Below are 57,671 nucleotides of genomic sequence, written 5' to 3'. Positions count from 1 at the left end.
GAGCGGCAGACCGCCCTGCTCGACCACCACTTCTACGGACTCGCCGACATCCAGCGCGACGTCGGCATGCCCGCCCTCTTCGACACGATGATCGCCTTCGAGAACTATCCGGTGGACCGGGAGGGCATCGTCGAGGCCAACGCATCGGCGGGCTTCACCATCGACGGCATCCGGCCGTTCGCCGGATCGCACTACCCGCTCAGCCTCAACGCGTCCGACCCCTATCTGCGGCTCTCCCTCGACTACCAGAACCATCTCTACGACCGGGCCGCCGCCGAGGCGATCGCCGCCCGGCTGGTCCGGGTACTGGAGCAGATCCGTACCGACCCGGCCGTCCCGGTCGGCGCCGTCGACGTCCTCACCGCCGGGGAACGGGCCTGGTCGCTCACCGGGGTCAACGACACCGCGCGCCCGCTCGCCGACGACACCCTGCCGGACGCCTTCGAGCGCCGGGCCGCGCAACGGCCCGACGACATCGCGGTGATCGCCGCGGGGAAGACCCTGACCTACGGGGAGCTGAACCGGCGGGCCAACCGTCTTGCGCACTGGCTGATCGAGCGCGGCGCCGGGCCCGAACGGCTGATCGCGGTACGCGTCCCCCGCTCCGCCGATCTGGTGATGGCGCTCCACGCCGTGGTCAAGTCGGGGGCGGCGTATCTCCCGGTGGGCACCGACCTCCCCGAGGGCCGGGTCCGGCAGATCCTCGACGACGCCGGGCCGCTGCTGGTCGTCGGCGAGGACCTGCCGGACACCACCGGGTACCCGGAGACGAACCCGGAACGCGCGCTCTCACCCGGCAACGCCGCCTATGTCATCCACACCTCCGGCTCCACCGGCCGCCCCAAGGGCGTCCAGGTGTCGCACCGGGCGATCGTCAACCGGCTGCGGTGGATGCAGCACGCCTACGGGCTGACCGCCGACGACCGGGTCCTCCAGAAGACCCCCTCGTCGTTCGACGTCTCGGTATGGGAGTTCTTCTGGCCGTCGGCCGAGGGCGCGGCCCTGGTCGTCGCCGATCCCGAAGGACACAAGGACCCCGCCTATCTGGCCCGGCTGATCACCGAACAGTCCGTCACCACCTGCCACTTCGTCCCCTCGATGCTCCAGGCGTTCCTGGCCGCTCCCGCTGCCGCCGGATGCGCCGGTGTCCTGCGCCGGGTGTTCAGCAGCGGTGAGGCCCTCACCCGGGAGACCGCCCGGGACTTCGCCCGCACCCTGCCCGGCGTCGGACTGCACAATCTGTACGGGCCCACCGAGGCGGCCGTCGACGTCACCCACCACACCTGCGACCCGGGGGACTCCGGTCCCGTACCGATCGGTGTACCGATCCACAACACCCGGGTCTACGTCCTGGACGCGGCGCTGCGACCGGTACCGCCCGGGGTCCCCGGAGAGCTGTATCTGGCCGGGACCGGTCTGGCGCGCGGCTATCTCGGGCAGGCCGCCCTGACCGCAGGCCGTTTCACCGCCTGCCCCTACGGCGAGCCCGGTACCCGGATGTACCGCACCGGTGATCTCGTACGGTGGGACCGGGCCGGACGGCTCGACTACCTCGGCCGTACCGACGCCCAGCTGAAGCTGCGCGGCTTCCGGATCGAACCGGCCGAGATCGAGGCAGTACTGACCCGTCATCCGGCGGTACGGCAGGCCGCGGTGATCGCCGGGACCGACGCCACCGGCGACCGGCAGCTCAGCGGCTACGCGGTGGTGGATCCCGAGACGGCCCCCGCGGTGGCACGCCGCCAGGCGCTCGCCCGGGCCGGCCGGCTCACCGGCGTCGAACTCCACGAACTGCCCAATGGAATGGTGGTGGCCGGCCGGAACAAGTCGAACATCACCTATCTGTACGACGAGATCTTCCGGCGCGGCGACTACGCCCGCGGCGGTATCACCGTCGCCGACGGCGCCCGGATCGTCGATATCGGCGGACACATCGGCATGTTCGCCCTCTGGGCCGGCTCCGTGGCGCGCGACATCCGGCTCTACGCCTGCGAGCCGATGCCGGAATCGGCCGCCTTCTACCGGCTCAACGCCGAACTCCACGGCCTCGACGCCGTGGTGACCGAGTACGGAGTCGCGGACACCGAGGGACGCGCCGCCTTCACCTACTACCCCGAGATGTCCCTGATGTCGGGCCGCTTCGCCGACGAGGCGACGGAACGGGAGACTTTGCGCCGGGTGATCGCCAACGAGCGCCGCACCGGCACCGAGACGGCTGTCGACGACGACGAACGGCTCACCGAGCTGCTCTCCGACCGGCTGGCCGGTACCCGGGTCGAGGTCGAACTGCGCACCGTCTCCCAGCTGATCCGGGAGCACGGACTCACCGGGATCGATCTGCTGAAGATCGACGCGGAGAAGAGCGAGCTGGCCGCCCTGCGCGGCATCGAACCCGACCACTGGCCGCTGATCCGGCAGATCGTGGCCGAGGTACACGACGTCGACAACCGGGTCGCGGTCGTCACCGAACTGCTGGAGAGCCGGGGCTTCCGGGTCACCGCGGAGACCCCGGAGGGCCTCGAAGGCACCGGAATGTCCCAGCTGTACGCCGTCCGGCCCGGCGGGAATACCCCGGCCCGGCCCCCCGCGGCCCCGGCGCCCGACCGCTGGCACACCCCCGACCAGCTCGCCCGCGAGCTACGGGCGGAGCTGGCCCGACAGCTCCCCGACTACATGGTCCCCGCCCATCTGACGATCCTCGACGCCCTGCCGCTGACCCCGAACGGCAAACTCGACCGGGCCGCGCTCCCCGCGCCCGACCGCACCCCGGCCACCGCCGGACGAGGGCCCCGCGACCATCACGAAGAGGTCCTCTGCCGGCTCTTCGCCGAACTGCTCGGCATCGACGATATCGGAATCGACACCGACTTCTTCGAAAGCGGCGGGCACTCCCTGCTGGCCACCCGGCTCATCGGGCGTATCCGCAACGAACTCCAGGTCGATGTGAAGGTCACCACGGTGTTCCGGAACCGGACCGTCGCCCGGCTGGCGGAGCAGATCAAGAAGCTGGCCACATCGAAACGCCCTCAGCTGCGACAGATGACCGTACAGGAGTAGCGTCGATGATCCCGTTGTCCTTTGCCCAGCGCCGGATGTGGATCCTTCACCGCATGGAAGGCCCGTCGGCGACCTACAACCAGCCGTTCGTCCTGCGCCTGGAAGGCGCGCTCGACACGGCCGCCCTGGCCGCCGCGGTGACGGACGTCGTCACCCGGCACGAGACGCTGCGCACCCTGGTCGCCGAGGATCCGGACGGCACCCCGGAACAGCGGATCCTCGGCCCGGCCGAGTCCGAGCCGCTGTTCCGGGTGGTCGATGTGCCGCCGGAGACGGTGGACGCCGCCGTCCACGAGGCCGCCCGTGAGGTCTTCGACCTGCTGACGCAACCACCTCTGCGGACGACCGTGTTCCGGACCGGAGACCGGGACCATGTGGTGGCCTTCGTCTTCCACCACATCGCCGCGGACGGCGCGTCGATGGCGCCCTTCCTGCGGGATCTGATGACGGCCTACGAGGCCCGCCACCGGGGACGGGCACCGGACTGGACCCCGCTCGCGGTCCAGTACAAGGACTACACGCTCTGGCAGCGTCAGCTGCTGGGCGACGAAGCCGACCCGGAGAGCGTCGCCGCCGCACAGCTCGTCCACTGGCGGAACGAGCTGACCGGCGTACCGCAGCCGCTGCAACTCCCCCTCGACCGTCCCCGGCCCCCGGTCGCCGGTCACCACGGCGGCGCCGTCCCCTTCGAACTGGCCCCCGAACTCCTGGCCCGGCTGCAGAAACTCGCCGTCGACCGCGGCGCCACGGCCCCCATGGTGGCCCAGGCAGCCCTCGCGGTCCTGCTGAACAAACTGGGCGCGGGCGACGATGTGACCATCGGCAGCCCGATCGAGGGACGCGCCGACGAACAGCTCGACGATCTGATCGGCTTCTTCGTCAATACCTGGGTACTCCGCGCCGACCTGAGCCGGAACCCGGCCTTCGGCGAACTCCTGGAACAGATCCGGGAGAAGGCCCTCGCCGCCTACGACAACCAGGACATCCCCTTCGAACGCCTGGTGGAGCTGCTCAACCCGGACCGCTCCACCGCCTACCAGCCCCTCTTCCAGACCGCGCTGGGCTGGCAGTTCGTCTGGCCCGAGATCACGATGCCCGGCCTGCGGGTCACCCCCGTACCGGCGAGCACCGGCACCGCCAAGTTCGACCTCTTCTTCAACATCGTGCCGAACGCGACCGGTGGCGCCCACGGGCTGCTGGAGTACGCGACGGAACTCTTCGACCACACCACCGCCACCGGCTTCGTCGACCGGTTCATCCGCGTCCTGGAGCAGGTACTGGACGACCCGGACGTACCGGTCGCCGCGATCGACGTCCTCTCCGCGGGCGAACGCGACCGGCTCCTCCATACCGTCAACGACACCGCCCACCCGGTCGCCGGAAGCACCCTCCCCGACGCCTTCGAGGAGCGGGTACGGAACGACCCCGCCGCCGTCGCTTTGATCGGTGACGCCGAGACCCTGAGCTACGACGAGTTCAACCGGCGGGCCAACCGGCTGGCGCACTGGCTCGTCGAGCACGGCGCGGGCCCGGAACAGCTGGTGATGATACGGCTCCCGCGTTCGGTGGAGCTGATGGTGGCGATCTACGCGGTACTCAAGACCGGCGCCGCCTATCTGCCGGTGGCCCCCGAACTCCCCCCGGACCGGGTGCGCTATCTGGTGGACGACGCCCGGCCGCTGCTCGTCGTCGAGGACACCCTGCCGGACACCTCCGGACACCCGTCGGAGAACCCGGAACGCGCCCTCTCACCCGACAACACCGCCTATGTCATCTACACCTCCGGCTCCACCGGGGCACCCAAGGGCGTTCAGATCTCGCACCGCTCCGCACTGAACATGCTGGCCTGGCGCGCGGCCCGATTCGGAATCGGCCCCGGGGACCGCACCCTGATGAGCTCATCCGTGAGCTTCGACGCCCTGGTCCCGGAAGCCTTCACCGGACCGCTGACCGGGGCGGCCGTGGTGATCGCCCGCCCCGACGGCCGGCGCGACCCCGGCTATCTCGCCGGACTGATCCGGCGGACGGGGGTCACCGGAGCTTTCTTCGTCCCCTCCCTGCTGGAAGCCTTCGTCGCCGAACCCGCGGCGGCCCGGTGCACCACCCTGCGCTGGCTGGAGGCCGGCGGCGAGGCGTTCCCCGCCGACCTCGCCAACCGGGCCGCCGCGCTCCTGCCGGGGTGCGAGATCCACAACCTCTACGGCCCCACCGAGGCCGCGGTCGAGGTCACGGCGGCCCGCCACACCCCCGGCGCGGACCGGCTGCCGATCGGCGCCCCCGCCTGGAACACCCGGCTGTACGTACTCGACACGGCACTGCGCCCGGTCGCGCCCGGGGTCGCCGGTGAGCTGTACCTCGCCGGTACCGGCCTGGCCCGGGCCTATCTGGGGCGGCGGGCCCTGACCGCGAACCGGTTCACCGCCTGTCCCTACGGCGAGCCCGGCACCCGGATGTACCGCACCGGCGACCTGGTCCGCTGGACCCGCGACGGCCAGGTCGAATACCTCGGAAGGACCGACGTCCAGATCAAGATCCGCGGCTTCCGGATCGAACCCGGCGAGATCGAGCACGTCCTCGCGGAACATCCCGGAGTGGCCCAGGCAGCGGTCGTGGTGGGAAAGACCCCCCAGGGCGACAAACGCCTGGTGGGATATGTGGTGCCCGCACCGGACACCGCGGCGGCCGACGCCGGGGCCCAGGTGGACGAATGGCGGGACCTCTACGACGACACCTACGCCGACCCCGGCGACGCGGAACTCGGCGAGGACTTCCGGGGCTGGAACTCCAGCTACACCGGTGAACCCATCCCCCTCGACGAGATGCGGGAGTGGCAGGACGCCGCGGTGACCCGGATCCTCCGGTTCGCGCCCCGCCGGATCCTGGAGATCGGCGTGGGCTCCGGCCTCCTCCTCGGCCGGATCGCCGACCGGGTCGACGAGTACTGGGGCACCGATATCTCGGCCCCGGTGGTGGCCCGGGTCAGGGCCCAGGCCGACCGGGCCGGACACGGCGACCGCGTCCAGCTTCTCGCCCGGCCCGCCGACGACGTCTCCGGACTGCCCGCCGGCCGGTTCGACACCGTCGTCATCAACTCCGTGGTCCAGTACTTCCCCGACACCGGCTATCTGGACCGGGTACTGCGCCGGGCGATGGAGCTGCTCGCCCCGGACGGCCGGATCGTCGTCGGCGACGTACGCAACGCCACCACCCGCCAACTGATGCATACCGCGATCCAGCGCGCCGCCCACCCCCACGCCTCCGACGAGGAACTGCGGACCCTGGTCACCCGGGAGCTGCTGGCCGAACGGGAACTCGTCATCGCCCCCGAATGGTTCACCGAATGGGCGGCGGAGCACTCGGCGGCCGTCGACATCCGGCTCAAGCCCGGCCGGGCCCACAACGAACTGACCCGGCACCGCTACGAGATCGTCCTCCACAAACGCCCCGCCGACGTCCTGGACCTGACCGGGATACCCGCCGTGCCCTGGACCGGACGCCTCGGCGACCTCACCCCCCGCGCCGAAGGGCCGGTCCGGGTCACCGGTATCCCCAACGCCCGGCTGACCGGGGAAGCCGCCCTCACCGCCGCCGCCGGACTGCTCGACCGGACACCCCCGCCCGGCACCCCCGTCGACCCGGAGGACCTCGTCCGGCACATCGAAGGGCACGGCGGTGAGGCCGTGCTCACCTGGTCCGGCGAGGACGCCCGCTGCTACGACGCCGTACTGCTGCCCGAACCGCGACAGGTCTCCAACAGTTACGTCCCCGGCGGCCCGCCCGGGCGGCCCCGCGCCAACGCCCCCGTACTCGCCCGGTCGATCGGCCCGCTGCTCGGCGAGATCTCTGCCCATCTGCGGGCCAGGCTCCCCGACTACATGGTCCCCGCCGCGCTGGTACCGCTCGCGGAGCTGCCGCTCACCCCCAACGGAAAGCTCAACCACCGGGCCCTGCCCGCACCCGACCTCACCGGGGCGTCGACCGGCCGGGCCCCGCGCGACTGGCGGGAGGAGACCCTGAGCGCCCTCTTCGCCGAGGTGCTCGGCATGGAGAGCGTCGGTATCGACAACGACTTCTTCGCCGCCGGCGGCGACAGCATCCGCTCCATCCAGGTCGTCGCCCGGGCCAGGGCCCGCGGCATCGAGGTCAGCACCCGGGAGATCTTCGAACACCGGACGGTCGCCCGGCTCGCCGAGGTCGCCCAGGTCCGCGCGGCGGAACGCCCCGTCCTGGCGGAGCTGCCGGGCGGCGGCACCGGATGGGCGCCCCTGCTGCCGACGGCGAGCCATGTCCTCGGCCTCGGCGGCGGGATCGGCAGACTCTGCATGTCCGGACTGCTGACCCTGCCCGACGACATCGACCGGGCCGGACTCCTGGCCACCGTACAGACCCTGCTGGACCGGCACGACGTCCTCCGCTCCCGGCTCGACCGGGAACGGCCCGGCTGGTGGATCGAACCGCCCGGCGGCACGACCGCCCACACCCTGCTGCGCGAGGTCCCGTACGACGGCACCGACGTCCAGGCCGAACTGGACGCCGCCGCGGACCGGCTGGACCCGGATACCGGCGTGATGGCGCAATTCGTCCACCTCACCTCCGCCACCGGCCCCGACCGGCTGCTGATCGTGCTGCACCACCTCGTCGTCGACGGCGTGTCGTGGCGGATCCTGATCCCGGACCTCGTCGCCGCCTGGCAGCGGATCCGCGACGGCCGTCCCCCGGCACCGGCGACCGGGCCCGGCACCTCGTTCCGCCGCTGGGCGCACGCCCTGGCCGAGGCCGCCCCGACCCCGGAGCTGACGGCGCAACTGCCCGGATGGCAGAAGATCCTGCGGACCGGCGAACCCGTACTCGGCACCCGGCCGCTCGACCCGGCGCGGGACGTCGCCGCCACCGCGGACACCGTACGGGTCCGGGTACCGGCCGACGTGACCAGAACCGTACTGAACACCCTGCCCGCCGTCTTCCGCGGCCGTCCCGACGACGGACTGCTGACCGCCCTGGCCCTGGCCCTCGCCCAGTGGCGCCGCGCCCGGGGCATCCCCGACGCCCCGGCCCTGATCCGGCTGGAGGGACACGGCCGGGACGAGGACGCCGTCCCCGGCGCCGATCTGTCGCACACGGCCGGCTGGTTCACCGCGATGTACCCGGTACGGCTGGACGTCACCGGTATCGACCCGGCCGCCGCGCTCGACGGCGGACCGGCCGCGGGCCGGGCGGTCAAGGCCGTCAAGGAGCAGCTGCGGGCCGTGCCCGGCAGCGGGATCGGCTACGGCCTGCTCCGCCGGCTCAACCCGGAGACCGCCGCCGTCCTGGCCGGGGAGCCGGAACCGCAGATCGGCTTCAACTACCTCGGCCGGGCGTCCGGCGCCGACATCCCCGAGGAGCTCCGCGGCCTCGGCTGGGCACCGGACCTCGCGGGCCCGGAACTGATCGCCGCGCCCGACGCGGACCTGCCCGTACTGTCGGCACTGGAGATCAACGCGGTGGCCGCCGACACCGGCGAAGGCGACGAGCTGACCGCCTGGTTCGGCTACGCCACCGGGGTGCTCACCCGGGACGACGTGACCGAACTGGCGGAGCTGTGGGTCCGGGCCCTGACCGCCCTGGCCCGGCACGCCGCAACCCCCGACGCCGGGGGACTGACCCCCGCGGACGCGCCCTTGGTCCCGGTGGGCCAGCCGGAGATCGACACCTGGGAGGAGCGGTACGGCCCGCTGGCCGAGATCTGGCCGGTGACCCCGGCCCAGTCCGGGATCCTCTTCCACTCGATGCTGGCCGGATCCGGCTTCGACGCCTACCACGTCCAACTCGTCTTCCAGCTCTCCGGCACCGTCGACCCGGAGCGGATGCGGCGGGCCGGCCAGGCCCTGCTGGAGCGGCACGACAACCTCCGGGCGGCCTTCGCCGACCGGGCGGGCGGCGATGTCGTCCAGCTGATCCCGGCGGGCGGGGTGACCCTGCCCTGGCGGTATCTCGATCTCACCGGACACGGCGAAGCCGACCGCACCGAACTCTTCGAACGGTTCCTCACCGAGGACCGCGCCGCCCACTTCGACCCCGCCGTACCGCCGCTCGTCCGGCTCGCCCTCGTGGTGCCCGAACCCGGCCGGGCCGAACTCGTCCTCACCGTCCACCACACCCTCTCCGACGGCTGGTCGTCGCCCCTGCTGATGCGGGACCTCCTGCTGCTCTACGCCTCCCACGGCGACGCCACCGGACTGCCCGCCACCCGCGGCTTCGGCGACTTCCTCGCCTGGCGGGCCCGGCAGGACCAGGACGCGTCGGCCCGGGCCTGGGCGGCCGAACTGGCCGGAGTCGCCGAACCGGCCCCGCTCGCCCCGGGAACCGGCGACGGCCACGGCCTCGACCAGGTCGAGATCGAGCTGCCGCACGCACTGTCCGGCACCCTCAACCGGTACGCCGCCGACCGGGGCATCACCGTCAACACCCTGGTCCAGGGCGCCTGGGCACTCCTGCTCGGCCAGCTCACCGGCAGCCGGGACGTGGTGTTCGGCGCCACAGTCTCCGGCCGCCCGCCCGCCGTCCCCGACGTCGAGTCGATGGTCGGGATGTTCATCAACACCCTTCCCGTACGGGTGGAGTACGCGCCCGGCGACACCTTCGCCGAACTGGCCGGCCGCCTCCAGCGCCGCCAGGCCGGACTCCAGGAACACCACTACTACGGGCTCACCGAGATCCAGCGGGCGGCGGGCCGCCAGAGCCTCTTCGATACCCTGGTCGTCTTCGAGTCCTACCCGGTCGACCGCGAGGGCATCGGCGCCGCCGGCGCGGCCGCGGACGGTATCGCCTTCACCGGCCTGCGCCCCTCCAACGGCACCCACTATCCGCTGGCCCTGATGGCGGCCGCCGATCCGCATCTCCACTTCCTGCTCCAGTACGCGCCCGGCGCCTTCGACCACGCGACCGTGGAGGCGTACGCGGAACGGTTCGTACGCATCCTGGAACAGCTCGCGGCCGCCCCCGACCAGCCGGTCGGCCGGTTCGACCTCCTCGACCCGGCCGAACGCCACCGGCTGCTGGTCCGCCTCAACGACACGGCCGCCCCCACCCCGGACACCACGGTCGACGGGCTCGTCGAGGCCCAGGCGGCCCGGACCCCGGACGCGATCGCCCTGGTCGCCGGAGCCGAGACGGTCACCTACCGCGAACTGGACGCCCGGGCGGACCGGCTGGCCCGCGCCCTGACCGGACTCGGGGTGGGACCGGAGTCACTGGTAGCGGTCTCCCTGCCGAGGACGGCCGAGCTGGTGGTGGCCCTGCTGGCGGTGGTGAAGGCGGGCGGCGCCTATCTGCCCGTCGACCCCGGCTACCCCGGCCACCGTACGGCCGATGTCCTGGCCGAGGCCCGGCCGTGCCTCGTCCTCACCGACTCCGCGACGGCCCGGCTGCTGCCGGAGCACGACGCGCCGGACGTCCACCTCGACACCCTCGGCCCGGCCGGGGACACCGGCGGCCCCCGCCGCCCGCCCCACCCCGGACAGCTCGCCTATGTGATGTACACCTCCGGCTCCACGGGGCGGCCCAAAGGCGTCGCCATCACCCACGCCAATGTGGTCAACGGCGTACTGCGGCTCGCCTCCCGGCTGGACATGGCACCCGGCGACCGGCTGCTCGCGGGCACCTCGGTCAACTTCGACGTCTCGGTCTTCGAGATCTTCACGACCCTCGCCACCGGCGGCACCGTGGAACTGGTCCAGGACGTCCTGGTCCTCGGCGGCCGGCAGGGCTGGAGCGGCGATGTGATCTCCACCGTGCCGTCCGCCTTCGCCGAACTCGTCGACGACATCTCGGACCGTACGCGGGTGGGGACGGTGGTCTTCGCCGGTGAGGCCCTGCCCCCGGCGCTGGTCGAACGGGTCCGGGCCGCCTTCCCCGGCGTACGGATCGTCAACGCCTACGGACAGAGCGAGTCGTTCTACGCCACCACCCACACCGTCGACGGCGAACCGCGGGACCGGCCCGGCGGTGTACCCGTCGGCACCCCGCTCGGCAATATGCGGACCTATGTCCTCGGCCCCGGCCTGGTCCCCGTCCCACCGGGCGCCGTCGGTGAGCTGTACGTCGGCGGGAACGTGGGCCGCGGCTACCAGGACCGGTCGGCCCCGACCGCCGAACGCTTCGTCGCCGACCCCTTCGGCCCGGCCGGAGCCCGGATGTACCGCACCGGCGATCTGGCCCGGGTCAACGCCGACGGCGAACTGGAGTACACCGGGCGGGGGGACGCGCAGATCAAGATCCGCGGATTCCGGGTCGAACCCGCCGAGGTCGAGGCCGCGCTCACCGCGCACCCCGGGATCGCCAGGGCCGCCGTCATCGCCCGTACCGCACCCGGCGACGGCACCGGCACCCGGCTGATCGCCTATGCCGTGCCCGCGGATCCCGCCACCGGGACGGAGGAGACCGGAACGGAGACCCGGACGGAGACCCGTACCGGCCCTGAAACGGGTACGGCGGCCGGCGCGGGACCGGCGGAACTGCGCGCCTTCGTCGCGGCGAGACTGCCCGACTTCATGGTGCCCTCCGCCGTCGTCCTGCTCGACCGGCTGCCACTCGCCCCCAACGGCAAACTGGACCGGGCCGCGTTGCCCGAGCCGGAGTACACCGGTACCGCCTACCGGGCCCCCGGCACCCCCCGGGAGGAGGTCCTGACCGCACTCTTCGCCGAGGTACTCGGAGTGGACCGGGTCGGTGCCGACGACGGCTTCTTCGCCCTCGGCGGGCACTCCCTGCTCGCCACCCGGCTGATCAGCCGGGCTCGGGCCGAGCTGGCGATCGAGATCCCCATCCGCAAGGTCTTCGACCTGCCGACCGTGGCCGCGCTCGCCGCGTGGACCGAGGAGTCGGCCGCCCCCCGCCGGCCCGGCCTGCGCAAGATGTTCGCAGAGGAGTAGAGGCGATGATTCCGCTTTCGTACGCACAGCGCCGTATGTGGCTACTGCACCAGATGGAGGGCGGGTCGGAGAACTGGAACATGCCCGCCGCGTTCCGGCTCACCGGCCCCCTGGACCGGGCCGCGCTCACTGCGGCGATCCGCGATGTGGTCGACCGGCACGAGATCCTCCGCACCGTCTACGGCACGACCGACGACGGCACACTCCACCAGCGGATCCTGCCGACGGCCGAGGGCGCGCCCGATGTGCCGCTGACCGATATCGCGCCCGGCGACGTGGCGGGCGCGGTCGCCGACGCCGTCGCGTACCGCTTCGATCTGGCCGCCGAACCCCCGGTCCGGGCGAGCCTGTTCCGCTGTTCGCCCCGGGAGCACGTCCTCGTCCTCGTCGTCCACCACATCGCCACGGACGGCGCGTCCGGCGCCCCGCTCGCCCGCGATCTCGCGACCGCCTACACCGCGCGCCGCGAAGGCCGGGCCCCGCGGTGGGAGCCGCTGCCCGTGCAGTACAAGGACTACACGATGTGGCAGCGCGAGGTACTCGGCGACAGCACCGACCCGGAGAGCCTCGCCGCCACCCAGATCCGCTACTGGCGCGAGGAACTCGCCGATGTGCCGCAGCCGCTGAATCTGCCCCTGGACCGCCCCAGGCCCGCGGAGTCCAGCGGGCGGGGCGCCACGGTCGACCTCGTGGTGGAGCCCGCGGTGACGGCCGCACTCCAGCGGCTGGCCGACGAACGCGGGGCGACCCTGTCCATGGTGCTGCACGCCGCGCTGGCCGTGCTGCTGCGCAAGCTCGGCGCCGGGGACGATGTGACGATCGGCAGCTCCATCGCCGGGCGCACCGACGAGGCGCTCGCCGATCTGGTCGGCTTCTTCGTCAACACCCAGGTCCTGCGGATCGGACTCGCCGGCGACCCCGCCTTCACCGAACTGCTCGCCCAGGTCAGGAACAAGGCACTCGCGGCCTACGAACACCAGGACGTCCCGTTCGATCTGCTGGTCGAGGCGATCAACCCGGTGCGCTCCGCCGCGTACCAACCGCTCTTCCAGGTGATGCTCGGGCTGCAGAACTACGCCCGGCCGGAGCTGGAACTCGCCGGGCTCACCCTGGAGGTCGAACCGGCCGCCCCGACGGCCTCCAAGGTCGATCTGTTCTTCAATCTGGCCGCGGACGGTTCGGGTGCGCTCCGGGGCGACGTCCTGTACGCGACCGATCTGTTCGACCGGGAGACGGTCGAGGCCGTCGCCGCCAGGTTCGTCCGGGTCCTGACCGGGATCGCCGCCGAGCCGGGACTGCGCGCCGGGGACGCCGACATCCTCCTCCCCGGCGAGCGTCGGCAGCTGCTGGAGGAGGCGAACGGCACCGCCGAGCCCGTCCCGGACGATGCCCTCACCGAGGCCGTACGGGACCGGGCCGCGACGGCCCCCGACGCGCCCGCCGTCATCGCCGGGGACGACTCCCTCACCTACCGGGAACTGGACACCCGGTCCAATCGGCTGGCGCACTGGCTGGCCGAACGGGGCGTCACCGCGGAGACCCGGGTCGCGGTACGGCTGCCCCGGACCGTGGAGCTGGTGGTGGCGCTGCTCGCGGTGGTGAAGGCCGGGGGAACCGCCGTACCGATGGACCCGGACGATCCGCCCCACCGGACCGCAGCACTGAACCACGACGCGGACACCCGCGTCGAACTGGACGCCGCCACCCTCGGCGGCGCCGACCTCGCGGGGTATCCGGACACGGCACCGGAGCCCGCGGTCCGCCCCGGGAACGCCCAGTACATCGGCTATGTCCCGGGCCCCGACGGGACACCGAGGGGCGTGGTGGTCACCCGTGGCGCGGTGGCGAACTTCCTGGCGACCACGGCCCGCCGGTTCCCGCTGGCGCCCGGGGACCGGATGCTCTTCGGGACGACGGCGGCGTCCGACACCGCCGAGACCGAGCTGTATCTGCCCCTGCTCACCGGCGCGACCGTCGTCCTGGCGGACCGGGCCACGCTCACCGATCCCGCCGCGGCGGCGGCCCTGATCCGCCGCCACCGGGTGACCGCGGTCCGGGCGACCACCGCCTTCTGGCGGACCCTGCTGCGCCACGAACCGCATGCCGCGAAGGATCTGCGGATCGTCATCGGGGACGACACCCTGCCGGCCGGGCTGGCGAGGACCCTGACGAAACAGGCCGCCGAGGTGCACCGGGTCCACGGCCCGGCCGAGACGGCGGGCTGGTGCGCCGGGGCGCGGCTGAAGGTGGGGGCCGGGACCCCGATCGGGACCCCGGCCGGGAACACCCGGGTCTATGTGCTCGACGGACGGCTGCGTCCGGTACCGCGCGGGGTGCCCGGTGAGCTGTACGTCGCCGGTGCCGGGGTGGGCCGCGGCTACCACGGCCGGCCGGGGCCGACCGCCGAGCGCTATCCGGCCTGCCCGTTCGGACCGCCGGGCGCCCGGATGTACCGCACCGGAGACCTGGTGCGTTGGGACGCCGGCGGTCGGCTCGAACATCTGGGTCGGACGGACCGGCAACGCCGGATCCAGGGCTTCCGGATCGAGCCGGGGGAAATCGAGAGGGCCCTGACCGCACACCCCGGGGTGGCCCGGGCGGCGGCCGTCGTACGGGAGGACCGGGACGGCGCAGGGCGCGTCGTGGCCTATGTCGTCCCCGGGTCCGTGCCCGTGCCCGTCCCCGGCCCCAGTCCCGACCCCGTCCCCGGGGACGCGGCGGACGACGCCGCAACCCGGACGCTCCTCGCCGAACTCCCCGGCCACCTGCGGGACCACCTCCCCGAACCCATGGTGCCTTCGGTGCTGATCCCGCTGCGGGAGCTGCCGCTCACCCCGGCCGGCGAGCCCGACCCGGGCGCCCTGCCGGCCGAGGAGACCGGTACCGGTACCGGGACCGGCCGGGGGCCCCGCAACTCGCACGAGGAGAAGATGTGCGCCCTCTTCCGTGAGCTGCTCGATGTCGAGAGCGTCGGGATCGACGACGACTTCTTCGAGCTGGGCGGGCACTCCCTGCTGGCCACACGGCTCAGCGCCCGGATCGCCGACGAGTTCGATCTGGACCTGCCCCTGCGGACGATCATCAAGTACCCCACGGTGGCCGAGCTGTCCGCGCTGATGCTCATCAGCACACCCGAGCAGCTCTCCGACCCGTTCGCGGTCGTCCTGCCGCTGAACAACGACCCCGGTACGGGCAAGGAACCGCTGTGGTTCCTCCACGGGGGAGGCGGACTCGGCTGGGCCTTCTTCAGCTTTGTGCTGCACGTCCGGGACCGGGCGGCCTACACGCTGCAGTCCCGCGGCTGGAACGGTGTGGACGCCCTGGCGGCGTCGGTACCGGAGATGATCGAGGACTACGTCGACGAGATGGTGAAGATCCAGCCCGACGGGCCGTTCCATCTGGTCGGCTGGTCCTACGGCGGTACGGTCGTCCAGGCCGTCGCCGAGGCCATCGACCGGCGGGGGCGCGAGATCTCCTTCGTGGCCGTACTGGACTCCCAGCCGGGCGGAGAATACTTCAGAAAGATCCATACCGGAAGAACGGTCTCGGACTACCGGGAAGAACTCGAAGAACACTTCGGCGAGTACATGGGTACCGAGAACCGGAAACAACTGGTCGACACCATGTCGAGAATCCTGGCCAACAACGCCGCCATCATGTCCGACTTTGAATCGCCGGTCTACCGGGGCGATGTGCTCTTCTTCAATGCCACACTGGAGGAGAACACCTATGCGCATCTGTGGCGGCCGTATGTCGGAGGCATCATCGAGGTCCACGATGTACGCGCCGTCCATCATGAACTCCATATGCCGGGACCCGTGGCCGAAATCATGGAGGTCGTCAACCGGAAGCTGGGGACATGACCGGACGGGAGAACCCTGAAATCCCATCGGCGGATCGGACGGCGCTGCTCTGCGTACCGTTCGCCGGGGCGGGCGCGTCGTTCTTCCACCCCTGGCGGGCGTGGTCCGCCGGCCGGTGGCGGGTGGTGCCGTTCGAACTGCCCGGCCGGGAGCGGCGGATGCTGGAGACCCCCTACCGGAAGGCCACCGAGGCCGCCGGGGCGGAGGCCGCCGGTATCGCCGCGACCCTGGGCGAGGGGGCCGGGGCCGTACTGTTCGGGCACAGCCTCGGCGCGGTACTCGCCTTTGAGCTGACCCGTCTGCTGAGCGCCCGCGGGATCCGGATCGAACTCCTGGTCGTCAGCGGTTCGCCGGGGCCGTGGACCCAGCGCGAGCGACGGGCCACCGGCCTCCCCGACGAGGAGTTCCTGGCCCGGGTCGAGGAGTTCGCCGGATTCCGGCACGCGGCCCTGGACCATCCGGAGATGCGGGAGCTGATACTGCCCGTACTGCGGGCCGACTGCGAGATGCACGAGAACTACGTCCCCGACTCCGGCGAACCCGTACCGGTACCGATCTGCTCGCTCCGCGGCGCCTCCGACGGGCTGGTGACCGCCGACGAGGCGCGCCAGTGGCGGGACGCGACCACGGCCGGCTTCCGCTACCGGGAGCTGCCCGGCGATCATATGTATCTGGTCGACCGGGGCCGCGACGTGCTCGATGTGATCGCGGCGGAGTCCGCCCCCGGATGACGCCACGGCGCCCTGGCCACTGCGCCTCGGCCACGGCGCCCCGCCCCCGCGCCCCGGCCGCGGCGCCCCGGCCACGGCGCTGTCCCGTCAGCGGGACAGCGCCACCGGGCCCGGGATCCGTACCGGTATCCCTTGCACTGAGTTTCCCCGGCCATTTACGTTGGCGTGACGAAGACCGCGGAAAAGGATGCGGAAACGGATATCGCTGTACCGTCGTCGGTCCAGGGCCGATGACCTCACCGTTCCGGCTTGCCGGTCCACTGATGGCCCGCCCGGTCCGCCGATGCCGGAAACCGTCGAATCGGCCGAGTGCGAAGGTCCCGGCGACGGCCGGGACATGAATTCCCGTTCGGCGGAGAAAGGACAGGACTGGCGATGTCACTCGGGCAGGAGATAGCGGCGTTGTGGGGCGAGTACCTCGACGCCCGTGAAGTCGGCACGGACGACGATTTCTTCGCACTCGGCGGCAATTCACTGATCGGAATCAAAATCATCGAGCGGGTGACCCGGGACTACGGCGTCGAACTGTCCGTACGCGACTTCTATCTGGCCCAGACCCCGGCCCGGGTCGCCGATCTGATCGAGCGGGGGAGGACCCGCACATGAGACTCACCCCCGGCCCACCCGCCCCCGGCCTCGACCTCGACCGGATCGACCTCTTCGACCTGGACCTCTACACCCACGGCGACCCCCATCCGGTCTGGGACGCCATGCGGCTCCGGGCACCCCTGCACCACCAGGTCCTGCCGGACGGCCGCGAGTTCTGGTCGGTGACCCGCTACGACGACGTCTGCCGGGTACTCGGGGACCACCGGGAGTTCACCTCCGAACGCGGCACGGTCGTCACCCACCTCGGCACCGACGACGTCGCCGCGGGCACCCTGATGACCTCCACCGACCCGCCGCGACACACCCAGGTCCGCCGGGCCATCGGCCGGTATCTCACCGCCCGCGCGATCGCCCCTTGGGAGGACCGGATCCGGCAGGCCGTCGTCCGCTTCCTCGCACCGGCCTTCGACGGAGAACCCTTCGACCTCGCCGAACGGGCACTTCTCCTCCCGGCCGTCGTCACCGGCCCCCTCCTGGGCATCCCCGAACGGGACTGGGACGAACTGGTCCGGCTCACCGCGATGGTGACGGCACCCTCCGACCCGCACTTCCGGCTCGGCGGCGAGGCCGCGACCCTCGCCATCGCCCACCACGAACTGGTCACCTATGTCACCGCGTGGGTCGAACGGCGCCGGGCCGAAGGCGGCGCCGACGGAAGCCTGCTCGACCATCTGCTGACCGCACGCGCCGGCGACGCGCCGCTCACCGACGAGGAGATCGCCCTCGACGGCTACAGCATCCTGCTGGGTGCCAATGTGACGACCCCGCACACCGTCTCCGGCACGGTACTCGCCCTCATCGAGCGCCCCGACCAGTTCGAGAAGGCCCGGGCCGACCCGTCGCTCGTCCCCGACCTGGTCGAAGAGGGCCTCCGCTGGACCTCGGCCGCCTGCAACTTCATGCGGTACGCGGTGCGCGACACCCGGATCGGCGGCGGTACGATCCCCGCCCGGGGCGCGGTCGTCGCCTGGATCGGCTCGGCCAACCGCGACGCCTCCCGCTTCCCCGACCCCCACACCTTCGACCTCACCCGGAACGCGAAGGCGCAGATCGCCTTCGGCTTCGGACCGCACTACTGCGTCGGCGCCCCCCTGGCCCGGCTGACCCTGCGGATCTTCTTCGAAGAGCTGCTCCGGCACACCGGCACCTTCGAACTCGCCGGCGAACCGGAGCATCTGCGCTCCTACTTCATCGCCGGAATGACCCATCTCCCCGTCGTGGCCCGGAACCGGACGGCACCATGACCGCCGGACCCGCCGGACCTGCCGGACCCGCCGGACCCGCCGGAGTCACCGGACCTGCCGGAGCCGCCGGCACCCCGTCGCCGTGGTTCGTCCGGCCGCGCCCCACCGGCCATCCGGCCCGCCTCTTCTGCTTCCCCTACTCCGGCTCCGGGGCCTCCGCCTTCAGCGCCTGGCCCGCCGCCGTCGCCGACGCCGAGGTCTGCCCGCTACAGTTCCCCGGCCGGGAGAACCGGCTGGCGGAACCCCACTACGGAACCTACGAGAACCTGGCCGCCGAGCTGACCGGGCACCTCGCCCCCCGACTCGACCGGCCCTTCGCGTTCTTCGGCCACTGCGCGGGTGCGCTGCCCGCCTTCGAGACCGCGCTGCGGCTCACCGAACAGGGCCTGCCCCGACCGGAGCGCCTCTTCGTCTCGGGCCAGCCCGCACCGCACGACGCCTCGTCCGACCGCATGCTCACCATGACCGACGACGAGCTCAGGGCCGAACTGGAATCGGTCGTCCGCGGCCGGGGCATCACCCCCCGGCCGGACATGATCGACCTGGGCATGGCCGTACTCCGCCGCGATCTCGCCGCCGCCCGCGCCTACCGGCGGACCGCACCGGTCGCCGTGGGCTGCCCCGTCGTCGTCCTGCACTGGCGCGACGACCCCGATGTGAGCCTCGACCAGCTCCAGGGCTGGCGCCGGTACGCCGAATCCGTCGAGTTCCACATCATCGACGGCGGACACCACGACTTCATGAACGCGCCGGGCGGACTGCTGAGGCTGCTCGCCTCCTGGCGGTGAGCGCGGCACCGCCCACGCGCCCCGGACACGGACGGAACCGGAAGGGACAGAGATGAGTGGCGCAGCCACCGATATCGCCGTGATCGGGATGTCGTGCCGGTTCCCCGGCGTACCCGACCTGGAGGCGTACTGGCGGCTCCTGCTCGAAGGCCGGTCGACCGTCGGCACCTTCCCCGCGCGGCGGGCGGCCCCCGCGGGCCGGCCGCCCCGCCCGCCCCACCCGGACGCCGCCACCGTCGGCCACGGCTCCTTCTTCGACACTGTCGACGGCTTCGACGCCGCGTTCTTCGACATCGGACCGGTGGAAGCCGCCGCCATGGACCCCGTTCAGCGGCTGGGCCTGGAGCTCGCCTGGGAGGCCGTGGAGGACGCCAGGATCGCCGCCGACTCGCTCGCGGGCCGCCGGATCGATGTCGTGGTCGGCGCCGCGCCCTCCGGATACGAGCTGCTGCGCAGAGACTCCGGCAGCGACCGGGACGACCACTACGCCGCACTGGGCTCCGGCGGCGCCCTGATCGCGAACCGGATCTCGTACCTCCTCGACCTCCGCGGGACGAGCCTCTGCGCGGACACCGGCCAGTCATCGTCCTTGGTGGCGCTGGCGCTGGCCTGCGACAGGATCCGCGGCGGCGCGGTCGATACGGCGCTCGCGGGCGGGGTCAACCTGATCGTCGACCCGGAAGCGGGCCTCCCCATGGCGAATCTGGGCGCCCTGTCACCCGACGGCCGCTGCTACACCTTCGACGCCCGGGCGAGCGGCTTCGTCCGGGGCGAGGGCGGGGCGTTCGTCCTGCTGAAACGGCTCGACCGGGCCGTCGCCGACGGCGACCGTATCCACGCCGTGGTCCGCGGCTGGAGCACCGGCAGCGGAGGAGCCTCGTCCCGGATGCCGGACCCCAGCCCCGGTGCGCAGACGGCGACCGTACAGGCCGCCCTCGACGACGCCGCCGTCCCGTTCGATGACATCGACTACATCGAGGCCCACGGCACCGGTACCCGGCTCGGCGACCCCGCGGAGCTCGCCGGTCTGCGCGAGATCCTCCGGCGGACCGGCCGGAGCCGCCCCCTGGCGATCGGCTCGGTCAAGACCAACATCGGACATCTGGAGCCCGCGGCGGGCATCGCCGGCTTTGTGAAGGCGGCGCTCTGTGTCGACCGCGCCCGGCTGGTCCCCACCCTGAACTTCCGGTCGCCGAACCCCGCGGTCCCGGACTTCGCACGGGACTTCGAGGTCCACCGCACCGCCCGGCCCTGGCCCGACCCGCCCGGCGGCAGACCCCGAAGGGCCGGGGTGTCGGCCTTCGGCATGGGCGGCACCAACGCCCATATGATCCTCGAACAAGCCCCCGACGGCCGGGCCGGGGCCCCCGACGGCCGATCCGATACGGCCGACGGCCGGGCCGGGGCAGTCGACGGCGGGGCCACCGCGCCCCGTACCGCCCCACCGGGCAACGCTCCCGCGCCCTGGGTCCTGTCGGCACGATCCGAGCCGGCCCTGCGAGCGCAGGCGGCCCGGTTGCGCGCGCTGGTGGCCGCGGACCCATCGCTCTCCGCGGTCGATGTGGGGCACTCCCTCGTCGCGACCCGGTCGCTCTTCGAACACCGCGCGATCGTTCTGGGCGGCGACCGCGCGGAGACCCTGGCCGGGCTCGACGCCGTCGCCGCGGGCGAGAACACGCCCCGGGTGGTGCGGGGGACCGCCGAGGGGCCGGTGGGCCCGGTCGTCTTCGTCTTTCCCGGCCAGGGTTCGCAGTGGCTGGGCATGGGACGACGGCTCTACGCCGAGTCGGCCCCCTTCGCCCGGAGTATCGACGACTGCGCGCGGGCCCTGGAGCCCTGGCTGGACTGGTCGCTGCTGGATCTGGTGACGGACGCACCTTCGGCGCCCTCCCTCGACCAGGGGGACGCCGTGGTCCAGCCCGCCCTGTTCGCGATGATGGTCTCCCTGTCACGGGTTTGGCGGTCGCTGGGAGTGGTCCCCGACGCCGTGGTGGGGCACTCCCAGGGCGAGATCGCCGCGGCCTGCGCGGCGGGCGCCCTCTCCCTGGACGACGCGGCGCGGATCGTCGCCCTCCGAAGCCGGGCCCTGACCGAACTGGCCGGTATCGGCGGACTGCACGCGGTCTCCGCGCCCCGGGAGTGGGTCGATGACCGCCTGGGCGAGTGGCCCGGCCGGCTCACCGTGGCCGCGGTCAACGGCCCGGGATCCGTGGTGATCGCGGGGGACCTGGACGCGCTGGACCGGTTCGCCGCCATGGCGGAGGGGGCCGGAGTCCGGACCCGCCGGGTCAGGATCGACTACGCCTCCCACTCCCCTCACGTCGAACGCATCCGGGACCGGGTGATCGAGGCGGTCGGCGATGTGTCACCGCGGCGGGTGGCCGTGGAGTTCCATTCCACGGTCACCGGGGGTCCGCTCGACGCGGACCGGCTCGACGGCGCCTACTGGTACGACAATCTGCGCTCGACCGTGCGCTTCGGCGAGGTCGTCGAACGGCTGATGCGCGACCGGGGCGGCGTGTTCGTGGAAGTCAGCCCGCATCCCGTACTCACGGTGGCGATGGCGGAGACCGCAGACGCGCTGGACGCCGGGCCGCTGATCGTGGGCACCCTGGACAAGAACGACGGCGGTGCCGACCGGATCCTGCAATCGCTGGCCGAACTCCATGTCCGGGGCGTACCGGTGAACTGGGAGGCGGTCTACGCCGGGGACCGGCCGCGCCGGGTCGGGCTGCCGACCTACGCGTTCCAGCGGCAGCGCCACTGGCTGACGGCGCCCGACGACACCGCCACGCCCGGGACATCCGGGACATCCGGGATGCCCGAGACCGGCGGGTCCGGGGCGGTGGAGCGCCCTTCGGAGGCGACGGTCCTCGATCTCGTCTGCGCCGAGGCGGCAGCCGTACTGAGCACCGGGGACACCCGGCTGACCGGCGCCGACCTCGCCGCACGGTCGGACCGGACCTTCAAGGAGCTGGGATTCGACTCCTCGACGGCCGTACGGCTGCGCAACCGGCTCACGGCCGCCGCGGGTGTACGGCTCCCGGCCACCGTCGCCTTCACCCATCCCACACCGCGGGCCCTCGGCCGGCACCTCTTCTCCCTGCTCGTCCCGGAGGAGCCCGACCCGTCGGAGCAGGAGGCCGAAGCCGGTCGGGAAAGCCGGAGTGACGATGAATTGTACGAGTTGATCGACCGCGGTTACGTATAGCGCCATTCGTTCGTCCGAGCAATTGTTGGGGAGGCCCTGGTGGAGGACGTCGACAAGCTCCGGTCCTACTTGCGACGCGCCGTCGACGACGCGCGGGCCCTGCGTGGCAGGGTGCGCGAGCTGGAGGAGTCCGCCCGCGAACCCATCGCGATCGTCGGTATGTCATGTCGCTACCCGGGCGGTGTCCGCAGCCCGGAGGACCTGTGGCGCCTTGTCGACCGGGGTGTCGACGCCATCACCGACTTCCCCGCGGACCGGGGCTGGGACGTGGAGGGTCTGTACGCCCCGGATCCGGAGCGGCCCGGTACGTCGTATGTCACCAAGGGCGGCTTTCTGACCGGGGCGGCCGAGTTCGACGCGGGGTTCTTCGGGATCGGTCCGCGTGAGGCGACGGCGATGGATCCGCAGCAGCGGCTGCTGCTGGAGACGGCCTGGGAGGCGGTGGAGCGGGCGGGGATCGACCCCACCTCGTTGCGCGGCAGCCAGACCGGGGTGTTCATCGGCGCGATGACCCAGGACTACGGCCCCCCGCTGCACGACGGTGCCGCCGGATACGACGGCTATCGGCTGACCGGCAACACCGCGAGCGTCGCATCGGGCCGGGTCTCGTTCGTCCTCGGTCTCCAGGGCCCCGCGGTGACGGTCGACACCGCGTGTTCGTCGTCATTGGTCGCGACGCATATGGCGGTCCAGGCGCTCCGCGACGGCGAGTGCGATCTCGCCCTGGCCGGCGGTGCCGCCGTGATGGCGACACCGGGCATGTTCGTGGAGTTCAGCCGTCAGCGGGGTTTGTCGGCCGACGGTCGGTGCAAGGCGTTCGCGGAGGCCGCCGACGGCACCGGGTGGGCGGAGGGTGTGGGGCTGTTGTTGTTGGAGCGGCTCTCCGATGCGCGGAGGAATGGCCATCGGGTGCTGGCGGTGGTCCGTGGTTCGGCGGTCAATCAGGACGGCGCGAGTAATGGGCTGACCGCACCCAACGGCCTCTCCCAGGAACAGGTGATCCGTCGGGCACTCAAGGGCGCCGGGCTCACTCCGCGAGATGTGGATGTCGTCGAGGCGCACGGTACGGGTACGGCGCTCGGTGACCCGATCGAGGCGCAGGCGTTGATCGCCACGTACGGCCAGGACCGGCCCGAGGGCCGACCGCTCTGGTTGGGGTCGTTGAAGTCGAATATTGGTCATGCGCAGGCTGCTGCTGGTGTGGGTGGTGTGATCAAGATGGTGATGGCGATGCGGCACGGGAAGCTGCCGCGAACCTTGCATGTGGATGAGCCGTCGTCGTTTGTGGACTGGTCGGCGGGGTCGGTGGAGTTGTTGACCGAGGGGCGGGTGTGGCCGGAGACGGGGCGTCTGCGGCGGGCGGGTGTGTCGTCGTTCGGTGTGAGTGGGACGAACGCGCATCTGATTGTGGAGCAGGCGCCTGAGGTGGTGGACGTCCATGGTCCGAGCGGGTCCGGGCCGGTGGTGATGACGGACGGGGTGTTGCCGTGGGTGGTGTCGGCGAAGTCGGGGGAGGCGTTGCGTGAGCAGGCCCGGCGGCTGCTGGACCACCTGGACCGGTATCCCGGGGTGGCGCCTGGTCAGATCGGGCACGCTCTGGCCACGAGTCGGGCGGTCCTTGATCATCGGGCCGTGGTGATCGGCCGGGATCCGGGGGATCTGAGGGACGGATTGGCCGCTCTGGCGGTGGGTGAGCCTTCGGGTGGGGTGGTGTCGGGTGTGGCGCCGGGTGGTACGGGGCGGACGGTTTTTGTGTTCCCGGGGCAGGGTGCTCAGTGGGTGGGTATGGGTGTGGGGTTGTTGGATTCCTCGCCCGTTTTCGCGGAGCGTCTGGGCGAGTGTGCGGTGGCGTTGGAGCCGTTCACGGGCTGGAATCTGGTTGATGTCCTCCGGGGTGTTGAGGGTGTTCCGGGGCTGGATCGGGTGGATGTGGTGCAGCCCGCCTTGTGGGCGGTGATGGTGTCGCTGGCCCGGTTGTGGGAGCACTTCGGGGTTACCGCGGATGCTGTGGTGGGGCATTCGCAGGGGGAGATTGCCGCCGCGCATATTGCCGGTGTGCTGTCGCTGGAGGACGCGGCCCGGGTGGTGGCGTTGCGCTCCCGGACCATTGCCGCCATGGCCGGACCCGGCGGAATGGTCTCCCTGCCGCTAGCCGTGGCGGAGGCGTCGGCCCTGATCGGGCCATGGCGCGAACGGCTTACCGTCGCCACTGCCAACGGCCCCACCGCCACGGTGGTCGCCGGTGACATCGATGCCGTAGAAGAGTTGTTGACGCACTGCGAAGGCGTGGACATCCGGGCGCGGCGAATTCCCGTGGACTATGCCTCCCACACCCCGCATATGGCGGCGCTGCGGGACGAGCTGTTGGAGCTGCTGGCCCCGGTCCGGCCCCGGCCCGCGTCGGTGGCGTTCTACTCCTCCGTCGCCGGATATGCCGGCGGGTCGATGCCGGACACCTCGGCCATGGGGGCCGCGTACTGGTACGAAAACCTGGCCACCACCGTCGACTTCCGCTCCGCCACCCGGGCCCTGCTCGACGACGGCCACACCTTGTTCATCGAGGCCAGCCCCCACCCCGTCCTCACCCACCCCGTCCAGGAGACCGCCGAGGAGTCCGCCGGAACGGCCGGCGTCACCGTCACCGGCACCCTCCGCCGCGACGACGACACCTGGCAGCGGATCCTCACATCCCTCGCCACCACCCACACCCACACCACCGTCGACTGGACCCGCTTCTCCACCCCTACCACCCACCCCGTGGATCTCCCCACCTACCCGTTCCGGCGTGAGCGTTTCTGGCTGGAGAGGCCGGGTGGCGCGGGGGACGCGGGCGCGGTGGGTCAAATGGTGCTGCGACACCCGCTGCTGGGCGCGGCGGTGGAGTTGGGCGGGTCGGACGTCACGGTGCTGACGGGTCGGCTGTCGTCGGCTTCGCACGGATGGCTGGTCGATCACGCGGTGACCGGTGTGGTGGTGGTGCCGGGTGCGGCTCTGGTGGAGATGGCGCTGCGGGCGGGTGACGAGGTGGGCTCCGACTCCCTGGAGGAGCTGACGCTGGAAGAGCCCTTGGTGCTGACGGAACCCATCGGGGTCCAGATTCGGGTGGAGGTGGGGGAACCCGACGACGAAGCCGGGCGACGCCCTGTCAGCATCCACTCCCGGCCCGATGACACCGGCCGTGACCGGCCGTGGACCCGCCATGCCACCGGCACCCTCACCGCCCGGATGTCGACCCCGCCCGATGCCGTGGCATGGGCGGTCCCGCCGGCCTGGCCCCCGGCCGGAGCGGATCCGGTAAGAGGTGAGGAGCTGTATCCGGCCCTGGAGGACGAGGGGTACGAGTACGGGCCCGCCTTCCGGGGTGTGCGGGCGGTATGGCGGCGGGGGAACGAGATCTTCGCCGAGGTGGAGCTGCCGGAGGAGCGGCAGGGGGAGGCGGCGGAGTTCGGTATCCATCCGGCCCTGCTCGATGCGTCCCTGCACGCCGGTCTTGTGACGGACTCCGGGCCGCTGGGGTTGCCGTTCGTATGGTCGGGGGTGCGGTGGTACGCGACCGGGGCCGTACACGCCCGGGTACGGCTGACACCGACGGGCCGGGGCGCGTTCGGCGTGGAGATCGCCGACGCGGAAGGCGCCCTGATCGCCTCCGTGGCAACCCTGGCGCTCCGACCCGTGGACCCGGCCAAGCTGACCGGGACGTCGGGCGGACACCACGACGACCTGTTCCGGCTGGAATGGGTCCACCGTACGGCCCCGGAACCCGACGGCGGCCCGGTCGGCTCATGGGCCCTGGTGGGCGAAGACGGACTCGGTCTCACGTCCGTCCCGGACACTGTCCGGACCAGGCGGTACACCGATCTGGCCGCCCTCGGCGCCGAGCTGGCCGCGACCGCCCCGGACTCCCACCCCGGCGGGCGCCCCGAGATCGCCCTGTTCTGCCCGCCGCCCGCCGAGGGCACCTCGGGTGGTGAACCCGATTCCGTACGAGCCGAGTTGACCAAGGCGCTACTCCTGGTCCGGTCGTGGCTGGCCGACGAGCGATACGCCGAACTGCGTCTCGCGGTCGTCACCCGGGGCGCGGTCACCGCCGGCACCGGGGCGGATCCCGATCTCGCCCTGGCAGCGGTCTGGGGGCTGCTGCGGTCCGCGCAGACGGAACACCCCGACCGGATCGTCCTGGCCGACATCGACGGCGACGAGTCCTCCCTTCGGATCCTGCCGTCCGCGCTGGCCTGCGGCGAACCGCAGCTCGCGGTGCGCGGGGGAGAGATCCTCGTACCGAGGCTGGCCCGGGTCGCCGGAGAGACCGTGATCACCGACTCACCGCTGGGGGATCCGGAGGGCACGGTACTGATCACCGGGGGTACCGGCACACTCGGCGGACTGCTGGCCCGTCATCTCGTGGCCACGTACGGGGCCCGGCGTCTGCTGCTGGCCGGCCGACGCGGGCCCGACGCCGAAGGCGCACGGGAACTCGTCGCGGAGCTGACCGGGCTCGGGGCCACGGCCACGGCAGTGGCCTGCGACGTCGCCGACCCCGTCGCGCTCTCCGCGCTGCTGGACGGGATTCCCGCCGGGCATCCCCTGACGGCGATCGTCCACACCGCGGGCGTACTCGACGACGGTCTGGTCTCCGCCCTGACTCCCGAGCGACTGGATACGGTGCTGCGGCCCAAGGCGGACGCGGCCTGGCATCTGCACCGGCTCACCCGGGACCGGAAGCTGTCGGCGTTCGTGATGTTCTCCTCCGTCATGGGCACGCTGGGCGGCGCCGGACAGGCGAACTACGCGGCGGCGAATGTCTTCCTCGACGCCCTGGCCGAACACCGCAGGGCCCGGGGGCTTCCGGCCCTCTCCCTGGCCTGGGGCCTGTGGGACCTGCGGAGCGATCTCACGGGGGATCTGGACCGGGCCGATCTGGCCCGGCTCGCCCGGACGGGCCTTGCGCCGCTGACGTCGGAGCAAGGTCTCGCCCTCTTCGACGCGGCACTCGCCCGTGCCGAGCCGACCCTGGTGCCCGCGCGACTGGACGTCGCCCGATTGGGCCGGGACGGTGGACCGGTGCCCGCCGTACTCGGCGGGCTCGTCCGTCCCCGTACCACCCGGCCTACCGCCGCCACGGCGGGTACGGCGGCGGGATCGACGGGCGGGCGACGGTTCACCAGGATGTCCGCGGCCGAGGCGGAGCGTGAGCTGCTGGCGGTCGTACGCGCTCATGCCGGGGCCGTCCTGGGACACGCCAGGGCGTCGGCGGTACGCCCCGACAGCACCTTCCGCGAGTTGGGTTTCGACTCCCTCGCCTCGGTCGAGCTGCGTAATCGTCTGACGGAGGCGGTTGGGCTGCGGCTACCGGCGACGGCGGTTTTCGACCATCCGACTCCGGTGGTGCTGGCGCGTTATCTGCGGGGTGAGTTGCTGGGCGATACGGCCGACACTGCCGACGCGGATCCCGTGGTGACGGGTGCGGCATGGGACGAGCCGATCGCCGTGGTGGGCATGGGGTGCCGGCTTCCGGGAGGTGTCGGCTCGCCGGAGGAGCTGTGGGATCTGGTGTCGTCCGGCGGCGACGCGATCTCGGAGTTCCCGACCGATCGCGGCTGGGACGTGGAGGGCCTGTACGACCCCGATCCCGATCGACCGGGCAAGAGCTATGCCCGGGAGGGCGGCTTCCTGTCGGACGCGGCCCTGTTCGACGCGGGGTTCTTCGGGATCGGTCCGCGTGAGGCGACGGCGATGGATCCGCAGCAGCGGCTGCTGCTGGAGACGGCCTGGGAGGCGGTGGAGCGGGCGGGGATCGACCCGACCGCGTTGCGCGGCAGCCGGACCGGGGCGTTCATCGGCGCCATGAACCAGGAGTACGGATCACCGCTGCACCAGGCCGCCGAAGGCATGGACGGATATCTGTTGACCGGTAAGACGGCCAGTGTGATCTCCGGCCGGCTGGCCTACTTCCTCGGGCTGGAGGGCCCGGCGATCACCCTGGACACGGCGTGCTCGTCGTCCCTGGTCGCGGTGCATCAGGCGGTGCAGTCGCTACGCCAGGGGGAGTGCTCCCTCGCGATGGCCGGAGGGGTGGCCGTCATGGCCACACCCGGTGTCTTCACCGAGTTCAGCCGTCAGCGCGGCCTGGCGCCCGACGGCCGGATCAAGGCATTCGCCGCTGCGGCCGATGGCACCGGCTGGGGTGAGGGCGTCGGTGTACTGCTCCTGGAGCGGCTCTCCGACGCGCGGAGGAACGGTCATCGGGTGCTGGCGGTGGTGCGTGGTTCGGCGGTCAATCAGGACGGTGCGAGCAACGGTCTGACCGCGCCGAACGGGCCGTCTCAGGAGCGGGTCATCCGGCAGGCCCTGGCCAGTGCGCGGCTGACGCCGGATGAGGTCGATGTCGTCGAGGCGCACGGCACGGGCACGACCCTCGGAGACCCGATCGAGGCGCAGGCGTTGATCGCCACGTATGGCCAGGACCGGCCCGAGGACCGGCCCCTCTGGCTGGGCTCGCTCAAGACCAACATCGGCCACACCATGGCGGCCTCCGGTGTGGCCGGTGTGATCAAGATGGTGATGGCGCTGCGGCACGGGAAGCTGCCGCGAACCTTGCATGTGGACGAGCCGAGCCCGCATGTCGACTGGTCGGCGGGTGGCGTGGAGCTGCTGACCGAGGAGCGGGCCTGGCCGGAGGCCGACCGCCCGCGCCGCGCAGGGATCTCCGCCTTTGGTATCAGCGGAACCAACGCGCATCTGATTGTGGAGCAGACACCCGAGACGGTGGATGCCGGAGGCTCGGCGGCGCCGGAGCCGGTCGTGGTGACGGACGGCGTGCTGCCGTGGGTGGTGTCGGCGAAGTCGGATGAGGCGTTGCGTGAGCAGGCCCGACGGCTTGTGGACCATCTGGACCGCCATCCCGGGGTGGCGCCTGCCGAGATCGGACACGCACTGACGGCGGGTCGAGCGATGCTCGACCATCGAGCTGTGGTGATCGGCCGGGAGATCGCCGATTATCGGGAGGCTCTGACGGCCCTGGCGGCGGGTGAGCCTTCGGGTCGGTTGGTGTCGGGTGTGGCGCCGGGTGGTACAAGTCGGACCGTCTTTGTCTTTCCTGGGCAGGGTGCTCAGTGGGTGGGTATGGGTGTGGGGTTGTTGGATTCCTCGCCCGTCTTCGCGGAGCGTCTGGTCGAGTGTGCGGTGGCGTTGGAGCCGTTCACGGGCTGGAATCTGGTTGATGTCCTCCGGGGTGTTGAGGGTGTTCCGGGGCTGGAGCGGGTGGATGTGGTTCAGCCTGCTTTGTGGGCGGTGATGGTGTCGCTGGCCCGCCTGTGGGAGCACTTGGGTGTGGTGCCTGATGCTGTGGTGGGGCATTCGCAGGGCGAGATCGCCGCCGCGCATATTGCCGGTGTGCTGTCCTTGGAGGATGCGGCCCGGGTGGTGGCGTTGCGCTCCCGGACCATTGCCGCCATCGCAGGGAATGGCGGAATGGTCTCCCTGCCGCTTCCGGTCGAAGACGCTTCGGCTCTGATTGAATGGTGGCACGGGCGGGTGTTCGTCGCGGCCGTCAACGGGCCGTCGGCGACTGTTGTCGCGGGGGACGGCGACGCTTTGGCGGAGCTTCTCGCGCACTGTGAGGGTGCGGAGATCCGGGCGCGCAAGGTTCCGGTGGACTATGCATCCCACACCCCGCATATGGCGGCGCTGAGGGACGAGCTGTTGGAGCTGCTGGCTCCGATTCGGCCGCGGCCCGCGTCGGTGGCGTTCTATTCCTCCGTCGCCGCGTATGCCGGTGGGTCGATGCCGGACACCTCGGTGATGGGGGCCGCGTACTGGTACGAGAATCTGGCCACGACCGTCGATTTCCGCTCCGCCACCCGGGCCCTGCTCGACGATGGCCACTCCTTGTTCATCGAGGCGAGTCCGCATCCGGTGCTCACCTTCCCCGTCCAGGAGACCGCCGAGGAGTCCGCCGATACGGCCGACGTCACGGTCACCGGCACCCTCCGCCGTGACGACGACACCTGGCAGCGGATCCTCATATCCCTCGCCACCACCCATCTCCATCGGTCCGTCGACTGGTCGGTGTTCTATCCCGCGATACGGCCCGCCCACCTGGATCTGCCGACGTACCCCTTCCAGCGCGAGCGTTTCTGGCTGGAACCGTCGGGCGGTGCGGGGGATACGGCCGCGCCGGGACGAACGGCGGACACATCGGTGGCAGCGCGTACGACCGGCGCCGGACCGAATGCCGGACAGCGGTTCGCCGGGAAATCCGCGATCGAGGCGGAGCGTGAGCTGCTGGAGGTCGTACGCGCTCATGCCGGGGCCGTTCTGGGACACACCGGGGCGTCGGCGGTACGCCCCGAGAGCACCTTCCGGGAGCTGGGCTTCGACTCGCAGTCCTCGATCGCCTTGCGCAACCGTCTGATGGAGGCGGTTGGGCTGCGGATGCCGGCGACGGCGGTTTTCGACCATCCGACTCCGGTGGTGCTGGCGCGTTATCTGCGGGGTGAGTTGCTGGGCGATACGTCCGATGCGGAGCCCGTGGTGACGGGTGCGGCCTGGGACGAGCCGATCGCCGTGGTGGGCATGGGGTGCCGGCTTCCGGGAGGTGTCGGCTCTCCGGAGGATTTGTGGGATCTGGTGTCGTCCGGCACCGAGGCGCTCTCCGGCTTTCCCACGGATCGCGGCTGGGACGTGGAGGGTTTGTACGACCCCGATCCGGACCGGCCCGGTACGTCATATGTCACCAGGGGCGGCTTTCTCACCGACGCCGGGGAGTTCGACGCCGGATTCTTCGGTATCAGCCCGCGTGAGGCGACGGCGATGGATCCGCAGCAGCGGCTGCTGCTGGAGACGGCCTGGGAGGCGGTGGAGCGGGCGGGGATCGACCCCACCACGTTGCGCGGCAGCCGAACGGGTGTCTTCGTCGGTGCCGTATCGCTCGAATACGGCGCACCGCTGCACCAGGCCCCCGAAGGCATGGACGGCCTGTTGATGACCGGCAAGATGACCAGTGTGATCTCCGGCCGGCTGGCCTACTTCCTCGGGCTGGAGGGCCCGGCGATCACGGTCGACACCGCCTGCTCGTCGTCCCTGGTGGCGCTCCACCAGGCGGTGCAGTCGCTACGCCAGGGGGAGTGCTCCCTCGCGGTGACCGGTGGGGTGTCGGTCATCGCGAGCCCGGGGGTCTTCACCGAGTTCAGCCGTCAGCGCGGCCTGGCGCCGGACGGGCGGGTCAAGGCATTCGCCGCTGCGGCCGATGGCACCGGCTGGGGTGAGGGCGTCGGTGTGCTGCTCCTGGAGCGGCTCTCCGACGCGCGACGCAATGGCCATCGGGTGCTGGCGGTCGTGCGCGGCTCTGCGGTCAATCAGGACGGTGCGAGCAACGGTCTGACCGCGCCCAATGGGCCGTCTCAGGAGCGGGTCATCCGGCAGGCCCTGGCCAGTGCGCGGCTGATGCCGGATGAGGTCGATGCCGTCGAGGCGCATGGCACGGGCACGACCCTTGGTGATCCGATCGAGGCGCAGGCGCTGATCGCCACCTACGGCCAGGACCGGCCGGAGGAACGTCCCCTCTGGCTGGGCTCGTTGAAGTCGAATATCGGTCATCTGGGAGCCGCCGCGGGCGTGGCCGGTGTGATCAAGATGGTGCTGGCCGTCCGCAACGGGACGCTGCCGCGCACCTTGAACGTGGACGAACCGAGCCCGCATGTCGACTGGTCGGCGGGTCGAGTGGAGCTGCTGACCGAGGAGCGGGCCTGGCCGGAGGCCGACCGCCCGCGCCGCGCCGGGATCTCCGCCTTCGGCGTCAGTGGGACGAACGCGCATCTGATTGTGGAGCAGGCGCCTGAGGCGACTGATGCCGGTGTTGTGGATGGCTCGGGGCCGGTGGTGGTGACGGACGGGGTGTTGCCGTGGGTGGTGTCGGCGAAGTCGGGGGAGGCGTTGTGTGAGCAGGCCGGGCGGCTGCTGGACCATCTGGACCGGTATCCGGGGGTGACGTCCGGTGAGATCGGGCACGCTCTGGCCACGAGTCGGGCGGTCTTTGATCATCGGGCCGTGCTGATCGGCCGGGACCGGACCGACTACCGGAACGCACTCATGGCCTTGGCCGCCGGCGAGCCGTCTCCGTACAGCGTCACCTCTACGGTGGCCCCCGAGCCCGGCCGGACGGTTTTTGTGTTCCCGGGGCAGGGTGCTCAGTGGGTGGGTATGGGTGTGGGGTTGTTGGATTCCTCGCCTGTTTTCGCGGAGTTTCTGGGTGAGTGTGCGGTGGCGTTGGAGCCGTTCACGGGTTGGAATCTGGTTGATGTTCTTCGGGGTGTTGAGGGTGTTCCGAAGCTGGAGCGGGTGGATGTGGTTCAGCCTGCTTTGTGGGCGGTGATGGTGTCGCTGGCCCGGTTGTGGGAGCACTTGGGTGTGGTGCCTGATGCTGTGGTGGGGCATTCGCAGGGGGAGATTGCGGCCGCGCATATCGCGGGTGTGCTGTCCCTGGAGGACTCTGCCCGAGTCGTGGCACTGCGCTCGCGGACCATCGCCGCGATGGCGGGACCTGGCGGAATGGTCTCCGTCCCCCTGCCGATGGCGGATGCCTCGGCACTCGTCGAGCGGTGGCACGGCCGGATGTTCGTCGCGGCCGTCAACGGGTCTTCGGCGACTGTTGTCGCGGGAGACGGCGACGCTTTGGCGGAGCTTCTCGTCCACTGTGAGGGTGCGGAGATCCGGGCGCGCAAGGTTCCGGTGGACTATGCATCCCACACCCCGCATATGGCGGCGCTGAGGGACGAGCTGTTGGAGCTGCTGGCTCCGATTCGGCCGCGGCCCGCGTCGGTGGCGTTCTATTCCTCCGTCGCCGCGTATGCCGGTGGGTCGATGCCGGACACCTCGGTGATGGGGGCCGCGTACTGGTACGAGAATCTGGCCACGACCGTCGATTTCCGCTCCGCCACCCGGGCCCTGCTCGACGATGGCCACTCCTTGTTCATCGAGGCGAGTCCGCATCCGGTGCTCACCTTCCCCGTCCAGGAGACCGCCGAGGAGTCCGCCGATACGGCCGACGTCACGGTCACCGGCACCCTCCGCCGTGACGACGACACCTGGCAGCGGATCCTCACATCCCTCGCCACCACCCACACCCACACCCACACCACCGTCGACTGGACCCGCTTCTATCCCCCCACCTTCCAGGACCGGGCCGTCGACCTTCCCACCTATCCCTTCCAGCACCGGCGCTACTGGCTCTCGGCGGACCCCGCCACCGCCACCGACCCCCACGCCCTCGGACTGCGGGCCGCCGACCACGGACTGCTCGGCGCCGCCGTCGCCCTGGCGGACGGCGACGGCCATCTGTTCACCGGGAACCTGTCGCTGCGGACCCGTCCCTGGCTGGCGGACCACGCCGTCTACGACACCCCGTTGCTGCCGGGTACCGCGTTCGTCGAACTCGCCCTCCACGCGGGGCAGGCCATCGACACCCCCCACCTTCAGGAACTGGTCCTCGAAGCGCCCCTCACGCTGCCGCCCATCGGCGGGGTCCACCTCCAGGTGCGGGTCGAGCCGTCCGACGGCGACGGTCGTCGCGCCCTCACCATCCACTCCCGTCCCGATGACGCCACCCCGGACCGGCCGTGGACCCGGCATGCCACCGGCACCCTGACCGGCCGGACACCCACACCCCCGGACACGGAGGCATGGGCGGCGCCGACGGCCTGGCCCCCGGCCCGGGCGGTGCCGGTCGGAGTCGAGCAGCTGTACCCGTCCCTGGCCGCCGACGGCTACCAGTACGGCCCCGCGTTCCGCGGCGTACGGGCGGTATGGCGGGACGGAGACGAGGTGTACGCCGAGGTGGTGCTGCCGGACGAGGGGCACCCGGACGTTCCCGTCTTCGGTATCCACCCGGCCCTCTTCGACGCCGCGCAGCACCCGATCGGAGCCGTAGCCACGGAGCGGAACCCCGACGCGCTGCCCCTGCCGTTCGCCTGGTCGAATGTCGAGCTGTACGCCGTCGGCGCCCGGGAGCTGCGGGTCCGGATCACCCCCTCCGCCCCGGGCACCTTCTGCCTCCGGCTTGCCGATCCCACCGGGCGGCCCGTCGCCGAGGTGACATCGCTGGCCATGCGGTCGATCACCCCGGAGCGGCTGACGCGGGCCGTTACGCCGGCGGGGGACGGCCGGCTGTTCCGGCTGGCCTGGACCCCCACCTCCGTCGCGGCGGCCCCGCGGGCCGGCCGGGTGGTGTTCCTGGGTCCCGTCGTGCCCGAGGCACTGGTGGCGGCGCTGCCCGACGGCAGCGCGGTCGAGCACCGTACGGATCCGGCGACGCTCGGGTCCGACGACGGCGTCCCCGCACCCGATCTGGTGATCGCCACCGGACTGCTGATCCGTTCCACCCCTGCGGACGACGTCCCCGGCTCCGCGCGTGAGGCCGTACGGTACGTCCTGGACACGGTCCGAGCGTGGCTGGCCGAGGACCGCCCGGCCGACAATCGCCTCGTCTTCCTCACCAGACGGGCCGTCGCGGTCCACCCCGACACCGAATCGCCGGGACCGGCCGACGCCGCCGCCTGGGGCCTGATCCGTACGGCGCAGACCGAGCACCCCGGCCGGTTCACGGTGATCGACCTCGCCGACGAGAACGCCGTACCGGCCGACGCCTTCCGCGGCGCGCTGGGCAGCGACGAACCACAACTGGCCCTTCGCGACGACGACCAGCGGCTCTACGCCCCCCGGCTCGTCCAGGAGACCCCGCCCGACGGAGCCGGCGGCACCGTCCCCGAGCCGGCCCCGGGCGGCACTGTCCTGATCACCGGCGGTACCGGCACCCTCGGCGCACTGTTCGCCCGCCGCTACGCGACGGCCCCCGGGATCGGCCATCTGCTGCTGGTCAGCAGACGCGGGCCGGACGCACCCGGCGCGCCCGAACTCGCCGCCGAACTCACCGAACTGGGTGTGAAGGTCACCATCGCCGCCTGCGACACCGCCGACCGCGACGCACTCGCCGAACTGCTCGCCGCCGTACCCGACGAACATCCGCTCACCGCCGTCCTGCACTGCGCGGGCGTCCTCGCCGACGGCACCGTGACATCCCTGACGCCGGAACACATCGAGCGTGTGTTCCGCCCGAAGGTCGACACGGCCTGGCATCTGCACCGGCTGACCCGCGATCGAGATCTCACGGAGTTCGTCCTCTTCTCGTCGGTCTCGGGTGTGCTCGGGAGCCCCGGGCAGGGCAACTACGCGGCGGCGAATGTCTTCCTCGACGCGCTGGCCCAGAGCCGCCGCGCCGATGGCCTGCCCGCCACATCACTGGTCTGGGGCCTCTGGGCCGACAGCAGCGATATGACCGGCCATCTGGGGGCTGCGGATCTCACCCGCCTCGCCAGGCTCGGGATCGAACCCGTCACGGCGGAGGAGGGGCTCGCCCTCTACGAGGCGGCCCGGGCGACCAGGTCGGCCTGCCCGGTCCTCGCGAAGATCGTGCCCGCCCTGCTCCGGCCGCACCTGGGGACCGGAACGCTGCCCGCGGTCCTCCAGGGGCTCGTCCGCGCCCCCATACGTAAAGCCGCCGCATCGGCAGCCGCCGCGACCGATAACGACGCCCTCCGCGAACGGCTCGTCCGGCTCACGCCCGAGGAGGCCGAGGACGCCCTCGCCACCCTCGTCCGCACCCATGTCGCGCTCGTCCTCGGTCACACCGCGTCCGACGCCGTCAACGCCGACCAGGCGTTCAAGGACCTCGGCTTCGACTCGCTGACCGCGGTCGAGCTCCGTAACCGGATCAACGCCGCGACCGGACTCCGGCTCGCCGCCGGGCTCGTCTTCGACCACCCCACCCCGCGGCGCCTGGCCCGGCATCTGTACGCCGTACTCGCCCCGACCGCCCGGGCGGCCACCACCCCGGCCGTCCCGGCCCCGGCGGTCGCCTCCTCCTTCGCCGCCGACGAGCCCATCGCGATCGTGGCCATCGGCTGCCGGTACCCGGGAGGAGTGCGCTCCGCCGACGATCTGTGGGACCTGGTGGCGAACGGGCGGGACGCGGTCGCCGAGTTCCCCGCCACCCGGGGCTGGGACATCGAGAAGCTGTACGACCCCGATCCCGACCGATCAGGTACGACGTACGTTCGCGAAGGCGGCTTCCTCTACGACGCCGACGCCTTCGACCCCGCTTTCTTCGGCATCAGCCCGCGCGAAGCCCTTGCCATGGACCCCCAGCAACGACTGCTGCTGGAGGTCGGCTGGGAGACCGTCGAACGCGCCGGGATCGACCCCACCACCCTCCGCGCCACATCCACCGGTGTCTTCACCGGTGTCATGTACGGCGACTACGGTCACCGGCTCAACTCCGTCCCCAGGGATCTGGAGGGATATCTGATCAACGGCAGTGCGGGCAGTGTCGCCTCCGGCCGGCTCTCCTACACCTTCGGGTTCGAGGGCCCGGCCGTCACGGTGGACACCGCCTGCTCCTCGTCCCTCGTGGCCGTCCATCTGGCAGCGCAGTCACTGCGCCAGGGGGAGTGCGATCTGGCCCTGGCCGGCGGTGTCACCGTGATGGCCGCACCCGATGTCTTCACCGAGTTCAGCCGTCAGCGCGGCCTGGCGCCCGACGGTCGGTGCAAGGCTTTCGCGGAGGCCGCCGACGGTACCGGGTGGGCGGAGGGTGTGGGGCTGTTGTTGTTGGAGCGGCTCTCCGATGCGCGGAGGAACGGTCATCGGGTGCTGGCGGTGGTGCGTGGTTCGGCGGTCAATCAGGACGGTGCGAGCAATGGACTGACCGCGCCTCATGGGCCGTCTCAGGAGCGGGTCATCCGGCAGGCGCTGGCCAGTGCGCGGCTGACACCGGATGAGGTCGATGTCGTCGAGGCGCACGGTACGGGCACGACACTCGGTGATCCGATCGAGGCGCAGGCGCTGATCGCCACGTATGGCCAGGACCGGCCGGAGGGTCGACCGCTCTGGTTGGGCTCGCTCAAAACCAACATCGGTCATGCGCAGGCTGCTGCTGGTGTGGGTGGTGTGATCAAGATGGTGATGGCTTTGCGGCATGGGGTGTTGCCGCGGTCGTTGCATGTGGATGAGCCGTCGTCGTTTGTGGACTGGTCGGCGGGGTCGGTGGAGTTGTTGACCGAGGGGCGGGTGTGGCCGGAGACGGGGCGTCTGCGGCGGGCGGGTGTGTCGTCGTTCGGTGTGAGTGGGACGAACGCGCATCTGATTGTGGAGCAGGCGCCTGAGGCGACTGATGTCGGTGTTGTGGATGGTTCGGGGCCGGTGGTGGTGACGGATGGGGTGTTGCCGTGGGTGGTGTCGGCGAAGTCGGGGGAGGCGTTGCGTGAGCAGGCCCGGCGGCTGCTGGACCACCTGGACCGGTATCCCGGGGTGGCGCCGGGTGAGGTCGGGCACGCTCTGGCCACGAGTCGGGCGGTCTTTGATCATCGGGCCGTGGTGATCGGCCGGGAGATCGCCGATTATCGGGAGGCTTTGACGGCTTTGTCGTCGGGTGAGCCTTCGGGTCGGGTGGTGTCGGGTGTGGCGCCGGGTACGGGGCGGACGGTTTTTGTGTTCCCGGGGCAGGGTGCTCAGTGGGTGGGTATGGGTGTGGGGTTGTTGGATTCCTCGCCTGTTTTCGCGGAGCGTGTGGGCGAGTGCGCGGTGGCGTTGGAGCCGTTCACGGGTTGGAACCTTGTCGATGTCCTCCGGGGTGTTGAGGGTGTTCCGGGGCTGGACCGGGTGGATGTGGTTCAGCCTGCTCTGTGGGCGGTGATGGTGTCGCTGGCCCGGTTGTGGGAGCACCTGGGTGTGGTGGCTGATGCTGTGGTGGGGCATTCGCAGGGGGAGATCGCGGCCGCGCATATCGCGGGTGTGCTGTCGCTGGAGGATGCGGCCCGAGTCGTGGCGTTGCGTTCCCGGACGATTGCCGCGATGGCGGGACCTGGCGGAATGGTCTCCGTCCCCCTGCCGATGGCGGAGGTGTCGGTACTCGTCGAGCGGTGGCACGGGCGGGTGTTCGTCGCGGCCGTCAACGGGCCTTCGGCGACCGTGGTCGCGGGGGACGGCGACGCTTTGGCGGAGCTTCTCGCCCACTGCGAGGGTGCGGAGATCCGGGCACGCAGGGTTCCGGTGGACTACGCCTCCCACACCCCGCATATGGAAGCCCTCCGGGACCAACTGCTGGACCTCCTGGCCCCGGTCCGGCCGCAGCCCGCATCGGTGGCGTTCTACTCCTCCGTCGCCGGATATGCCGGCGGGTCGATGCCGGACACCTCGGTGATGGGAGCCGCGTACTGGTACGAGAATCTGGCCACGACCGTCGACTTCCGCTCCGCCACCCGGGCCCTGCTGGACGACGGCCACTCCTTGTTCATCGAGGCCAGCCCCCACCCCGTCCTCACCCACCCTGTCCTGGAGACCGCCGAGGAGTCCGCCGGAACGGCCGACGTCACGGTCACCGGCACTCTCCGCCGCGAGGACGACACCTGGCAGCGGATCCTCACATCCCTCGCCACCACCCATATCCATCGGTCCGCCGACTGGTCGGTGTTCTATCCCGCGATACGGCCCGTGGACCTCCCCACCTACCCGTTCCAGCATCAGCGCTACTGGCTCCTCGACCACAACGCCCCCGGGGGCGGCCGTGCGACCGGCGGTACGGCCGTTGTCGCCGCCGCCGCCGTCGCCGATCCGGTCGAGGCCGAGTTCTGGGACGCGGTCGAACGGGAGGACCCGGCCGCGCTGATCAGGACCCTCGGGCTCGGGGACGCCGGGGGCCCGAACGATGCCGTGGGCTCCGCCCTGCCCGCCGTACTGTCCGCGATGTCGTCGTGGCGCCGCCGCCGTACGGAGCGGTCGGTACAGAACACCTGGCGCTACCGCGCGACCTGGAAGCCGCTGCCCGGTATCGGTATCGGTATCGGCACCGGACCGGCCCCGCGGCTCGACGGCGGCGACTGGCTGGTGGTCGTCCCTGCGACGGTCGCTCAGGACCCGGTGGCCGAGACGGTGATCGAGGCGCTGCGGCGACGCCGTACCCGAGTGGTCCGATGCGAGGTGGCGCCGGCCGAGCTGCGGGACCGTACCGCACTCGGCCTTCGGCTCTCCGCCGTACTCGCCGACGAGGAGGCACCCGTACCGTTCACCGGCGTCCTGTCCCTCGCCGCGCTCGTCGACGACGGTCTGGCCGCCGCCCACCAGCCGGTCTCCGGCGGGCTCGCGGGCACCGTCGCCCTCGTACAGGCCCTGGAGGACACGGGTGTCGAGGCCCGGCTCTGGTGTCTGACCGGGGAGGCGGTGGCCACGGGGCACGCCGACACCGTCCGCAATCCGCTACAGGCCCAGATCTGGGGCCTGGGCCGCGCCGTGGCGCTGGAACGGCCCGAGCGATGGGGCGGGCTCGTGGACGTCCCCGCCCGGCTCGACGACCGGACCGCGGATCTGCTCTGCGCGGTCCTCGTACCCGGAGGTGGAGCCGACGGCGCGAAGCACGGCGATGGAGCGGACGGCGGTCACGGCGAGGACGAGATCGCGGTACGCGCCTCCGGCGTCTACGGCCGGCGGCTGACCCGGGCCCCCCTCGACGACGCGCCGGACCAGGAGTGGCGTCCCAGCGGGACCGTACTCGTCACCGGCGGCGCGGGCGCGGTCGGTTCGCACATCTGCCGCTGGCTGGCCCGGGCCGGAGCGCCCCATCTGCTGCTGGTCGGCAGAAGGGGCACGGACACCCCCGGGATCGGGGAGCTGACGGCGGAGCTGACGGAGCTGGGCTCGCGGGTGACCGTGGCCGCCGTCGACGCCGCCGACCGTGACGCGCTCCGCACGGTGCTGGCGTCCATACCGGCGGAGTATCCGCTGCGTGCCGTGATCCACGGTGCCGCGGTACTCGCCGACGGGCTGGTGGAATCCCTGACACCGGAGCGGCTGGCCCGGGTCCTCCGGCCCAAGGTGGCCGCCGCCGTGGCGCTCCACGAGCTGACCGCCGACCGGGACCTGGACGCGTTCGTGCTCTTCTCGTCGGCCGCCGGAGGCGTCTGGGGCAGCGGAGGACAGGGCGGATACGCCGCCGCCAACGCCTTCGCCGACGCACTGGCCGAGACGCGCCGGGCGGCCGGACTGAAGGCGACCGCCGTCGCCTGGGGATCCTGGGGCGGCGGGGGACTGGTCACCGGCGGAACCGAGGAACGCCTCCGCGGACGAGGGCTGCCGCCGATGGAGCCCGCGGCGGCGACGGCGGCGCTCGCCGCGTCCCTGGGCCGGGACGAGACCCGGATCATGGTGGCCCGGGTCGAGTGGGCGGACTTCGCGCCCGTCCTCACCGCGGCCCGCCCCAGCCGGCTGATCGCCGATCTCCCCGATATCGCCCCGCCCCCGGCCGCGGCGACCTCGGACGGCCCCGGCGACGGGGTGCCGGACGGCGAGTTGGCGGCCCGGCTGAGGAAGCTGCCGGACAGCAAACTGGACGAGGCCCTGCTGGCCGCGGTCCAAGGCCACTCCGCGGCCGTACTCGGCCTGGCGGGACCGGCGACGATCCGGGGCGACCGGGCCTTCAGCCTCGCCGGATTCGACTCGCTGACCGCCATGGAGATGCGGAACCGGCTGCGGCGCGCGACGGGGCTGCCCCTCTCCACCACCCTGCTGTTCGACCATCCGACGCCGGTGGCCGTCGCCCGGCATCTGCGGGAGGAACTCTTCCCGGAGCGGACGGCCCGCGCCGACGCCGAGACACCCGGCCCGAACGGCCCGAACGGCCCGAACGGCACCGACAACGCGGACGGCCCGGACGGCCCGGACGGCCCGGACGCTCCGGACGGCGCCCGGGAGGCGCCCGACGGCGCGTCGCTGGACGAGATGGATGTGGCCGGCCTGGTCCGGATGGCGATGCGGAACACCGTTCCCGACGAGACGCGGAGGTCATGATGGCCGAATCCAAGGATGCCGTCGTCGAGGCGTTGCGGGCCTCCCTCAAGGAGGCGGAACGACTTCGGCGCCTCAACGCTGAGCTGACCGCCGCGTCCCGTGAACCGATCGCCGTCACCGGTATGAGCTGCCGCTTCCCCGGCGGGGTGCGCTCCCCGGAGGATCTGTGGAACCTCCTCGTCGACGAGCGGGACGCCGTCTCCGGCTTCCCGGAGAACCGGGGCTGGGACCTGGACGCTCTCTACGCGCCGGAGCCGGGCGTCCACGGGACGTCGTATGTGCGCGAGGGCGGCTTCCTCTACGACGCGGACGAGTTCGACCCGGGGTTCCACGAGATCAGCCCGCGGGAGGCGATGGCCGTCGAACCACAGCAGCGGCTGCTGCTGGAGGCGTCGTGGGAGGCGATCGAGCGGGCGGGCATCGACCCGACATCCCTGCGCGGCAGCCGTACCGGGGTCTTCATGGGGATCGCGCGCCAGGAGTACGGGCCGCCCATGCACCGGTCGCCGGAAGCCCTTGAGGGCTATCTGATGACCGGCACGGCGACCGCGGTGGCCTCGGGCCGGATCGCGTACACCGGAGGCTTCGAAGGGCCGGCCGTCACCGTCGACACGGCGTGCTCGTCGTCGCTGGTCGCCCTGCATCTGGCGGTCCGGGCGCTCCGCAACGGGGAGTGCACGGCCGCCCTGGCGGGCGGCGTGACGGTGATGACGACACCCGGTGTCTTCACCGAGTTCAGCCGCCAGCGGGGCCTGGCGCCCGACGGCCGCTGCAAGCCGTTCTCGGCCGCCGCCGACGGCACGGCCTGGGGCGAGGGTGTCGGCGTACTGATGCTGGAGCGGCTCTCCGACGCCCGCCGCGACGGGCACCCCGTACTCGCCGTCATCCGCGGCTCCGCCGTCAACCAGGACGGCGCCAGCAACGGACTGACCGCCCCCAACGGGCCCTCCCAGCAGCGCGTCATCCGGCAGGCACTGGCGGACGCCGGGATCCGGCCCGACGAGGTCGACGCCGTCGAGGCACACGGCACGGGCACCCCGCTGGGCGACCCGATCGAGGCCCAGGCGCTCATCGCCGCCTACGGCAGGGACCGGCCCGCGGACCGGCCCCTCCGGGTGGGGTCGGTGAAATCCAATATCGGCCACCCGCAGTGCGCGGCGGGTGTCGCGGGAACCATCAAGATGGTGCTGGCCATGCGTCACGGCACCCTGCCGAGAACCCTGCACCTGGACCGGCCGACACCCCATGTCGACTGGTCGGCGGGGACGGTGGAACTGCTGGCTGAGACCCGGCCGTGGCCCGCGACCGGCGGTCGGCCGCGGCGGGCCGGAGTGTCCGCGTTCGGCGTCAGCGGCACCAACGCCCATCTGATCCTCGAACAGGCACCGGACGAGGAGCCGGTACGGGACACCGCGGGCCCCCCTCCGCCCGGCACCCGCCGCCCCGTCCCCTGGCTGGTATCGGCACGGTCCGCGGACGCCCTGCGGTCACAGGCGGAGCGGCTGTACGCCTTCGCCGCCGCCGAACCCGCCGCCGACCCGGCCGCCGACCCCGCCCCCGAACCCACCGACATCGGCTGGTCGCTGGCGGCGGGCCGGGCCCGGCTCGAACACCGAGCCGTGGTGATCGGAGCCGACCGGGACACCCTGCTGAACGGCCTGGCGGCGCTGCGCGACGGCACGGAATCCACCGGGCTGGTACGCGGCGTCACCGGGAAGCCCGGCGAGACCGCCTTCATGTTCCCGGGGCAGGGTTCGCGATGGGTGGGCGCGGCACCGGAGCTGTACGACGCCTTCCCCGCCTTCGCCCGAAGCGTCGACGAGATCTGCGACCACTTCGACAACGTCCTCCCCTTCGCCCTGAAACCCCTGCTGCTCGGCACCGCGCCCGGCGCCGGCGGGCCCGGGGCCACCGGACGTACCGACATCGACCAGGCCGCGCTCTTCGCCCTCCAGATCAGCCTCTACCGGCTGATCACCCGGTACTGCCCACCGCCCGGCCTGCTGATCGGCCACTCCGTCGGCGAGATCGCCGCCGCCCAGCTCTCCGGAGCCCTGGACCTGGACTCCGCGACCAGACTGGTGGCCGCCCGCGGGCGGATCATGCGTACGGTCGCCGAACCCGGCTCCATGCTCGCGGTGCGTGCCCCGGAGGACGCCGTCGATGCCGTCATCGGCCCGTACGACCGGGTCGGCATCGCCGCCGTCAACGGCCCCGACTCGGTCGTGGTCTCCGGCGGCCGCGACCAGATCCGGGACCTCCGGGAACGGTTCGCCGCCGACGGCGTCCGGACCAGACCGCTCAAGGTCGACCACGCCTTCCACTCACCGCTGATGGACCCCGTCCTGGCCGAGTTCGCCGGAGCGGTCGGCGAACTACGCCCCACGGAACCGGATATACCGGTGATTCCGGTGATCTCCACCAGAACCGGCCGTACGGCCGACCCCGCCGAGCTGGCGTCCATGGAGCACTGGGTGCGACACATCCGCGAACCGGTCCGCTTCCACGCCGCGGTGGAATCCGCCCGGGCGGCCGGAGCGGGCGTCTTCCTCGACCTGGGCCCGGGCTCGACGCTCGCGAGCCTCACCAAGGAGGCGTTCGCCGCCGACGGCGTCACCGACGCCGTGGTCCTCGCGTCGTGGCGGCGCGACCGCGGGGCCGTGAAGTCCCTGATCGGCACCGCCGCCGAACTGGACGTCCGGGGCGCGGCCGTCGACTGGAAGGCCCTGATCGGAACCGGGCGGCGGGTGGATCTGCCGACGTACGCCTTCGAACGCCACCGGTACTGGCTGGACTCCGACGCGGGTACGGGAACGGCGGATGTCACCGCCGCAGGACTGTCCGCTCCAGGGCATCCGCTGCTGGGAGCCGTGGTCGACCACCCAGGCACCGGTGAGACCGTCCTCACCGGCCGGTGGTCGCTGCGGACCCACGAATGGCTCGCGGGACACAGCGTCTTCGGCGCGGTCGTCGTACCGGCGACCGCCTATCTGGAGCTGGCGCTGTCGGCGGCGGAGTCCGTCGGATGCTCCGCCGTCGGGGAACTCTCCCTGGAGGTGCCGCTGATCCTGCCCGCCACGGGCGACGTACAGATCCGGGTCGTCGTCGGAACGGCCGACGAGACGGGACGGCGCCCCCTCGACATGTACGCGCGGCCCGGCGACGACGGCCGTACGGGCGGCGGCCGGACGGCCGGCGGCTGGACCCGGCACGCGACGGGGAACCTGGCCCCCGGCACACCGCGAACCGCCGCCCCGTCCGAGGCCGGAAGCCCACCCGCCGGGGCGACCCGGCTCGATCTCGACGGCTTCTACGAAACCGCCGCGGCCGCGGGCTTCGACTACGGGCCCGGCTTCCGCGGCCTGCGGGAGGTCTGGCGGCACGGCGACGACCTCCATGTCCTGGCCGGGCTGCCGGACGACGACCGGCCCGGCGCCGCCGGATTCCTGCTGCCCCCGGCGCTGATCGACTCGGTGCTGCACGCGGTGGCGGCCGGCGGGATCGTCGGCATGGACGGCGACCGGGGCTGGATGCCCTTCGCATGGTCCGGCGTCCAACTGACAGGGGAGTGCGGCCCGACGGTACGGGCCCGGATCACCCCCGTCGGCGACGGCGCGGTCTCCCTCACGCTCACCGGTGAACAGGGCCGTGAGATCGCCCGGGTCGCGGCCCTGACATTCCGCCCCGCCGACGCCGGACAGCTGCGCCCCGCACCCGGAAGGACCGGACGGTCGCTGTTCGCGACGGCGTGGCGGCCGCTCCACCACGACGGGCGGCGCACCGACCCCGGACCGTGGAGCGTCATCGGCGCCGGGAACGGCCTGGCCGCCCGGCTGGCCGCGTCCGGCGGAGACCGGGTCACGCTCCACACGACACCGGACGGTCTCCTCACGGGCCCGGCACCCCGGTACGCCGCCCTCTGCGCCGACGACCTCCGTACCACCGGGCCCGGTCTGTTCGCCGAGGTCGGCGACGCCGCCGCCGTCCTGCTCGACCTCGTCCAACGGTTCCTCGCCGAGGAGCGGCTGGCCGGGACCACCCTGGTGGTCCTCACCCGGCTGGCACTCGACACCGGCCGCGGCGAAGACGCCGACAACCTGCCCGGAGCGTCCCTGTGGGGTCTGATCCGGTCCGCCGCCACCGAACACCCCGGCAGATTCCGGCTGGTGGACATCGACGACGAGAACAGCTCCCTCACCGGCTTCCCCGACGCCCTCACCGCCGACGCGGACCAACTGGCCCTGCGGCGCGGCGAATGCCTCGTCCCCCGGCTGACCCCGGCCGGCCCGGCCGGGCACCGGCTGCCCGACCCGCCCGACGGACCCCACCGGCTGGGCATCCCGCGCCGGGGAACCCTGGAGAATCTCACCTGGGTGCCCTGCCCGGCGGCGGCGGCACCCCTGACGAGCGGACAGGTACGCGTCGCCGTACAGGCCGCCGGGCTCAACTTCCGGGACGTCACCATCGCCCTGGGACTGGTGGCGAGAACGGCCTTCGACACCGGAATCGGCAGCGAGGGCTCCGGAACGGTACTGGAGGTCGCCGACGACGTCACCGGGCTCGCCCCCGGCGACCGGGTGATGGGCGCCTTCCCCGGCGCCTTCGGACCGGTCGCCGTCGCCGACCACCGCCTCCTCCTGCCCGTCCCCGGCGGCTGGAGCCATGCCGAGGCGGCATCCGTACCGAGCGCCTTCTTCACCGCCTACTACGCCCTCTTCCGGGTGGCGAGGCTGACGAAGGGAGACCGGATCCTGATCCACGCCGCGGCGGGCGGCGTCGGGATGGCCGCCGTCAAGCTCGCCAGGGACGCCGGTGCCGAGGTCTATGCCACCGCGAGCCCCGCCAAATGGCCCGCCCTGCGCGCCCTCGGCATCGACGACGCGCATCTGGCGTCCTCCCGGGATCTGGAGTTCGCCGGGAAGTTCCTGGCGGCCACGGAAGGCCGCGGCATGGACGTCGTACTGAACTCCCTCGCCCATGAGTTCGTCGACGCGTCCCTCACCCTGCTGCCCGGCGGCGGGGACTTCGCCGAGATGGGGAAGACGGATATCCGCGACCCCCGTGAGATCGCCGACCGGCACCCCGGGGTCCGCTACCGGGCCTTCGACGTCTACGAGGAAGGACCCGACGCGCTCCGCGGAATGCTCCGGGACGTCATGGAGCTGTTCGCCGAAGGGCGGCTGACACTCAACCCGGTCGCCGTCCGCGATATCCTCGACGCGCGTACCGCGTTCCGCGAGATGAGCCGCGGACAGCACATCGGCAAACTCGTCCTCGACGTCGGCGGGGGCTTCGGCGGCGGGACCGTCCTGGTCACCGGCGGTACCGGGGGAGTGGGATCCCTCCTGGCCCGCCATCTCGTCACCGGACACGGGGTGCGCAGCCTGATCCTGGCTAGCCGCCGGGGACCGGCGGCCGACGGGGCCGCCGCGCTCGTCACGGAGCTGGAGCGGGCGGGCGCCGCGGTCCGGGTCGTGGCCTGCGACGTCGCCGACCGGTCCGCCGTCGCCGACCTGCTCGCCGCGACGCCGCCCGGACATCCGCTGACGGCCGTCGTCCACGCGGCGGGCGAACTGGCCGACGCCACCGTCGCGTCGATGCCGCTGGAGAGCCTCGACCGCGCGCTGCGGGCCAAGGTCGGCGGGGCCGTTCATCTGCACGAACTCACCCGGGACCACCCCCTGTCGGCGTTCGTCCTGTGCTCCGCCCTCGCGGGCACCCTCGGCAACGGGGGACAGGCCAACTACGCCGCGGCCAACGCCTTCCTCGACGGCCTCGCCGCCCGGCGCCGGGCGACCGGCCTGGCCGGGACATCCCTCGTCTGGGGCTGGTGGGACCAGAGCCACGGCATGGCCGCCGACCTGGACCGGGCCGACCGGGCACGGATACGACGGCTGGGCTTCGCCGCGATGACGGCACCCGAGGCGCTCGCCCTCTTCGACACGGCGCACACCATCGGTGCCCCCGTACTCGTCCCGGCGCGCCTCGACCTCCCCGCGCTCCGGGCCAGGCCCCGCGACGAACTGCCGTCACCGCTGCTCGACCTGGCCGACGCGGGCCGGCCCCGCCGCGACCGTACGGCCCCGGCCCCGGACCCCCTCGGCCTGCCCGCGGGGTTCGCCGGCCTCCCGGCGGACGAGGCCGCGACGGCCGTACTGGACTGGGTCCGCGCCCAGGCCGCCGTGGTGCTCGGCCATCCGTCCGGTACCGCCGTCGACGCCGACCAGGCGTTCACCCAGCTCGGCTTCGACTCCCTGACCTCCGTCGAACTCTGCAACCGGCTGGCCGCGTCGACCGGACTGCGGCTGCCGTCCACCCTCGTCTTCAGCCACCCCACACCACGTGAACTGGGCGGACACCTCTGCGGGCTGCTCCTCCCCACCACGGACCCCGTTGCCGAATCCGCACCGGTGAAGCCGGCCGGGACCTCCGGGACCTCCGAAAGCACCGGGCCGGCGCCGGACCCCGGCCCCGCCGCCGAAGGACTCGCGGACCTCGGCCTCGACGCACTCCTCGACCTGGCCCTGGACGCGAAGGATGAGTGAGATGACGAACTCCGCGGATCGAACGGCGGACGGCGCCGCCGGTGTCGCCAGCGCCGAGGGCGGCGACCGGGTCGAGCGGGCGCTGCGCGCCCTGCTGGCGGAGCGCGACCGCCTCCGGCGGGAGAACGACGCCCTCAGAGCCCGCAGCGGGGAGCCGGTCGCCGTGGTCGCCATGGCCTGCCGCTACCCGGGCGGCGTGTCCTCGCCCGAAGAGCTGTGGGAGGTGATCCGCGACGGCCGGGACGTCGTGGCCGAGTTCCCCCGGGACCGCGGCTGGCCCGATGTGTACGACCCGGACCCCGACACCCCCGGCGGATCGTATGTACGGCACGGCGGATTCCTCACCGACATGACCGCCTTCGACGCGGAGTTCTTCGGGATCAGCCCGCGGGAGGCGCTGACGATCGACCCCCAGCAGCGATTGCTGCTGGAGACGTCGTGGGAGGCCGTCGAACGGGCCGGGATCGTCCCCGCCGAACTGCGCGGGGCCGACGTCGGTGTCTTCTCCGGCGTCAGCTCCCCCGAATACGGCATGCGTTTCCTCTCGGGCGGCCGGAGCGAGCTGGAAGGACATCTGTCGCTCGGCAGCTCCCTGAGCGTGGCGACCGGCCGGGTGGCGTACGCCCTGGGGCTCACGGGACCGGCCGTCACCGTCGACACGGCGTGCTCGTCGTCGCTGGTCGCCCTGCATCTGGCGGTACGGTCGCTGCGCGCGGGGGAGTGCTCACTGGCGCTCGCGGGCGGGGCGGCGGTGATGTCGACACCCGCCGCGTTCATCGAGTTCTCCCGGCAGCGCGGCCTCGCGGCCGACGGCCGCTGCAAGGCGTTCGCCGACGGCGCCGACGGCACCGGCTGGGCCGAGGGCGTCGGCGTACTGCTGCTGGAGCGGCTCTCCGACGCCCGCCGCAACGGGCACCCCGTACTCGCCGTCGTCCGCGGCTCCGCCGTCAACCAGGACGGCGCGAGCAACGGACTGACCGCCCCCAGCGGCCGCGCCCAGACCGACGTCATCCGCAAGGCGCTGGCCGACGCGGGAGTCCCCGCGTCGGGGGTCGATCTGGTCGAGGCCCACGGCACCGGAACCGTACTCGGAGACCCCATCGAGGCGGACGCCCTGTTCGAGGCCTACGGCCGGGACCGGGCCGGGAACGGACCCCTACGGCTGGGGTCCCTGAAGTCGAACATGGGCCATGCCCAGGCCGCCGCCGGGGTCGCCGGGGTGATGAAGGCCGTCCTGGCCGTCCGCCACGGATATCTGCCGAAGACCCTCCACGCCGACCGGCCCTCACGCCATGTGGACTGGTCGTCCGGCACGGTCGAACTGTTGACTGAAGGGCGGGAGTGGACCCGGGCGGACGGCCCGCGCAGGGCCGGGGTGTCGTCCTTCGGGTTCAGCGGCACCAACGCCCATGTGATCCTGGAGGAGGCGCCGCCGGATCCGGCGCCCGGGACCGGACCCGGCGGTCCGGCCCCGGCCGGACCGGTGCCGTGGGTGGTGTCGGGCCGGACCGCGAAGGCCCTGGCGGACCAGGCGGGCCGGGTCCGCGACTTCGCCGCCGCCGCACCGGACACCGCCCACGGCCTCGTCGCCGTCGGCAGATCACTGGTGGCCCACCGAACGGCCTTCGAACACCGCGCGGTCGTCCTCGGGACGGACCGGGACGCCCTGCTCGACGGGCTCGCGGCCCTGCGCGACGGCACGGAATCCCCCGGGGTGGTCCGTGGAACCACCGGAGAACTCGGCGGTGTGGTCTTCATGTTCCCCGGCCAGGGCGCGCAGTGGGTCGGAATGGGCCGCGGACTGTACGACACCTTCCCCGCCTTCGCCCACGCCTTCGACGCCTGCGCCGACGCCCTGTCCGAATGGGTCGACTGGTCCCCCCTCGACGTGCTGCGGGGCAAACCGGGAGCGCCGCCCGCCGACCGGGTCGACGTGGTGCAGCCGGTGCTGTTCGCCGTGATGGTCGCCACGGCCTGCCTCTGGCGTTCCTGGGGCGTGGAACCGGCCGCCGTGGTGGGGCACAGCCAGGGCGAGATCGCCGCCGCCCATGTCTGCGGAGCGCTGACGCTCCGTGACGCCGCCAAGACCGTGGCGCTCCGCAGCCGGGCCCTGACGGCCCTGACCGGACACGGCGGCATGGCGTCCGTCGCGGAGCCCGCGGACACCGTGGAGGGCCGGCTGGCCCAGTGGCACGGCCGACTGGGCATCGCCGTCGTCAACGGCCCCCAGTCGGTGGTGGTCTCCGGGGAGCCGGACGCGATCGACGAACTCGTCGAGAAGGTCAGGGCCGAGGGCGCCCAGGCCCGCCGGATCGCGGTGGACTACGCCTCCCATTCCCACCAGGTGACCCGGGTCCGCGACCGGATCGTCACATCGCTCGCCGATCTGCGGCCCACTACATCGGCCCTGCCGTTCTACTCCACCCTCCACGGGGAACCCGTCGACACGGCGCGACTCGACGGCACCTACTGGTACGACAACCTGCGGGAACAGGTCCGCTTCGAGACCGCCGTCCGGCGGCTCGCCGACGACGGATACCGGGTCTTCGTCGAGATGGGCCCGCACCCCCTGCTGACCGTCCCGGTCCAGGAGATCGTCGAGGAGCTGGACGACGCGGTGGTCCTCTCGTCGGCCCGCCGCGACCGCGACGAGGCCGAGGCCGTACTGGGCTCCCTGGCCGCGCTGTACGTCCGGGGTGCCGCCGTGGACTGGACGGCCCTCATCGGCACGGGACCCCGGGTCGATCTGCCCACCTACGCCTTCCAGCGGCGGCGTTACTGGCTGGACTCCCCCTCCCCCCACCCGGCGGCCACCGCCGAACCTGCCCCGGCCCCGCCACCCGAGGACGACGAACCCCCCGTACCGCTGCCGGAGCGGATCGCCGCCCTCCCCGGGGACGAGGCGGAGACCTTCGTACTCGGACACGTCCTCGAAAAAGTCGCCCTGGTACTCGGCCACACATCGGCCGGGGCCGTCGACCCCGACCAGGAGTACAAGGACCTCGGCTTCGACTCACTGCTCTCGGTCGAGCTGAGCAGACGCCTGACGGCGACGACCGGGCTCCGGCTCCGGGGGAACCTGGTGCTGCGCCACCCCACACCCCGGCTGACCGCCCGTCATATCGTCGCCGCGACGACCGGGCGCCCACCCGGATAGCGCCCCGCACCGGCGGGTTCGACGTCCCCGGCGGCCCCGGCGGGCCCGGCGGCCGTCCCGCCGGCGGGACACCGCGGAGACCTCCGCGACCCGTCCCGCACCCCGTCCCGTACCCCGTTCCCGATTCTCTTGACCGGCTGGTCCACCGCCGTGAAGGTGGAGGCGATCTTCGGATTCCTCCGGTTCCCGGCATCTTTCGTTGAGGGGTTGATCCGTTTGTTTTCGTTCGGCGCGTCGCCCGCGCACCAAGCGATGTGGCTGGCGCAGAAAATGTCCCCCGACACCCCGAACCACGCGATGATCATGTGGGACGTGGCCGGCGAACTCGATCAGGCGGCCATGTCGTCCGCGTTCCGGTACGTACTGGACGAGGCGGAGGTCCTCCGGATCACCTTCGCCGACGGGGACGGCGGACTGCGGTTGATCCCCCGGGAACTCGGCGACTGGCACCCCTTCTCCCTCGACCTCGGTGCCGAACCCGACCCCGAACAGGCGGCGCGCGAGCACCTCGCCGAACTGCTCCGGCAGCCGTTCGACCTGGAGCGGGATCTGCTGTTCCGGCTGGGCGTGGTCACCCTCGCGCCGACCCGCTCCCTCGTGGTGATCGCGTACCACCACCTCATATCGGACGGCTACGGGGCGGGCGGCCTGCTGTCGCGGCGCATCGCCGAGGTGTACACGGCCCTGGTCCGGGGCGCGGAGATACCGGAACCGCCGCATCCGTGGGACGCCGAGTCCTTCGCGGCCGCGGCCGCCCGCTACCGGGACTCGCCGAAGTCGGCGGAGGACACGGAGTTCTGGCGCGACTACCTGAAGGACGCGCCCGGGCCCGCCCGGGTACCCCGGATCGCCCTGGACGAGCGGACCGCCGCCGCCCTCGCCGAACCGGCGGGCTACGCCGACCGCTGGTCGGAGCTGGCCGACGCCATCGGCATGGTGAGCCGTACACTCACCGTCCCGCGCGCCGAGGCCGACAGCTGGGCCGAGGCCGCCGAGTCCATGGGCGTCTGGCTGTCGTCGCTGCTCACCTCGGCGACGGCGGTCTTCCTCCGGCACCGCTGCGACCGCCCGTCGTTCCTGCTCTCCCTGGCCGTGGGCAACCGCGTCGGAGCCGCCGCCCGGACCCCCGGCCTCGCCGTCAACGTCGTACCGGTACGTGCCACCGTCCCCCTCGGCGCCACCTTCGCCGAGATCACCGACGCCCTGGGCGACGAGACCTACGACCTCTACGACCACACCGGCTGCCACTACTCCGACATCCAGCGCGCGAGCGGAACCGTGCTGAGCGACCGCGGCCCCTTCGGCACCGTCGTCAACGTCGTCGACTTCGCGGAGCGGCTCGACTTCGCCGACAGCCCGGCGCGCTATCTGGGCGCGACCACCGGCACCTTCGACGAACTCTCCGTCAGCGTCTCCACCGACCGCGGCGCCGGCGGCGATCTCCACCTCAGGCTCGACGCCCCCGCCGGTCTCTACTCCCGGGCCGAGCTGCGCTTCATCGGTACCGAACTGATCGCGCACATCCGGGCCGCGGTGGCCGCGGGTCCTGACACACCGGTCGGCGCCCTCAACACCGGCATTGGCGCCAGCGTCGGCACCGAACGCGACCGCGAACCGACGCCGCCCGGCACCACCGGGACACCCCTGCCCGGGCTTACGGTCCCCGAACTCTTCGCCCGCAGTGCGGCACACGCCCCCGACGCCGTGGCCCTGGTCGCCGGGGACGCCACGATCTCCTACCGGGAACTGGACGAACGGTCCGGCCGGCTGGCCGCCGCCCTGCGCCGCCGTGACATCGGACCCGAGACCGTCGTGGCCGTGGCGCTGCCCCGGTCGGCGGAGCTGGCCGTCGCCCTGCTGGCGGTCGCCAGGGCGGGCGGCGCCTATCTGCCGGTCGACCCGGCGCTCCCGGCCGAACCGGCCGTCTCGACAGCCGCGGAGTGCGGGGTGCGCGCCCTGCTCACCGACACGGCGACCGCCGGTGCCCTGCCCGGCTTCGGGGACGTACCCGTGATCCTGACCGATGCCCCCGGCCAGGGGCCGGACGACACCCCCGGCCAGGACACGGGCGGCGAGGACGGCGGCGCGCCGGAGACACCGGTCCCGCCGCGTCCGGACGGACTGCTGGCCGTGATGTACGGCTCAGGACCCGCGGGCGCGGCCACCGGAGTCGCTATCACCCACCGCAACATGGAACGGCTCGTCCTCGACCACCACTGGCGGGAGGGCGCCAGGGGAGCCGTACTGTGGCACACCCCGCCGACGTCCGACGCGCTCCCCCTCGAACTGTGGGTGCCCCTGCTCAACGGCGGCCGCGTGATCGTGGCGCCCCCCGGGGAACCCGACGCCGACACCCTGGACGCGCTGCGCGTGGGCGACCCCGGATGCGCGGTCGTCCTGCCCCCGGCCCTGTTCTCGGCGGTCGCAGCCGACCGCCCCGGCCGCCTGGCCGGCTTCCGCGAGGTGTGGAGCTGCGGCGACCCGGTCTCCGCCGCCGCGATCCACCGGATCCGGACGGCCTGCCCCGGACTGACGATCGTCACCGGCCACGGCTCGGCGGAGACGACCGTGACCGCGGCCTGCCACCGGCCCGCCGCCGGTGAACCCGCCACCCGGGCGGTCGCGGCGGGACGGGCGGTGGACCATACCGCCCTCCATGTCCTGGGACCGGGGCTGGCCCCGGTCCCCCCGGGGGTGACCGGGGAGCTGTACGCCACCGGACCCGGCGTCGCCCGCGGCTACCCCGGACGGCCGGGGCGGACCGCGGAACGGTTCGTCCCCTGCCCGTTCGGCCCGGCGGGCGGACTGATGTACCGCACCGGCGACCGGGCGCGCCGGACCGCCGACGGCCGTCTGGAGTATCTGGGCCGGGCCGGTGACCCGACGGAGATCCGCGGCACCCTCGTCGAACCCGCCGACGCGGAGGCCGTGCTCGCGGCGCACCCCGGGGTGGCCCGGGCCGTCGTGACCGCGGGCGACGACGGTACGGGGCAGCGGCGGCTGGTGGCCCATGTGGTCCCCGCCGACCCCGCCGCCGCCCCCACGGACGGCGAGCTCCGCCCGTACGCCAAGGGACTGCTGCCCGAACCCCTGGTGCCCGCGGTCTTCCTGGTACTGCCACACCTCCCGGTGACGCCCGCGGGCCGGATCGACCGGGCGGCGCTGCCGGAGCCCGCCACCGCCGACGACGGATACCGGGCCCCCCGCGACGCCACCGAACGGGCCCTGGCCGAGGCGTTCGCGGAGGTGCTGGAGCTCGACCGGGTCGGTATCGACGACGACTTCTTCGACCTCGGCGGCAACTCGCTGCGGGCGATCAGGCTGACCGGTCTGATCCGGGCGGAGCTCGACCAGGAGGTGTCCATCCGCACGCTCTTCGTGGCCCGTACCGTCACCGGCCTCGCCGAGATGTGGCAGGACCTCGCCCGGTCCAGCAGACCCGCCCTTCGCCGCAGGACGAAGGGCGGCGAAGTCCTCTGAGCGTCCACCACCACGACCACCGGCCGACGGCGCGGACGACGCGCCGTACCGACCACGCCAGCGGGGAGAAACTGCCATGAGTGATCGTGCACACGAGATCTACGACGTGGTCGGCATCGGATTCGGGCCGTCCAATCTGTCGCTCGCCATCGCCCTGGAGGAGCACCGGGCCGGCGATCCCGGGAACGGGATCAGCGCCCTCTTTCTGGAGCGCCAGCGGTCCTTCGGCTGGCACCGCAATATGCTGCTGCCGTCGGCGACCATGCAGATCTCCTTCCTCAAGGATCTGGCCACCTTCCGCAATCCGACGTCGAGCTTCAGCTTCGTCGCCTACCTCCACGAGGCGGGCCGCCTCCCGCAGTTCGTCAACAACCAGGACTTCTTCCCCACCCGCCAGGAGTTCCACCAGTATCTGGAGTGGGCCCAGGCCCGGGTGGCCGACCGGGTCGAGTACGGCACGGAGGTGACATCCGTCCGGCTGCCCACGGGCGCGGCCCCCGAAAGCGCCGACCGGCTGCGCCTGGAGGTGGCCGACTCCACCGGCCGGACCGGCCGGGTGATCGAGGCCAGGAACGTGGTGATCTCGACCGGTCTCGTCCCGAGCATGCCCGACGGCGTCGAACGGGACGAACGGGTCTGGCACAGCTCCGAGTTCCTGGACAGGTACCGCGGGACCGACCCCGCGGAGCTGCGCCGGGTGGCCGTCGTCGGCGCGGGCCAGAGCGCCGCCGAGATCACCAGATTCCTCTACGACGAGCTGCCGCACGCCCAGGTGTGGTCCGTCATCCCCTCGTACGGCTATGTCGCCGCCGACGACACCCCCTTCGCCAACCAGATCTTCGACCCCGGGGCCGTCGACGACTACTACTTCGGCTCCGAGCAGACCCGGGGCGCCTTCTGGCGGTACCACCGCAACACCAACTACTCGGTCGTCGACGACGAGGTGATCCGGGACCTGTACCGCAGGGCGTACGACGAGGACGTCCGCGGCGAGAACCGGCTGCGGTTCCTCAATCTGACCCGGGTCACCGGGGTCAAGCGGGCCGGTGCCGAGACCCGGGTCACCCTCCAGGCGGGCCCCGAGGGCGAGATCCGCGAACTCGACTTCGACGCGCTGGTCTGCGCGACCGGCTATGCCGCGATGGAGCCCACGGGTCTCCTCGGCGATCTCGACCGGCACTGTCTGCGCGACGAATCCGGCCGGTACCAGGTGGCGCGGGACTACCGGATCGCCACCGCGTCGGCCATGCGGTGCGGTCTCTACCTCCAGGGCGGCACCGAGCACACCCACGGTCTGACCTCGTCGCTGCTCTCCAACATCGCGGTACGCAGCGGTGAGATCGCCGACTCCATCGCCGCCCGGCGGGCGGGCCGGGAGCCCGGCGAGGCGGTACCCGCAGGGGCCGCGGGCGCGGCTCCCGGCCGTGGAAAGGGTGCCTCCCGGTGAGGAGTCCACGGGCGGAGCGGTGGATACGCCCCTACCGTGACGGCGACGGGTGTACGACAGCCCTGGTCTGCTTCCCGCACGCGGGCGGCTGGGCGAGCGCCTACCGGGGCTGGCCCGCGGGGCTGCCGTCGGACATCGCCGTCCGGGCGGTCCGGTACCCGGGCCGGGAGGACCGGCTCGGAGATCCGTTCCCGACCGGTCTGGAGGCCCTCGCGGACGATATCGCCGAGGCGCTCGCCGGACCCGCCCCGGACCGGCTGGTGCTCTTCGGCCACAGCATGGGGGCCTCGGTGGCGCACGAGGTGGCGCTGCGGCTCCGGGAACGGGGACGGCCGCCGGCCGCCCTGTGCGTCTCCGGCCGGCGCCCGCCGCACCGCCTCGCCGGTCAGCGGCTGTTCTCCGGCCCGGACGACCGGATCATCGCGGATATCGTGCGCTCCGACGAGAGCCGTGCCGTGGTCTTCGCCGACCCCGATATGCGGGATCTGGTGCTGCCCGCCGTCCGGGCGGACTACCGGCTGGTGGACGACTACGTCGGTGGCCCCCGCCCCCGGCTGGACTGCCCGGTCTACGGCTATCTCGGCGACAGCGACCCCGAGGTGACCCCGGAACAGATGGCCGACTGGGCCGATCTGACCAACGGCGGCTTCCGGCTGACGATGCTGCGCGGGGGGCATCTGTACCTCCGGGACGAGGAGGCCGCGCTGCTGACGGAGATCGGGGCGGTGGTGGCGGGGCTGACCTGCCGTACCGGGGCCGCCCCCCGACCCTGACCCCGCCCCGGGGGGCCCGCCCCTGCCACCCGGGGCCCGGCGGCCGCCCGGCCGCCCGCCGGGCCCGGACCGACCGCCTTCCGGGCCACGGCCGCGCCGGGGACGGACCGTTACGGCAGCCGGTCCATCAACTCCGCCGTCTGGGCGTGCCGGGTACAGCCGCGCCCGGCGAACGACCGCACCACCCGCTCGCGTACCTCGGGGCGCTGTTCCTGACTGAGCTTGAACATTCCCTCGGCCTTGGTGACCCTGACACGGAATGCCCCCACGGCGGACACTATCCGGCGGAAGTAATCGATCGATCTGCTCATGTCCCAGCTGTCGCCGAAGTCCTGCTCGAATGCCCTGACCGTCGCTCGCACCACATCCAGGGTCTCCTCCGACGACTCGATTCTCTCCACCACTCCATGGACGTGTACCGAGGTGAAGTTCCAGGTCGGAGCGGCCGGGTTGATGTCGTAAACAGTGGGCGACACATAGGCGTTCGGGCCGGTGAACGACAGGAGGACGGCCGTACCGTTCTCCAATGCCGCCCAGTGCGGATTGGCGCGGTTCAGATGAGCCAGCAGCGGAAGCCCGGCCAGATCCGATTCGGGCTCCCCCGCCCATCCGGGATCGGTGATGACCGGAAGATGGGTGGCGAAAGGACCATCGGCGGGCGTTCCATTGCTCGCCATCAGGGCCAGAGGATTCCGGCGCATCAAATCGACCATCCAGGAGACGTCCGGTGCCCGGTAATGACTGGGTACGAACATACGGCACTCACCTTTCATGGGGTGAGAGGAATGGTGACACGACGGGGCCGGTGGGTAAGCCCCGATGGCGATGCGGTGCGGGAAACCGACAACACCGCTGATATGTCCTGCCGGCGGGACAATAATGGAAAGGGCTTTGTGCCGGGGCGGACGGCCCTGCCGCCGCCCGGTGCGGTGCCGTCGCGCGGCGGGAACCCGGGTGCCGTGG

General features: G+C 72.3%; 15 protein-coding genes (1 of these 15 cut by a window edge). 14 read left to right on the top strand and 1 reads right to left on the bottom strand.

Annotated elements, in window-relative coordinates:
* From ACFXG1_RS07105 to ACFXG1_RS07040, 14 genes are all read left to right on the top strand, one after another.
* Window positions 1–3,057, top strand: partial view of an amino acid adenylation domain-containing protein gene (locus ACFXG1_RS07105; protein WP_384741488.1) — the final stretch only. It extends 5,613 nt beyond the left edge of the window; only the last 3,057 of its 8,670 coding nucleotides appear in the window; the start codon falls outside the window, past its left edge; it ends in the stop codon at window positions 3,055–3,057.
* 5 nt (window positions 3,058–3,062) lie between these two features.
* Complete coding sequence (locus ACFXG1_RS07100; protein ID WP_384741486.1) at window positions 3,063–11,969, top strand: amino acid adenylation domain-containing protein; 8,907 nt, start codon at window positions 3,063–3,065, stop codon at window positions 11,967–11,969.
* Window positions 11,970–11,974: 5 nt separating this feature from the next.
* Window positions 11,975–15,832, top strand: a complete 3,858-nt coding sequence (locus ACFXG1_RS07095) for an amino acid adenylation domain-containing protein (protein ID WP_384741484.1) — start codon at window positions 11,975–11,977, stop codon at window positions 15,830–15,832.
* Window positions 15,829–16,563, top strand: a complete 735-nt coding sequence (locus ACFXG1_RS07090) for a thioesterase II family protein (RefSeq protein WP_384723199.1) — start codon at window positions 15,829–15,831, stop codon at window positions 16,561–16,563. Before ACFXG1_RS07095 ends, ACFXG1_RS07090 begins: the two co-directional genes overlap by 4 nt.
* A 375-nt stretch (window positions 16,564–16,938) precedes the next feature.
* Window positions 16,939–17,169 carry a phosphopantetheine-binding protein gene (locus ACFXG1_RS07085; protein WP_384722130.1) on the top strand — a complete coding sequence of 77 codons (231 nt, stop codon included), beginning with the start codon at window positions 16,939–16,941 and terminating at the stop codon, window positions 17,167–17,169.
* The gene (locus ACFXG1_RS07080; RefSeq protein ID WP_384722127.1) at window positions 17,166–18,416 is read left to right on the top strand and encodes a cytochrome P450; all 1,251 of its coding nucleotides are present in this window, start codon (window positions 17,166–17,168) and stop codon (window positions 18,414–18,416) included. Before ACFXG1_RS07085 ends, ACFXG1_RS07080 begins: the two co-directional genes overlap by 4 nt.
* Complete coding sequence (locus tag ACFXG1_RS07075) at window positions 18,413–19,204, top strand: thioesterase II family protein (protein ID WP_384741481.1); 792 nt, start codon at window positions 18,413–18,415, stop codon at window positions 19,202–19,204. Before ACFXG1_RS07080 ends, ACFXG1_RS07075 begins: the two co-directional genes overlap by 4 nt.
* Window positions 19,205–19,256: 52 nt before the next feature.
* Window positions 19,257–22,415, top strand: coding sequence for a type I polyketide synthase (locus ACFXG1_RS07070; RefSeq protein WP_384741479.1), 3,159 nt, complete (start codon window positions 19,257–19,259; stop codon window positions 22,413–22,415).
* Window positions 22,416–22,436: 21 nt separating this feature from the next.
* Complete coding sequence (locus ACFXG1_RS07065; RefSeq protein WP_384741521.1) at window positions 22,437–41,306, top strand: type I polyketide synthase; 18,870 nt, start codon at window positions 22,437–22,439, stop codon at window positions 41,304–41,306.
* A gap of 32 nt (window positions 41,307–41,338) precedes the next feature.
* Window positions 41,339–47,851 carry a type I polyketide synthase gene (locus ACFXG1_RS07060; RefSeq protein WP_384741519.1) on the top strand — a complete coding sequence of 2,171 codons (6,513 nt, stop codon included), beginning with the start codon at window positions 41,339–41,341 and terminating at the stop codon, window positions 47,849–47,851.
* An 82-nt stretch (window positions 47,852–47,933) separates the two neighbouring features.
* Window positions 47,934–51,008: a type I polyketide synthase gene (locus tag ACFXG1_RS07055; protein ID WP_384741517.1), complete on the top strand. Its 3,075-nt coding sequence runs from the start codon at window positions 47,934–47,936 to the stop codon at window positions 51,006–51,008.
* 150 nt (window positions 51,009–51,158) lie between these two features.
* Window positions 51,159–54,488, top strand: a complete 3,330-nt coding sequence (locus ACFXG1_RS07050) for an AMP-binding protein (RefSeq protein ID WP_384741515.1) — start codon at window positions 51,159–51,161, stop codon at window positions 54,486–54,488.
* A gap of 76 nt (window positions 54,489–54,564) precedes the next feature.
* Window positions 54,565–55,935, top strand: coding sequence for a lysine N(6)-hydroxylase/L-ornithine N(5)-oxygenase family protein (locus ACFXG1_RS07045; protein ID WP_384741477.1), 1,371 nt, complete (start codon window positions 54,565–54,567; stop codon window positions 55,933–55,935).
* Window positions 55,932–56,708, top strand: coding sequence for a thioesterase II family protein (locus ACFXG1_RS07040; RefSeq protein ID WP_384741476.1), 777 nt, complete (start codon window positions 55,932–55,934; stop codon window positions 56,706–56,708). The genes ACFXG1_RS07045 and ACFXG1_RS07040 overlap by 4 nt, the downstream gene beginning before the upstream one ends.
* A 110-nt stretch (window positions 56,709–56,818) precedes the next feature.
* On the opposite strand, the gene ACFXG1_RS07035 is transcribed toward ACFXG1_RS07040, so the two are convergent.
* A complete protein-coding gene (locus ACFXG1_RS07035; protein WP_384741474.1) occupies window positions 56,819–57,463 on the bottom strand; it encodes an FMN-binding negative transcriptional regulator in 645 nt (214 codons plus the stop codon).
* Window positions 57,464–57,671 lie beyond the last annotated feature (208 nt).

Origin of the sequence: Streptomyces sp. NPDC059248 (assembly GCF_042753905.1) — a bacterium.
In the GTDB taxonomy this organism is placed as follows: domain Bacteria; phylum Actinomycetota; class Actinomycetes; order Streptomycetales; family Streptomycetaceae; genus Streptomyces.
Note: the sequence above shows the minus strand (reverse complement) of the source record. Positions and strands in the feature narration are given on the sequence as shown.

What these genes read in the sequence shown, in the direction of transcription:
- ACFXG1_RS07100 (WP_384741486.1), top strand. Translation starts at nt 3,063, where the DNA reads ATGATCCCGTTGTCCTTTGCCCAGCGCCGGATGTGGATCCTTCACCGC.
- ACFXG1_RS07095 (WP_384741484.1), top strand. Translation starts at nt 11,975, where the DNA reads ATGATTCCGCTTTCGTACGCACAGCGCCGTATGTGGCTACTGCACCAG.
- ACFXG1_RS07090 (WP_384723199.1), top strand. Translation starts at nt 15,829, where the DNA reads ATGACCGGACGGGAGAACCCTGAAATCCCATCGGCGGATCGGACGGCG.
- ACFXG1_RS07085 (WP_384722130.1), top strand. Translation starts at nt 16,939, where the DNA reads ATGTCACTCGGGCAGGAGATAGCGGCGTTGTGGGGCGAGTACCTCGAC.
- ACFXG1_RS07080 (WP_384722127.1), top strand. Translation starts at nt 17,166, where the DNA reads ATGAGACTCACCCCCGGCCCACCCGCCCCCGGCCTCGACCTCGACCGG.
- ACFXG1_RS07075 (WP_384741481.1), top strand. Translation starts at nt 18,413, where the DNA reads ATGACCGCCGGACCCGCCGGACCTGCCGGACCCGCCGGACCCGCCGGA.
- ACFXG1_RS07070 (WP_384741479.1), top strand. Translation starts at nt 19,257, where the DNA reads ATGAGTGGCGCAGCCACCGATATCGCCGTGATCGGGATGTCGTGCCGG.
- ACFXG1_RS07045 (WP_384741477.1), top strand. Translation starts at nt 54,565, where the DNA reads ATGAGTGATCGTGCACACGAGATCTACGACGTGGTCGGCATCGGATTC.
- ACFXG1_RS07035 (WP_384741474.1), bottom strand. Translation starts at nt 57,463, where the DNA reads ATGTTCGTACCCAGTCATTACCGGGCACCGGACGTCTCCTGGATGGTC.